We start from the raw sequence: 57,139 nt of genomic DNA, 5'->3' as shown, positions 1-57,139 counted from the left end.
CTACTGGAAAGCTTGTTGTCAATAACTGCAGGTCCGGCAACGCGATCACGCACGACGCGACGTACTGAAAAGTCGGAGCGGGGCGAAAAAAGTGCACCCGCCGCCGGCAGTACCGGCGACGGGTGCGGCGAACGGAGTCGTCAGCGCAGACCGGCGCGCCTGGCGACGGTGATCAGCTTCCCGGGGTCGTCGGAGATGATGCCGTCGACGCCGAGGGCGATGGCACGGTCCATCGTCGGCTCGTCGTCGATGGTGTACGGCACGACCTTCAGCCCGTCCCGGCGGTGCAGGACGTCGACGGTCGGGCCGTGGAAGTAGGCCGGGTTCTGCCGCAGGTACCAGTCGTCGGACACGACGGTGCCCTGGGCCGGGTCGTGCACCTGCCAGTTGGCGGAGACGGTCGACGCACCGCTCGCCTTCACCAGTTTGCCCAGGTCGCGGTACTTCCACCAGTCGAGCGTGCCGGTCCACGGGCTCTTCACCGACGGGTTGCCGTAGACCGCCTGCAGCGAGCACTCGTCGGCGAGGGTGGCGCACTCGGCGGGGCCGTACTGCCAGACCAGCGCGACGGTCTCGATCCTCGGGTTCAGCGCGCGCGACAGCTGGATGGTCCGCCAGTCGAAGGACTGGATGGTGACGCGGCGGTCCAGGCCGGCCTTCGAGATCGCGGTGACGAGACGGATGGTGAAAATCCAATACGGCTCGGTGTCGGCGACGGTCGGGCTGATCTTCGTCTCGATGTTGAGGCGGATGTCGTCGCGGCCGCTGGACTTGACGACGGCGAAGAGCTCGTCGAGCGTCGGGATGCGCTCGCCGGGCGCCGAGGCGTTGCCGCAGTCGACCGTCTTCACCTGGGCGAGGGTGAGGTCGTGGATCGACTTGCCGATGTACGGGAACAGCGGGTCGCCCGGACGGACCGGCGCGGTGTCGCGGCAGTGGGAGCCGTTCAGCGAGCGGTCGTGGCTGACGACGAGCACGCCGTCCTTCGTGACGCCGGTGTCGAGCTCCAGGGTGGAGATGTCGGCGTTGCCCAGCGAGTTACGGAACGCGGCCAGGGTGTTCTCCGGCCGGGTCGCCTTGCCGCCGCGGTGCGCCTGGATGTCGAAGGGTGACTTGGTACCGCGCGGCAGCGCGAACCCGCGCTGGGCGGCGACGGTCCGCAGGCGGTCCGGGTAGTCGGTGATGATGCCGTCGACCCCGTCGTCGATGAGCTTGTTCATCGTGGCCGGGTCGTCGACGGTCCACGGGATCACCTTGATGCCGTTGGCGTGCGCGTGGCGCACCATCGCCGCCGTGACGTACGGCTGGTAGCCGGCGTCGGTGACCTTGCCGTTCTGCGGGAAGCCGTGCACCGGCGAGAAACTCGTCACGCCGATGGATTTCACGGCCGCGATCGGGTCGCCGCCGAAGTCGTCGATGTCGAGGCCGCCCAGCCACGGCGAGGCGCCCGGCTGGCCGGTCTGCAGGAAGTCGCGGTTGGTCAGCGCGACCAGCGCGAGGCGCGGCTCGACCTCGCGGAAGCGGCGCAGCGCGCCCCAGTCGAAGCTCTGGATCGTGACCCGGCGCAGCAGCCCGGCGGCGCGGATCTCGCGCGCGGCGACCTGGACGAACTGCTCGCGCGGCGCGGTCTCCTGCGGCGCGCCGGCCTCGACCTTCGTCTCGAGGTTGAACTTGACGTCGTCGTTGCCGTAGCGGGCGACGAGGTCGAACACCTCGTGCAGCAGCGGCATCCGCGAGCCGGGGGTGAGCAGCTGGCCCGGGTGCTCGGGCAGGCCCTTGCTGCCGCAGTCGAGCGTCCGGACCTGCGCGAGGGTCAGGTCCTTGATGAATTTCCCGACGTACGGGAACGCGGGATCGCCCGCCGCGACCGGCGCGGTGTCGAGGCACTTGGCGCCGCTGACGCGACGGTCGTGGGTGACGACGGCCTGGCCGTCGGCGGTGATCTGGATGTCGAGTTCGAGGGTGGTGACGCCGAGCCGCAGCGCGTTGCCGAACGAGCTCAGCGTGCTCTCGCTGCGCAGGCCGAGCCCGCCGCGGTGAGCCTGGATGTCGAAGGACGCCTTGCGGTGCGCCGCCGCGGGCGTGGCCACCGCCAGGGGAAGGAGAAGGCCGGCCGCGATCACGGCGGCCGACCATCGAGACATGGACATGACGGGCACGTTGCCAACGTCAGGCGGCGCGAGGCGGGGCGGAGGTTGACGGGTCCGTGAACGCCGGGCGTACAAGCTTTCACGGCGTCCGGGTCGTCCAGTGCCGGAGCTTCTCGGGGTTGAGCACCGCCCAGATGCGCCGGATCCGGTCCCCCGCGACGTCGAACGCCAGCACCGCCACGACCGCGCCGTCGACCTCGGCGACCAGGCCGGGCTCGCCGTTGACGGTCCGTTCGGCGAGCCGGAACCCGGTGCGGACCGCGAAGAACCGGCCCACCTCCTCGGCGCCCACGACGGGGTGCGGTGCCGCGTTGACGAGGCCGCCGCCGTCGCCGGTCGCGGTGACCGCCGGGTCGAGCAGGTCGATGAGCGCGTCGACGTCCGCGGCCTCCCATGCCCGCCGGAACGCCCGCACCACGCCGGTGCGGTCACCCGCCGGCGGCGCGGCCTCGCGGTGCTCGCGGATGCGCCGGCGGGCGGACGACGCGAGCTGCCGGCACGCCGCCGGGCTGCGGCCGACGATCCCGGCGACCTCCGCGAACGGGTACTGGAACACGTCGTGCAGCACGAACGCGACCCGCTCCGCGGGCGTCATCGCCTCCAGCACCACGAGGAACGCCATGCTGACCGACTCGTCGAGGGTGACCCGCTCGGCCGGGTCGGGCGCGGCGCCGTCGGGCCGCCCGCCGATCCACTGTGGACGGCCGGGCAGCGGCTCGGGAATCCACTCCCCGACGTAACGCTCGCGCCGCACCCGCGCCGACCCGAGCAGGTCCAGGCAGATCCGCCCGGCGACGGTCGTGAGCCACGCCGCCGGGTTCTGGATGGACTCCTGTTGGTGTTCGCTCAAGGTGTACCAGCGTGCGTAGGTCTCCTGGACCACGTCCTCGGCGTCCGCGAGCGATCCCAGCAGGCGGTATGCGAGGTCCGTCAACCTGCGCCGCTCGGCCATGACCGGTTCCATGTGGCCCCCTTCCGTGCACCTCCAGTGTCGACGAGACAGCCCCGCGGATTGTGAGCCTCACATGTCGGCCGCCGGCTTCGTCGTACATGAGCAGCCAAACGACAAGGGAGCAACGACATGCAGCCTGTGAATGCCGCCGTCGTCTACTACAGCGCGACCGGCACCGTGCACGCCCTCGCGGCGGCCGTGGCGGAGGGAGCCGAGAAGGCCGGCGCGACCGTTCGGCTCCGAAAGGTCGCGGAGACCGTGCCGGAATCCATCATCGGAGGGAATCCGGCGTGGGCCGCGCACGTTTCGGCGAGTGCCGACGTCGCCGGGGCGACGCTGGACGACCTGGACTGGGCCGACGTGGTGCTCTTCGGCACGCCGACCCGCTTCGGCAACGTGTCCGCGCAGCTGAAGGCGTTCATCGACAGCACCGGGCCGCTGTGGTTCAGCGGCGGGCTCGCCGGGAAGGTGTACACGGCGTTCACCGCGTCGAACACCGCCCACGGCGGCCAGGAATCGACCCTCCTCGCGCTCGCCAACGTGTTCTACCACTGGGGCGGCATCATCGTGCCGCCCGGCTACACGGACCCGATCCAGTTCAGGTCGGGCAACCCGTACGGCACCTCGCACGTGACCGGCGACGGCCCGCCCGGCGAGGTCGTCCTGCAGGCGGCCCGGCACCAGGCCCGCCGCGCCGTGGAGACCGCCGCCGCGCTCAAGGCGGGCCGGTTGCCGGAAACGGGCCGGTTGCCGGAAAACGGCGTGCGGGCATGATCGTCATGGCGGACACTGGCGGGCGTGAAGCTTGCTGAAGCGCTTGCGCTGCGCGCCGACGCGGCGCGCCGGGTCGAACAGCTGCGCGCCCGCATCACGGGCAGCGCCCGGTTTCAGGAGGGTGAGACGCCCGCCGAGGACGCGGCGGCGCTGCTCGCCGAGGCGGGCGCCGTCCTCGACGAGCTCGAGTCGCTGATCCGGCGGATCAACCGCACCAACGCCGCCACGCCGCTCGGCGACGGCACGCTCACCGACGCTCTCGCCCGCCGGGACGTGCTGCGCCTGCGGCACAGCGTGGTGACGGCCGCGGCGAGCGCCGCCGCGGGTGAGGGGCAGCGCGGCTACCGGCAGCTGCGCTCGGAGCTGAAGATGCTGTCGGCGCTGCCGGTCGCCGAACTGCGCGCCGAGGCCGACGACGTGGCGCGGCAGCTGCGCGAGGTCGACACCGCCGTGCAGCGCACGAACTGGGAGGCCGACCTCCTGGACTGACCGGATGGGACGCGAAGCAGGTAGCCGTCGTGGAGGCGTGCACGACCCGAGAGCCGACGGGCAATTCGGCTCCTCTTCTGGCGCGCCGCGGGCAGGCGCGGGGGTTCGACTCCCCGGCAGACAACGCACGCCCAGCACAGCGCACAGGTGACGAGGCACGGAGCACGGCACACCACCGGGTGCAGATCCACGACGGCGAGGGCGGGCAAGGGGCACTTCGCGTCTCCGGGCGACTTCCCGCGGCGGCTATTGCACTGCTGGATGGATTCTGCGGCCGCAATTGCACTGTTGGGCGGCTTCCCGCGGCGGCTGGTGCGCTGCTGGGCGCTTCCCGCGGCGGTCAGTGCACCGCTGGGCGGCTTCCAGCTGGGCGGCCGAGCTCCCGGAGCAGCCAGGCGACGGCGTCGTCGGGGCTGTCCACCACCGGGTACGTCGGGCCGCCGTCGGGAGCGGTGACCGCCCAGCTGCCGACTGCGACGAGCGGCCGCCCGAGCCGCATCGCGAAGCCGATCTCACTCAGCGTCCCCCACCCGCCACCGACCGCGATGAGCCCGTCGGCGGTCCTGGCGATGAGCCCGTTGCGCAGCTCCCCCATGCCGGTCGGCAGCGCCACGGTCAGGAACGGGTTGCCCTCGCTCCGGTCCCCGCCGGGGAGGAGGCCGACCGTCGTGCCACCCCGCTCGAACGCGCCGCGGCACGACGCCCGCATGACCCCGCCCAGCCCGCCGGAGAGGACCACCGCGCCCGCCTCGGCGAGCAGCGCCCCGACCCGCTCGGCGACGCGTTCCTGCTCCCCGGTCGCCCGCCCCGCCCCGATCACCGCCACATAGGGTCCCCGCACGTCGGCGACGCTACCCGCCTTTCGCCGCTTCCGGATGCTGTACGCCGGTCACACCGATCGCGCGAGCTCGGCGAGGCGGGTCCAGGCGGGTGACGACGCGCCGGCGGCGAGGGCGGCGAGGCGGGTGATGTCCGGGTCGGCGCCGGTGGAGGGCTCGCCGGACGGGTACCGCGCGGCGTACCAGCGGCGGGCGCGGGCGGCGAGGGCCGGCAGGGACGGGTCGTCGGGCGGGGCGTCGAACGCGGCGTCGTACGCGAGGTAGATCGCCTGGAACTCGGGGTCGTCGAGGGCGTCGAGCTTGTCGGTGACCCAGCCGTCCGCCTGCCGCGGCGAGACGGCGTGCAGCAGCACCCAGATGTCGCGCTCCAGCAGGACGGCGCGGTCGCTCACCCCGAGCGCGCGTAGCCGGTCGAGGTAGGCGGCGACCTCCTCGCTGACGAACAGGCGGTCGCCGGTCCGCAGCTGGGCGATGCGGTCCCGGCTGCGTTGGATTTTCTCGGCCTGGCGGCGCAGGTCGTCGTCGATCTCGGCGGTCGCCGCGGCGAACTCCGCTGGGGCGGCGACGAGGAGCTCCTTGACCCGGGCGAGCGGCACGCCCGCGTCGGCCAGGGTCTTGATCTGCACGAGCTGGATGGCGTGGGCGGCGGTGTAGCGGCGGTACCCGGACTCGTCGCGGGACGGCTCGGGCAGCAGGCCGCGCGCGTGGTAGTGGCGGACGGCCTTGATGGTCACGCCCGCGTAGTCGGCGAGCCGGCCGATGGTGAGCAGGTGCCGTTCGTCGCTCATGACCCGCATCCTGTCAGCGCGGACCAGGCCGTCCGGTGCCCGGCATCCTGTCAGCGCGGACCAGGCCGTCCGATGCCCGGCATCCTGTCAGCGCGGACCAGGCCGTCCGGTGCCCGGCATCCTGTCAGCGCGGACCAGGCCGTCCAGTGCCCGGCATCCTGTCAGCGCGGACCGGGCCGTCATTGCCCGGACGGGACGCGGCGGGTCATGCGGCCGCCGGAGCAGCGGTGGGTGGGGCCGTCCGGACCGTCGCCGTGGTACGACACGAGGTACTGGCGCGACGTCAGGTCGAGGTCGCCGAGCGGCAGGCCGGCGGGTGCGAACAGGTCGGCGCCGACCGGTTCGTACCGCAGCGGCGGGACCACGAAGGGGCCGCCGACGAACCCCGTGAAGGTGGCCTCCTGTACGGCGTCGGCGGGTTCGTAGGTGATCCGCTCCTCCAGCTGCCCGTCCACGGCGCTTACCTCGATGCGCAGCTGGTCCGACCGGTAGGTGCCCACGTAACGCGACAATGCAACGTCTGTTGGATTCAGGACCACCGGCGCGGCCGGCAGCAGCGATGACAGCAGCGCGTCGTGCAGCGCCAGGGCGCGGGCGTCGTTGCCGTAGGCGGCGAACACCAGATCCTCCGAGGGCGCGACGGCGAGCACCGCGACCCCGCCCGGCGACGCCCCGGACATCGTCAGCACGGTCGTGCCGCCCAGCTCGCGCACCAGCCAGCCCATTCCGACCGGCGGCACGTTCGGCGTGCCCAGGTCGTGGGCGACCGTGCGCATCAGCTCCGCCGAGCGGGCCGAGATCGCCGGTGCACCGGCGGCGGCGAGATGCGCCCGGCCCAGCGCGAGCAGGTCCCCGACGGTCCCGATCGGCGTGCCGCCGGCCGGTGCCCACGTCGCGGGGAGCGTGAACATGCCGGTCGTCCGCACCTTGCCGGTGGCCGGGTCGGCGAAGTGCCCGACCGCGGCGCCGCGCAGGATGGCCTCCTCCGCGGACGTGCACGCGTCGGTCATACCCGCCGTCGCGTACACCTCCCGCCGCAGCAGCTCGTGATACGGCGTCCCGGTGACGACCTCCAGCATCCGTCCGGCGACAATCATTCCGCCGTTGGAATAGCTGACGAGCTCGCCCGGCTCGAACAGGGTCCCGCACTGCCGGCCCAGCCCGTCCAGGTAGGTCCGCAGCGCGTCGGGGCCGCACCCGGCCGGGAAGAACAGGTCGGCGTCGATCCCGCTGGTGTGCGTCAGCAGGTGCCGCACCAGGATCCGGCCGGCCGCGCCGGGCGTGGTCAGCGTGAACTCCGGCAGGTACGTCACGACCGGCGCGTCCAGGTCGACGGCGCCGAGCTCGACCTGCCGCAGCACGAGCATGGTCGTCATCACCTTCGTGATGGAGCCGAAGAGGAACCGGGTGTCGCCGCGCATCGGCGCGCCGGTGGCGGCGTTGGCCACCCCGTGCGCGACGATGTGCTGCCCGCCGGCGTGGTGGACGCCGGCGACGTAGCCGGGGATGTTCGTGGTGTCGCAGAAGGCCGCGACCCGCTCGCTGATGTGCGCCATGTCGGTCATGCCGCCATCGTCGGACCCTGCCCCTGGGTCAAGGTCAAGCCCGCGGTCAGCCCTGTTGCGTCGGCACTCAGCCTTGTTGCCTCGGCACTCAGCCCTGTTGCGTCGGCACTCAGCCTTTGTTGCGTCGGCACTCAGCCTTGTTGCGTCGGCACGACGATGATCTCGGCCAGGTTCACGCGGGCCGGTGCGGCCGTCGCGTAGGCGATCGCGTCGGCGACGTCCTCCGGCGTGAGCACCTCGATCGAGTCGCGCCATTGGGCGAGCTGGTCGCGCTGGGTGGTGTCGAGCATGCCGTCGCCGAGCTCGGTGAGCACGAAGCCCGGTTCGACGTTCTTGACCCGGACGCCGCGCGGGCCGAGCTCCGCCCGCAGGTTGCGGGTGAGGTGCGCGACGGCGGCCTTCGTGGCCGTGTAGACGCTGTAGTTCGGGAAGACCATGTGCCCACCCACGGATCCGACGTGCACGAGGTCCGCCGGCCGGCCGTCCGCGGCCGCCGCGAGCAGGTCGTCGATGAACGCGCGGCCCGTGTGCAGCAGCCCGCTGACGTTCGTCGTGATCATCTCCTGCCACTCGGCGGTCTGCGCGGCCTCGAACGGGGCGGCGAGCATGACCCCCGCGTTGGCCACGACGAGGTCCACCCGGCCAAACGCCTCGCGGATCGTGGCCGCGGCGGCCCGCATCGCGTCGAGGTCGCCGACGTCCGCGGCGACCGGCAGCGCGCTGCCGCCGATCTCGGCCGCGAGGTCCTTGAGGCGGCTCTCCCGCCGCCCGACGAGCGCGACGGCCGCCCCGCCGTCCGCGAGACGCTTCGCGGTCGCCGCGCCGATGCCGCTGGTCGCTCCGGTGACGACGGCGACCCTGTTGGTGTTTGTCATGCCTCCACCGTCGGCGCCTCGGCACAATCCATCCAGGACGGGATTTACCTGGGAGTACCACGGCCAGGCAACCGCCGTCCGAGCCGCCTACGCTGGACGGATGCACAGCGACAACCGGCTCGGCGAGTTCCTGCGGGCGCGCCGCGAGGTGACCCGGCCCGAGGACTTCGGCCTGCCCGAGCCGGCCCGCCGCCGCACCCCCGGCCTGCGCCGGGAGGAGGTCGCCCTGCTCGCCGGGGTCAGCGCCGACTACTACGTGCGGCTCGAACAGGGCCGCGAGAAGCACCCATCGGATCAGGTGATCGATGCCCTGGCTCGCGTGTACACGCTGAACGACGAGGGCATCGCGCACCTGCGGGAGCTGGCCCGCCCGGCATCCCGCCCGCGGCGCCGCCCGCGCCAGCCGGAGCGGGTCAGCGCGCACCTGCTGCGCCTGCTGGACCTGTGGACCGAGACGCCCGCGATGGTGGTCGGCCGCCACCTGGACGTCCTCGCGAACAACGCCCTCGCCGCGGCCCTCAACCACTGCTCGGTCAAGGGCCAGAACCAGGTCCGCGCCGTCTTCCTGGACCCCGCCACCCGCCGCATCTACGCCGACTGGCCGAAGGTCGCCGCCGAGACCGTCGCCAGCCTGCGCGCCACCGCGGGCGCCGACCTCGACGACCCCCGCCTCACCGACCTCGTCGGCGAGCTGTCCCTGAAGAGCGAGGACTTCCGCCGCCTCTGGGCCCGCCACGACGTGGCCGCGAAGACCGCCGGCACGAAGCGCTTCGTCCACCCGATGGTCGGGGAGCTGACCTTGTCGTTCGAGACCTTCACCGTCAACGGCGCCCCCGGCCAGCAGCTGCTCGTCTACCACGCCGAGCCCGCCAGCCCGTCCGCCCAGGCGCTGCGCCTGCTCACCACCATGACCACCGACCTGCCCACCACCGTCCCGGCCTAGGACAGGGCGGCGGGGAACTTCCACCCGCCCGGACCGGTCAACGGCTACAGCCACGCGGTCCGCTTCTCCGGTGAGCTCGTCGCCGTCTCCGGCCAGGTGCCGTTGGATTCCGCCGGCGGGCTCGTCGGCCCCGGCGGCCCGGAGGCCCGGATCCGTCAGGTGATCGCCAGCCTCCTGGTGCACCCCGCGTTCCGCGTGGAGGTCGGCGCCCTCGCGACCGTTTGACGCGGCCATAATCCCCGGCCGGGTGGATATTCTCGTGGCATGGATCTCGGGACGGGTGGCGGGACAGCGGGGCCGATCCGGACGGCGCCGGCTCCGGTGGACCGGTTGACGCTCGTGAACAGGGTCGACGCCGGCGACTGGGCCGTCGAGCTCCCGCAACCCGTCTTCCTCCGCAAGGGCGAGCAGGTGTGGGTGGACGGCGGCGCGGTCTGCGTCGGCCGTCCGGACGGGGACGTCGTCCGGCACGAAGGCAGCGGCTATTGGATTTGCCGGGTAGGTCCCCCGCGCCTCGGTCAGTTGTAGAAGGTGCTGCTGCCGTAGTGCAGCGGGGTGCCGTCGAGGATGACGGGGTGGCCGGGCGGGAGCGGGGTGCCGTCGAGGGCGGGGATCGTGACCCCGGTGAGGTCGGGCGGGCAGAAGTCGTCCACGTCGTCCTCGGAGACCGTGGCGAGCAGGTCGATGCTGATGTCGAGCCGGCTGTCGCGGTACACCTGCAGCACGCAGGAATCGGTCCAGCTCGGGTTGACGTCCAGGGTGTCCAGGACGCGCAGCAGGTCGGCGTGGTCGCTGAGGACGAACCAGTCGGTGGCCGTGTCGTTGTTGTTCACCATCGAGGTGCGGCGGACGACGTACCAGCTGAACATGGCCAGTACGGTAGCGCCGTGGACCTCGAGGGACTGCGGCAGGCGGCGGAGGCCGGTGATGCGGGGGCGGCGCGGGAGCTCGGGCACCGCCTGTGCGTGCTGGAAGGGGCGTCGTCGCTCGAGACGCCGGACGACGTGCCCGAGGCGGAGGGGTGGCTGCGGCGCGCGCTGGCGGCCGAGCCCGCCGACCCGGTGACCGCGACCCTGCTCGCGGGGCTGTTGCTGCGGCAATTCCGCACCGTGTTGGAATTTTCGCCGCTGTACGACGGGACCGGCGACCGACAGGCCTGGCTTCGCAGCCTGTGGGGGCGCCGCGCCGAGGCGTTCGAGCTGTACGGCCGGGCGCTGGACGCCGACCCGGCGCACGCGGCCGCCGCGAACGGGATGGCGCTGCTGGTCCTGGACGAGTCCACGACCGACGACTTCGTCTGCTACACCGGCGAGGACGAGCCCGAGGACCTCGACGCGCAGGACCCCGCCTGGCGTGCGGAGGCGGCGCGCCGGCTCCGGGCGCTGCTGGCGCTGCGGCCGCGGGACACGATGGCCGCGGCGCACCTGGCCGCGGTCCTCGGCGAGCCTTCACCCAGCCGGGAGGAGGTGCCGGGCGGAGCCGCCGAAGATCGTTAGGGCGTGCGGATGGCGCGGGCGGACGAGGAGAGCACTGCGGCCGGGATCTACGGCGTCATCGTCAGCGCCGCCGTCATGGCCGCGTCGCACGCCCACACCGCGGCCGCCACCGCCGTCGCGGTCGTGGTGACGCTGCTCGTGTACTGGAGCGCGGAGCGCTACGCGCGGCTGGTCGCCGAACGGATCCACGAGGGGCACCGCCCGGCCTGGGTGGTGGTCCGCCGGCAGCTCGCGAGCGGCTGGGAGATCGTGACCGCCTCGGCGCTGCCGGTGGCGGTGCTCGTCGCGGCCGACCTGGCGGGTCACTCGCAGCCGTGGTCCGTGGTCGCCGCCCTGGTCTGCTCCACGCTGCTGCTTTGCCTGGCGGGCTGGGAGATCGGCCGGCACGGGCGCCTGAGCCGCGGCGAGCGGGTGGTGTCGGCGGCCGTCGCCGGCAGCTTCGGCGTCGCGCTGATCGTCTTGAAGACGTCCCTGCACTGACGCCGCGGCGAGCCGGTCCGGCGCCCGGCGAAGGCGCTGCCAGTGCCGCCGGTCCGGCGCTCGGCGAAGGCGATGACAGGGCCGCCGGTCCGGCGCCCGAGGAAGGCGGTGCCAGTGGGCCGGACCGGCGGCGGCGTCAGCAGCCGTCCTTGAGGGTCTGCGCTGGTTGCAGGTCGTCGGGGTCGAACTGGGTCTGCCAGGTCTTGCCGTCCTGGAGGGTGACCTCGACCTCGTGCTCGGTGACGAAGCGGGCGGACTTCACGGTGATGTTCGGGGTGTCGCCGAAGCCGCTCTCGATGCACACGAGAGGGCGGGTGGAGTCGCGGGTCAGGATGCCTGCAGGGCGGGACACCCGGATGAACCGGCGCGAGGTGAGGCTCAGGTCTTCCAGGCTGACGACCTGGTACGTGCCGCTCGGCGAGCTGGCGAGCACGGTGCGGTCCCACTCCGGGTCGGTGAACAGGGCGAGGAACGCGCCGCCGGCCGCGACGACCAGGGTCAGCACGGCGCTGACGACCCCGACCGCGATGGCGGCGGCCCGGTTACGGATGATCAGCACGGCGACGACCCCGCCGGTGAGCGGGGTCAGCGTGACTGCACCGGCGAACCAGTACCCGCCGTGGCCGAGCCGCACGAAGTTCCACGGGTTCCAGGCGGCCAAGCCGGAGACGACGATGAGGACGGCGGCCACGCCGATGGCCACGAGCGCCGCGCGGACGCGGGTGGGGCTGAGCGGGGTTATAGGTGCGCGAGGCGTTGTGAACGAGCTCATGCGCGCGATCGTCGTCAGTGCCGTCCGGCCACGCCGCCCTCAGTCGCGATCATGACAGAAAGCGGCGGACCATGCCTGCGGCGAGAGGGGCGTCGGCGAAGGCGCCCGCGGCGAGTCTGGCGGCGACGGTACGACGGACCATGGCGTCCGCCACGGACGGGAAGTGGCGGGCGACGGCCATCTCGAAGCGGCCGCGGCGGGTGGTGGCGACCGCGCGGGGCGCCTTGCGGGCGGTCGCGGCGCGCACGATCGCGGTGACGACCCCATCGGCCGGCTCCAGCCTGGACACGCCCTGCAGCGACAGGCCTGCGGCGGCGGTCGTGTCGTGGATCGGGGAGGCGACCATGCTCGGGTAGACCACGCTGACCCCGACGTGGGTGCCGACCTCGAGGCGCAGCGCGTCGGCGTACGCGACGAGGGCCCGCTTGCTGACGCCGTACGCGGCCGCGAGGGGCAGCGGCAGCACGGCCATCCTGCTGGCGACGAACACCACCCTGCCGCGGGCCGCCTCGAGGGCCGGCATGGCGGCGGCGGTCGTGCGCCACGCGGCGAGGAGGTTGACGTCCAGCTGCCGCGCGACGACCTCGTCCGGCGGCAGCTCGGCGGGTGCGGGACCGCCGACGCCGGCGTTGTTGACGAGCAGGTCGAGGCCGCCGAGCCGGTCGACGGCCGCGGCGACGGCGCCGGGGACCGCGGTGGCGGAGGTGAGGTCGCAGGCGAGGACGGGCACCGGCCCGTCGGCGGCGACGAGGTCGATGCCGACGACGGACGCGCCCGCTGCCGTGAACCGTTCGCCGAGCAGCTTTCCGAACGTGCCGTTGGCGCCCGTGACGACGACCCGCCGTCCGCGCAGCGCGCTCACGTGCCGGCCCGATCGCCGCCGGGCGCCTGCCGCGCGCCACCGTCTGCTCGCATCTCGCCACCTTCTGGCTGCGTCTCGCCGCCGTCTGCCCGGATCGGACCACTGGGCGCTGGATTCTGGGTGGTCGCCGCGCGTTTACGGCCGGCGACCAGTTCGCGGGCGGCGAGGTCGAGGTAGGCGTCGAAGTCGATCCGCATCGCCGGACGGCGCTCGCCCCACCTGTCCCGTGCCGCGCGCAGCTCGTCGGCGCAGTCCTGGCGCTGCGCGGCGAGCGGTGGCAGCGCGTAGGTGCCCGCGAGGTGCCCCGCGACCAGCCTGGCCTGGGCCTCCACGACCGGCAGCGCGGCGCCCGTCGACTGCATCAGCCCGACGAACATGAGACCCGGCGCGTCGAGGTGGAACACGTGCCGGTAGAGCGGCAGCCGGTCCGCGCCCTCGCCGAGCAGCGCCGGGTCGAGGAACGGAAGGTCGACGCGGTAGCCGGTACACCAGACGACGACATCGACGGAATCCCTGCTGCCGTTGGAAAACATCACGTCATCGCCGTCGAAACGGTCGATCGCCGGGCGCACCTCGATCTCGCCGTGGGTGATGCGCGGCAGGAGGGCGTCGGACAGTGTGGGGTGGTCCTGCAGGAAGCCGTGGGCGGGGGCGGGCAGGCCGTACCGCTGCGGCGGCCCGACGGCGAGCCGCAGCATCGTCTGGCTGATGCGCTGCCGCGCCCGCCACGGGAGGCGCTTCGCGAGCGCGCCGTTGAGCGTGTCGGACGGGCGGCCGAACAGGTACTTCGGCACGATCCAGACGCCGCGGCGCACCGACAACAGGGTGCGCGTGGCGGCGTGCGAGGCATCGACGGCGATGTCCATCGCGGAGTTGCCGCCGCCGACGACGAGCACCCGGCGGCCCTGCAACTGCTCGGGGCCGCGGTAGTCGTGGCTGTGCAGCTGGGTCGCGGTGAGGTCGCCCGGGTGCGGCGGGTCGGGCAGCCGGGGCACGGTGTTGTGCCCGTTGGCGACGACGACGGCGCCGGCCGTCACCTCGACCGTCCCTTGTGGACCTTCCGCCGTGACCTCCCAGGTCCCGTGCGGTGTCTGGTGTACGCGGGTCACGACGTGCCGGTGGCGGACCTGTTCGTCGAGGCCGAACGTGCGGGCGTAGTCGGCGAGATACGCCGCGACGCTCGCGTGACCGGGGTAGTCGGGCCAGCCGGCCGGCATCGGGAAGTCGGCGAACTCGGTGCGGGTGCGGCTGGTGTTGAGGTGCAGCGTCCGGTACGCCGACGAGTGCGGGCCGCCGAGCACCCACAGCCCGCCGGGCCGGTCACCGGCGTCGAAGCAGATCGCCGGCACCCGCGCGTCAGCGAGGGCCTTGAGCGTGGCGAGCCCGGCCGGCCCGGCGCCGATGACCACCACCCTGTATTCCAACACGCGTTGGATTCTGCGCGCCGGTCACCGGAGGCGTCAAGGCTGCCCGTACATGCGGTCCAGCCAGCGGTGCACGAACGCCCGCAGCGCGAACCGGGAGTCCTCGGTGACCTCGTCGTGCAGCGCCGTCACCGTGTGGGCGTGCACGGCCCAGATGAGGCTGCGCACCGCGAGGTGCGGCTGCGGCTCGTGCAGCACCCCGGCCCGGTGCGCGGCGGCCAGGACCGCCTGCACCTGCTCATACAGCGGCGCCGAATACCGCTCGTCGACGCCCGCGTGCCGGTCTGGGTCCAGCCACCGGCGCAGCCACAGGCCGGTGGTCTCGGGCCGCTCCTGCAGGAAGTCGACGAACGCGTCGAGGACGCGGTGCAGCCCCTGCATGTCGTAGGCGCCCTTGATGACCGGCTCCAGGGCGCTGCGCTCGGCCTCGAAGACCGCCGCGAAGCACGCCTGGTAGAGCGCGGCCTTGCTACCGGCGTGGTGGTGGACCGTGGCGACGTCGACGCCCGCCGCCTCCGCCACCGACCGGACGCTCACCGCGTCGAACCCGTGGCGCGCGAACAGCTTGGTCGCCGCCCGCACGATCACCTCACGGGTGCCTGCCATGTCTGCCGCGCGGGGCCGTCCGGGGCGCCGGCGCGTGCTGTTCAGATCGTCCATCGTCCCCTATTATCCATCGCACGTTGGATTACGGGAGCGTGGTTCATGTCGAACGTCCGGCTGCCGCTGCGCGGTCTCATCCCGTTCGCGACCGGCTCCGTCGGCATGGGCGTGTGGGTCACCGTGCCCGGCCTGCTCCTGCTGTACTTCCTCACCGAAGTCCTCGCCGTCGCGCCGCTGCTCGCGGGGTTCGTCCTGCTCGCACCCAAGATCCTCGACGTCGTCCTGCACCCGTGGGTCGGCCGGCTCTCCGACGCCGACCTGGCCCGCCGCGGCCACCGGCGCCGGCTCATGCTGGCCGGCAGCGCGCTCGCCGTCGCGTTCGCCGCGCTCTTCGCGGTCCCCGGCCTGCGCGGCGCTCCGGCGGGGCTGTGGGTCGCGGTCGCGTTCATCGCCGGCAACCTCCTCTTCGCCGCGTACCAGGTCCCCTACCTTGCCACTCCCGCGGATCTGAGCATCGACTACCACGAGCGCACCCGCCTGATGGGCTTCCGCATGGTGGTCCTCACCGTCGGCATCCTGCTCAGCGGCGTGGCCGCCCCCTTGCTCGCCGCCCAGCTCGGGTACGCCTGGATGGGCCTGCTGCTCGGTGTCGCCATGTTCGCCGCGATGCTGGTCGGCATCCTCGGCGTCCGACGACTTTCGGCAGCGGCTCCGGTACAGCCTGCCGCGGGCACACGGCACGGACTGCTGGCCTCGCTGCGGGACCGGCAGTTCCGCACCCTGGTCGCGTCCTACCTGGCGATGTCGACCACGACGCACCTGGTCCTCGCCGCCGTGCCCTACTTCGCGGAGTACGAGCTGGGCCGCCCCAAGCTCACCACCGTCCTCGTCGCCGCGTTCGTCGCCCCGGCGATCCTCGCCACGCCGGTCTGGGTGGCCGTCGCCCGCCGGATCGGCAAGCAGCGCGGCCTGCTCGTCGCCCAGGCCGCGTTCGTCGCCGGCTCCCTCGTGCTCGCCCTCGGCGGCGCCGCGGGCCTGCCCCTGATCGTCGCGGCGGTCGCGGTCCTGGGCGTCGCGTTCGCCGCCATGCAGCTGCTGCCCTTCTCGATGCTCCCCGACGTCATCGCCGCCTCCGGCCCCGACGGCACCACCCGCGCGGGCGGCTACACCGGTGTCTGGACCGCGGCGGAGGCGACCGGCGGCGCGCTGGGGCCTTATGTGTACGCGGCCTGCCTCGCCCTCGGCGGCTTCGCGGCCAGCGCCGCCGGCGAGCACGTCACCCAGACGCCGGCGGCCCTCGCCGCGGTCCGCTACGGTTTCGCCCTCGTCCCGGCCGCCCTCATGACCGTGGCCGTCCTGCTCCAGCGCCACTACCGCCTCGACGCGGACCGCTGACACCCCACGCGTCCCTGGTGTGCAACCCTTTGCGGGCCGATCGCGTCAAGAACAGTGCGTCGGTGTGACGTGATCATGCACCGGAGGTGACCGCTGTGACCGGACCGTCCCGCAGACGCCTGCTCGGCGCCGGGCTCGCCGCGACCGGCACGGCCCTCGTCGCGGGCGGCTCGGCGGGTCCGCCGCTCACTCCGGCTCCGCACCACGGCCCCCAGTCCGTCCCCGGGGCTGCCGCCGCCTCCACGCGACCCTCGCCCCCGGCACCGTCGCCCTCATCGCCGCCGATGCCGCCGCTGGACCGGCCGGTGTTCACGCTGGAGGAGTACCGCAAGCTGGTGCCCGGCCCGCCCTTCCCGGCGAACGCGGTGGCCCTGACCATCGACGACGGCCCGCACCCCAGGTGGACGCCGAAGGTGCTCCGGCTGCTGGACCGCTACCACGTGCCGGCCCTCTTCTGCCTCATCGGCAACCAGGTCCTCGGCCACGAGAACGTCGCCAAGGACCTCGTCGCCGCGGGCCACCACGTCGCCAACCACACGTGGAGCCACCCGGCGAAGCTCGCCCAGTTCGACCCGGGCCGCGTACAACAGGAAATCGACCGGGCGCAGGACAAGATCTACTCGACCACCGGCAAGCTGCCGACCATCTTCCGATCCCCCGGCGGTGCCGTCTCCCCCGCCGTCCTCGCCGCCGCGGCGCAGGCCCGGATGCTGCCCATCAACTGGACCAACGACCCCCGCGACTGGACCCAGCCCGGCACCCGTTCCATCACCGACCACCTTCTCGCCGCCCGCCCGGGCCAGATCCTGCTCTGCCACGACGGCGGCGGCGACCGCGCCCAGACCTGCGCCGCGCTGGAGACCGTCATCCCCGCGCTGCAGGCCCGCGGCTACCAGTTCGTCATCCTCGACTGAACCCGAGCACCGCCTCGACCACCGTGTCCAGCGGCGCGACGGTGTCGACCGCGAGGTGCGGATCCGTCCACGGCGCGTACGCGAGCGCCTCGACGTGCGCCCAAGTCGGCTCCGGCAGGTGCCGCATCCCCCGCCGCCGGCCTTCCAGACGCCGGCGGTGCTCCCGCCGGTCCGAGCACGTGAGCACCACGAACCGCAGCCCCGACCCGGCCCGCGCCGCCGCACCGCGCCACGTCTGCCGGGCGGGTTCGCTGTCGTTGACGGCGTCGACCACGACGATCCGGCCCAGCGTCAGGTTCTGCTCGGCGAACGCCCTGGTCACCTCGTACGCCGCGACGCCCGTCTCCCACCCCGCGGGCAGTCCGGCGCCGAGCATCGCGTCCTCGGCCTCGTCGATGGACAGCTGCACCGCGCCCAGCCTGGCGGCAACCCCCGTGGCCACGGCACTCTTCCCGGTCCCCGGCAGTCCAGACACGACGATCAGCACACCGCATCGTCGCAGAGCTGACGCCGGACCGCTCGCTCGATGCACCCTGTGTCGCGCGTCACATGATGGTGATGTCGAGCTTGGCCTGCGCGCCCCGACCTCCAGGTGACAGCGTCAGTACACAAGGAGGAGCGAGCCATGCGGAAGATCATCTACTGGGTGCACACGTCGGTCGACGGCTTCATCGACGGGCCGAACGGGGAGTTCGACTGGCCGACCATGGGTCCGGGGCTGTCGGCGTACTCCGAAAGCCTCGACCAGCGGGTCGACACGCTGCTCTTCGGGCGGCCCGTGTGGGAGATGATGGTCGGCTTCTGGCCCGACGCGGAGTCGATGACGGACGACCCGCACGTCACCGCCTTCGCCCCGTTCTGGCGCGCGACCCCGAAGATCGTCTTCTCCCGGACGTTCGAAGGCGACGCGTGGACCAGCCGCGTCATCAGCGACAGACTGCGCGACGAGGTGCTCGCGCTCAAGGCGGAGCCCGGCGCCGACCTCCTGCTGACCGGCGGCGCGTCGCTCGCCGCCGCCCTGACGGACCACGGCCTCATCGACGAGTACCACGTGGCGGTGCACCCGGTCGTCCTCGGCGGCGGCCGCCGCCTGTTCGCCGAGCCGAAGCAGCGCCTCAACCTGCGCACCGTCACCTCCACCCTCGTGGACGGCGCCATCGCCGTGACGCACTACGAGCCGTCCGCCTGAACCACGCCCAAACCCGTGCCGTCGACCATGGGGAAGTCCCGCGGCGAGCGGCTACCGCACCCCTGGAGGTAGCGGGGCCGCAACGCCGGCGGGGCGAGCAGTCCTCCGGCGGCCATCGGAACGCCTGCAGGCCGCGGCCCATCGCCGCCGTCTCGTCGACCACCGCCGCTTCGTCGACCGCCACCGCCTCGTCGGCCGTCGCCGGACCGAGCGGCACCGGACCGGACAGCGCGGGGTCAGATGGCGCCAGCCCAGACGGCTCCGAGCCGGACCAAGCCGGACCGCACCGGACCGGGCCGCACCGCACGCACCACACCGCACGGACCGCGCCGGGCCGGACCGCGCCGGGCCGGACCGCACCGGGCCGGACCGCACCGGGCCGGACCGCACCGGACCGCACAGACCGCACCGCACCGGGCCGGACCGGACCGCACGCACCGCACAGACCGCACCGGACCGCACCGGTGCCGGCGCTGCGACGACAACGGCCTGGCCGGGTCCACAAAGCGGCGGCGCAGCTCGTCCGAGAAACCTGGAGTCCGGCGGCGTCATCGTCGTCGCTGCGCGCGCCCGATCACCTCGCAGCCGGCCGAGGGCTCCGCGCTCACCCCGCCGAACGCGCCGCCGCCGCGGCGGGACCCCGGGGTCCGCGTCGACGGCGACCAGGCCCCCGGAGCGCAGAGCCTCGGTCGCACTCCGCACGAGGACGGCGGCACGGCGTCGAGCGAGGGGCAGCCACGCCCGGATTAGTCAGGTCAGACATCGAGGAGCTCCACGGTCACCGCGGCCGTGTCGCCGACGTCGAGGGACTCGGCCTTGCGGACCGGGCCCTTGACCGGCAGAACGTAGGGGCCGCCGCCGCTGCCCGGGAAGATCGACGTCTTCCAGGTCGTGCCGCCGATGCTCACCCGCACCCGCAGCGACCCGAAGCCCCGCTTCACCGAGCCGGTCAGGTCACGGATGTCCTCCGACTCGTCGACCGGCAGCGTCACGAACACCCACGTGTCCATGCGCCGGGCGTCCCATGCCCACAGCTGCGCCTCGAACTCCACCTTCACGCCCTCACCCTCGCACAGGGGTACGACAAAAAACTCCCCACCGCTCGCCCGAGGATCGACCGAGTTATTCCTTGACAAGAATATTCTCCGTGGAGCATACTTTGCGGCATGGAAGCACTCCTTGCCGCGCTCGCGGACCCGGCGCGCTGGCGGCTGATCAGCCTGCTGGCCGAGCGCCCCCGGTCCGTCGGGGTCCTCGCCCAGCTCACCGGGGCGCGGCAGCCGCAGACCACGAAGCACCTGCAGACACTCGAGCGAGCGGGCGTCGTGACCTCGCTGCGGTCCGGGCAGCGCCGCATGTACGCGTTGCTGAGCACCCCGCTGCGCGACCTGGCGGTGGTGCTGGACGGCCTCGCCGATGCCGCGGACCTCGTCAGCGGCGTCGACTCACTGTTCGAGCGTCACGTGCGCAGCGTGCTCGCCGAGCGGTCCGCCGCCGGCGCGTCCGGGTGGGCGGACGGGCGCGAGTTCCGGTTCGCCCGGGCCCTGCGCGGCGGCCCCGACCTCGTCTGGAGCCACCTGACCGACCCGGAGCTGCTCAGCGACTGGCTGGCACCCGACGGCCTGCGGGTCTCCGGCCTCGTCATCGAGACGCGGCCGGGCGGGCGGCTCGTCCTGGAGTACCGCGACGCCGAGGACGCCGACGGCACCGACACGGTCGTGGGCCGCGCGGAGGGTGTCGTGGAGGACGTGCGTCCCGGCGAGCGCCTCTCCTACCGGCTGTCGCCGTTGCTGCCCGACGGCGGGGTCGCGTTCACCTCGCACGTCGACATGGACTTACGACCGTCCGAGACCGGCACCGACCTCGACGTGCACTACCGCATCACCGGCAGCACCGTCGACTCCGCCGACTTCATCGCCGGCATCGAGCTCGGCTATGGCCAGAGCCTCGACAAACTCACCACCGCCATCGACACAAGGAGCACCGAATGACCCGCCGGATCGTCACCAACATGAGCCTGTCCCTCGACGGCCGCTACGCCGCGCCCGACAACCCCGTCGACATGCGCTGGGTCATGCCGTATGCGATCACCGACGTCGCCCGCGACCACCTGACGAAGCTGTGGGAGCCGGCGACGACGGCGCTCCTCGGCCGGGTCAACGCTGAAGGCTTCCTCGGCTTCTGGCCCACGGTCATCGACATGGAGGGCGCCGACCCGCGCGACGAGGGCTTCGCGAAGTGGCTCGTCGACGCCGACAAGGTCGTGCTGTCCTCGACGCTGCGCGAGGCACCATGGGAGCGCACCACGGTCGTCGACAAGCCCACCGCCGAGGTGGCCGCGGACCTGAAGGCCACCGACGGCGGCGACATCCTCGTGCTGTCCAGCGCCAGCGTCATCAAGGCCCTCCTCGCCGCCGACCTGGTCGACCGCCTGGCGCTCACCATCTTCCCGGTCTTCCTCGGCGGCGGCCCGCGCCTGTTCGACGACGGCCTGCCCGCCGGCCAGTGGTCCCTGACCAGCCAGGCGGCGGGCGAACACGGCACCCTCGCCCTCGTCTACGACCGGGCCCGCTGACCGGCGCCCACCCACAAACGAGGTCAGCGTGGTCAGCGTCGGCGGTACGGTCCTGGCCTCATGCGGTCATCGCGGTGCCACTGTGGCTGCGGGCCGTGCCGTTGCCATCCGGACCGCTTCGGGCGACAGTTCCGGGTGCTCCCGGACGAAGGTCTCCACCCGATCGGGCTCATGGCGGGACAGCTCTCGCAGCACCCATCCGGGTCCGGTGTGCGCGAACCGGTCGCTGCTGACGAGGTTCGCCGCGCACGCTTCGATGACCAGGTCGGTGAAGCCGTCGAAGGGCGCCGGTGACGTGGCGGCAAGCTTCACGAACGCGACCACCGCCGCCCGTCGCTGCCACAGGCCCGGTGCGTTCGCCCAGGACGCCACCGCCTCGGCACGCGAGCGCTGTGATTGCTTGTCCGCGGTGAGGAAGGCGTGCAGCGCCTTGGTCGCGTACCAGTCGCAGACGTTCCAGTCGCTGATGTGTCCATGTTCCAGCGGCCAGGCCAGCGCATCGGCGTGGCGGAGTTCCAGACGGCTGGTGAGGTGTTCAGCGATCAGCAGGACAGCGGCCAGCTTGTCTTCGGTCATGGCGTGGGTGAACCAGCGTTGTGCCAGCGTGAGCGACCGCGACAGCGGCTCGTCGCGCAGACCGTGCCCGTGCCATACCTGGTTCACCGCGGCGCGGACGGCGCCCATCGGCGTGCCGCGAAACTGAGCCGTCCCCTTGAGGTAGCGGTCCCAGTGCTGCCTGGTGCCGTCCGACGCGGCGGCCGAGAGGAGTTCTTCCAGCTGGGCGGTCGCCTGATCCGAGGTCGACATCGATCAGGCCTCCAGCAGGGTGGGCAGGGTCTGGGCCAGCCCGGCCCAGACCGTCGGTGGCGCGGCAAAGGCGGGGTCGGAACGGTAGACCTCGGCGACCGCGACCGCGGTGTCGAGTTCCCGGGCGGCCGCCTCGAGGGTGCTGGTGGCGATCGGTAGGGCCACGCCGCGCGAGCCGGTACATCGGCTGCTGGATGGCGCGGCACAGTTCCTCCAGGGACTGGCGGTCGCCGTCTCGTGCCGCGAGCGCCAGAGTGGTGAGTTCGTCCAGATCGGGGCCGGTCGCCGGCACGACGTCGCCACTCATCAGCTGCTGTCCTTCCGTCAAGTGGGCCGCGGGGCGGTGATCGCCGCCGCCCCGCGGCCAGGCGTGGTCGGCGATCAGGCCACAGCCGGCGCGATGGCCACGGCCGGCGCGATGGCCGACTCGCCATGCAACATCTCGACGGAGTCCATGTCGATCAGGCCGAACATCGGTGCGCAATCCGTCGAGGTCTGCGCCGCCACGGCGGCGGTGTGCGCGTGCTCCAGGCTCGCCCAGTACACCACGTCGATCCACTTGTCCTGCTCAGGCGAGTAGGACAGATCCCGCGAGACGAAGCAGGGCTGGCGCCGCGCCCAGTGCGTGACACCGTCGGCCGTCGCCAGGAGATCCTCGCGCGTCACCCCGTCCCTCAGCTTGAACACGACCAGCTCCAGCACCCGAGGCTGCTCAGTAGACACGTATCCGCTCCTGCGTTCGTCGGCGCGGCCACCTGGCGGGCCGCTCTACCAAGATGAGAGACAGCGGGCAGGCCGACTGTGACAGCGTGACCCTCACAAGAATCTGCGGGTGGGGACTACGCGTGGCAGGAGACGCGGGCGATGAAGGCGGCGCGGGCCTCGCCGAAGTGCGTGACCGGGTCGGCCAGCAGGACCGAGAAGGTGAAGTGCCGGTGACGCTGCGTCACGGCGGCCTGGGCGACCTCCTGGATCGCCGGTTGGAGCAGGAACTCGGACTGTTCGGTGAAGTGGGTGCGGGGCAGCGCCGTCGGGTGGATGCGGACGACCTTCGCCCACGCGTCCCAGGCGCCGAATGCCTCTCGGCCCGCGGCGGCGCGCAGCTCGTCGAAGTCGACGAGGCGCTTGGGGGCGGCGGCGACGACACCCACGGGTGCGAGGCGGACGACCGCCGGGTCGCGCCGCCGCCAGCGGCGCAGCGGCAGGGCGTCGCTCGACGGGAGCGTCCACGAGTCCCAGCCGGCGGCCGGGTCGAACGGTTCGTGGGCGTAGTTGTTCAGGTCGTACGGGGCGAGCGCCGCCGACAGTGCGGGCGCGAAGGGGGCGGCAGGAAGACGGTGGTGACGGACCTCACGGCGGCGGATCATACGGATCTACCCCTGACGGGTTTGGGGCTCACCCGTCAGGGGTACATCGATCCCTGCACAAAAGGAGGGAGCACGGATGCTGTCGCACGACGAACGCGATTACGACGACGACCTCTGGATGACTGAGGAAGAGCCTGTCAGCGGTCCGTACCGGGACGGGCGACCCATCCTCTAGACGGCCACTCGCTCTTTCTCGAGTGAGGGTCTGGTGGTCCGGCCGAGGGCGCTGGGCCACCACATGCGTTCGCCGACGTCGAGGTTCAGTGCGGTGACGAGCACGGACCGCACGACGATCGTGTCGAGGAGCACCCCGAACGCCACCGCGAAGCCGATCTCGGCGAAGGCGGTCAGCGGCAGCGTGGCCAGGACGGCGAACGTGCCGGCGAGGACCAGGCCGGCCGAGGTGATGACGCCCCCGGTGGCCGAGAGCCCGATCAGTGCCGCGCGGCGGGTGCCGTGCTTGACGGCCTCCTCGCGGACGCGGGTCATCAGGAAGATGTTGTAGTCGATCCCGAGCGCGACCAGGAACACGAAGACGAACAGCGGAAGCGACGAGTCCGCGCCGCCGAAGCCGAAGACGTGCTTGAAGACCAGCGCGCTGACGCCGAGGGCGGCGCCGAACGACAGCACGACGGTCGCCATGAGGATGACCGGGGCGAGCACCGAGCGCAGCAGCAGGATCAGGATGAGCAGCACCACCGCGAGGACGATCGGGATGATCAGGTTGCGGTCGTGCGTGGCGGCGCGCTGCACGTCGAGGTTGACGGCGGTGGTGCCGCCGACCTTCGCCTCGGCGCCGGGGACGGCGTGCACCGCGGCACGGACCCGGTCCACGGTGTCGTAGGCCGCCTGGCTGTCGGCCTGGTCGACGAGGGTGCCGGTGAGGTAGGCGTAGGAACCGCGGGTGAGCGGCTCGCTGACGGACTCGACGCCGGCCACACCGGCGAACGCGGCCCGCAGCGACGGCGCTGCGGCGGCGGCACCGATGACGACGACGGGGCTGCCCGCGGCGCCGGCGCTGTGCCGGGCCAGGACCTCCTCGCCGACGATCGAGTCCTGCGTGCCGCGGAACGACTCCTTGTTGGTGAGCCCGGTGGCGTCCAGCTGGACGACGCCGATCGTGGCGACGGCCAGTACCAGCGCGGTCACGATCCAGACACCGCGCGGGCGGCGGGCGATGCGGTCGCCGACGCGGGCCCACAGGCCGGTCGCGGTCGGTTCGACGGAGCCGGCCTTCGGGCGCAGCGGCCAGAAGATCCACCGGCCGCAGATCGTGAGGAGCACGGGCAGCAGGGTCAGCATGACGGCGAGGCCGACCGCGATGCCGATCGCGGCGACCGGGCCGAGGCCGCTGGTCGAGTTGGTCTCGGCGAAGAACAGGCACAGCATGCCGAGCACGACCGTGGCGGCGCTGGCGATGATCGCCGGCCCGGAGCGGTGCAGCGCCTCCGCCATCGCCTCGTGGCGGTCCTCGTGGCGGCGCAGCTCTTCGCGGTACCGCGCGATCAGCAGCAACGCGTAGTCGGTGCCGGCGCCGAAGACCAGGACGGTGAGGATGCCGGCACTCTGCGCGTTCACGACCAGGTCGGCGTGCTTGGCGAGCAGGTAGATGACGGCCTGGGCGGCGATGAGCGCCACGCCGGAGGAGATCACCGGCAGGAGCCACAGCAGCGGGCTGCGGTACGTGATGAGCAGGATGACCACGACGACGGCGATCGTGCCGAGCAGTAGGCTGCTGTCGATGCCCTCGAACGCGGCGCTGGAGTCGGCGGCGTTGCCGGCGGGGCCGGTGACGTGCACGGTCAGCCCGTCGGCGCCCTGCTTGGCGGTGTCGCGCAGCTGGTCCACGAGCGTGCCGGCCTTCGACCAGCCGTCGGCCCCGAGGTTGAGCGGCACGACGATCTGGGCCGCCTGCCCGTCCTTGGTCGGGATCGGTCCGGTGACGGTGCCGTCGAGCGAAGGGATGCGGCCGAACGCCGCCGCATCGGCGGCCATCTTGGCCCGGTCACCGTCGGTCAGGCCGGAGTCACGCTCGTACACCACGATCGCCGGGACCGTGTCCGGCGAGGCGAAGCTCGACTGCACGTCGATGACCTGCACGGACTCGGCTCCGCCGGGCAGCCAGGACTTGGCGTCGTTGCGCTCGACATCGGTCAGCTTGCCCGCGAGCGGGCCGGCGAAGGCCGCGACGGCCAGCCAGAAAATCACGAAGACGTACTTGATCCGGCGGCCCGAGACGGCGCCGGCGACAGACTTCCCCATGCGTCGATGCTTGCATAGGTAGCCGTGCTACGCATTGTGACCCAGGACACGCTCCGTAATGCCCCGAGCCTGGGGGTTCTCCAGAGAGCGCTCTCCCGCGTATCGTTCTGTGCGGACCAGCGTGAAAGGAACTCCGTGCCAGCCCCTCTGCCCTACCTCGACCCTTCCCTCGCCGTCGCCGAGCGCGTCGCCGACCTGCTCGCCCGCATGACGCTGCCCGAGAAGGTAGGGCAGATGCTGCAGCTCAACGCGCGCGACGGCGTCCGCCACCTCGTCGAGGACATGCACGCCGGCTCGATCCTGCACGCCTCCCCGGAGCGCGTCCTGGAGGCGACAGCGCTCGTGGAGAAGACCCGCCTGCGCATCCCGCTGCTGGTCGCCGAGGACTGCATCCACGGCCACTCGTTCTGGATCGGCGCCACGATCTTCCCGACCCAGCTCGGCATGGCCGCGTCCTGGGACCCGGAGCTCGTGGAGCGGGTCGCCCGCGTGACCGCCGTGGAGGTCGCCGCCACCGGCATCCACTGGACCTTCTCCCCCGTCCTGTGCATCGCCCGCGACCTGCGGTGGGGCCGGATCAGCGAGACGTTCGGCGAGGACCCGTTCCTCATCGGCGAGTTCGCCTCCGCGATGGTCCGCGGCTACCAGGGCGACGGCCTGGCCGACCCGACCGCGATCCTGGCCACCGCGAAGCACTTCGCCGGCTACTCCGAGACGCAGGGCGGCCGCGACGCCAGCGAGGCCGACCTGTCGCCGCGCAAGCTGCGCTCGTGGTTCCTGCCGCCGTTCGAGCGGGTCGCCCGGGAGGGCTGCCGCACGTTCATGCTCGGCTACCAGTCGATGGACGGCGTGCCGATCACCGTGAACAGCTGGCTGCTCGACGACGTCCTGCGCGGCGAGTGGGGCTACACCGGCACCCTCGTCACCGACTGGGACAACGTCGGCCGGATGGTGTGGGAGCAGCGGATCCACGTCGACTACGCCTCCGCTTCGGCCGCCGCCGTCAAGGCCGGCAACGACATGGTGATGACCACGCCGGGCTTCTTCGAGGGCGCTCAGGACGCGGTCACCAAGGGCATGCTCGACGAGTCGGACATCGACCAGGCCGTACGCCGGATCCTGACGCTGAAGTTCGAGCTCGGCCTGTTCGAGCAGCCGCGCCACCCCGACCCGGACCGGCAGGCGGCCGTGATCGGGTGCGGCCCGCACGCCGCGGTCAACCTGGAGATCGCCCGCCGCAGCCTGGTGCTGCTGCGCAACGACGGCACGCTGCCGATGTCCGGCGCGGGGAAGACCGTCGCCGTGGTCGGACCCAACGCCGACGACCAGCACGCGCAGCTCGGCGACTGGGCCGGCGCGTCCGGGCAGACCGAGTGGCTGCCCGACGGCCACCCGCGCGAGCTGACCCAGACCGTGCTCGACGGCGTGCGCGCCGCCGTGCCCGAGGGCTGGACCGTCACCACCGCCCGCGGCGCCGACATCCTCACCGTCGGCCCCGACCCGGAGGGCGAGTTCTTCCCCGACGGCCAGCCCCGCCCGCACGTCGTGCACCCGTGCGCGCCCGACCCGGCCATGATCGCCGAGGCGGTCGCGCTCGCCGAGACGGCCGACTACGTGGTCGCGGTCGTCGGCGACCACATCGAGCTCGTCGGCGAGGGCAAGTCGACCGCCACCCTGGAGCTCATCGGCGGGCAGGTCGCCCTGCTCGACGCGCTCGCCGCCACCGGCACGCCGCTGATCGTGGTCCTCATGAGCTCGAAGCCGCTCGTGCTGCCGCCGTCGGCGCTCAACGCGGCCGCGATCATCTTCGCGGCCAACCCGGGCATGCGCGGCGGCCAGGCGATCGGGGAGCTGCTGCTCGGCGGCATCGAGCCGACCGGCCGCCTGCCGATCTCCTTCGCCCAGCACTCGGGCCAGCAGCCGACGTACTACAACCAGGTCCGCGGCCAGCACGGCAGCCGCTACGCCGACCTGACGCAGCGCCCGGCGTTCGCGTTCGGGCAGGGCCTGAGCTACACCACCGTCGAGTACACCGACCTGCGCATCGAGCAGACCGAGGTGACCGCCGCCGACACGCTGCGGGCCACCGTGACCCTCCACAACACCGGCACCCGCCCGGCGCTGGAGACGGTGCAGGTCTACGTCAGCGACACCATCACGTCGGCGACCTGGGCGGACAAGGAGCTGAAGGCCTACACCCAGGTGCACGTGGCCCCGGGCGAGCGGCGTGACGTGACCGTCGAGCTGCCGGTCGCCTCCTGCACGTTCGTCAACGCGGCAGGTGTACGGGTGGTCGAACCGGGCGCCTTCGAGCTGCTGGTCGGGACGTCGTCGAGGGACGAGGACCTGCTCCGCGCCGACTTCAACGTCAGCGCATCGGTGCGTGGCTGAGCCACCCGTCCGTCCGGCATGATCCGGAAGGCTTCTTGCCGCTCTGACGACAAGAAGTCTTCCGGCTCACAAGAACAGGGGTCAGAAGCCGGCGACCTGGACGGACTCGACGGCGTCCCAGGCGGCGGCCGCGGCAGTACAGGCGACGACGGCGACAACGGCGAACCTCGGCCATGCCCGGGGGCCCCGGCGGCGGCCGAACATCCACACCGTGACCGCGACGCCGGCGAAGGCCTGCGCGAAGCCTTCGGCCAGGGCCATCCCGCCGAAGTCTCCGGTGACGAAGTGATCGGCGACGATCTGGATGCCGGCGCCCGCGAGAAGGCCGCAGGCCAGCCCGGCGGCGGTCGCGGCCACCGGGGGCCGGTCGGACCGCACCAGGTGGGCGAGCGCGCCGAGCACCGTCCCGCCCACGACGGACAGCAGCAGCCAGTACGCCATCGCCGTCAGCACCGGCAGGAGGCCCTGCGCGCGCCAGCGGTCCGAGGCGAGGTTCAGGGCGTAATAGGCGACCGTCGCCGTGGCCAGGACGACGACCGCCGCGGCGACGGCGGTGCGCATGGACCGGGCCGGGAAGGCCGCGACGAACGCGGCGTACCCCCACGCGAACCCGGTGCTGGCCGCCAGCTGCAGCACCGTCCGCAGGTCGCCGTCGAGCAGGTCCGCGGCGAACGAGGCGAAGCCGAGCACGCCACCCACCGCCAGCGCCCATCCGACGGCCGCGCCCCACCGCTCCCCCATGGAGCCATTATCGGGACAGCGGCAACCTGACGGGTGGCGGCAGCGGCGCCGCGACCGGGTCCGCCTGGAACGACTGGAGCATCAGGGCCGCGAACCGGCGCGACGCCGCGACCCGCAGCTCGGGCGTGGCGGCCCGGATGCCCTCGTTCGCCATCAGGGCGAGGCTGACGTCCTCGAGGACGAAGTCCCGGCGCAGCCGGCCCGCCGCCTTCGCCCGCGCGACGAGGTCCAGCAGCAGCCGCAGGGTGCGGTCGCGGTCGGCGGCGAGGCCGGCCGACGCCGGCAGCGCCGACGTGAACGCCCGGGCGAAGCCGCGGTCGAGCGCGTGCAGCTCCATGAGCCGCTCGATCACGTGGCAGAAGCCGCGCCACGGGTCGGCCGCCGCCAGCCCTTCCGCCACGACCGCGGAGCACGTCGTCATCTGCTCCGCGAACGCCTCGGTCAGCAGCGCCTCCTTCGTCTGGAAGTGCCGGTAGACCGTGGCGGGCCCGACCTCGGCGCGCCGGGCGATCTCGCGGATCGGCACGTCGAGCCCGTCGGCGGCGAACGCGAGGCGGGCGACGGCGAGGATGCGGCCCCGGTTGTCGCGGGCGTCCGACCGCAGCCGGGCTTTCACTTGTACCGTCACCGCTCTCACTTTAACGAAACGGACGGGGTGGTCCGTTACCGTCGGGCGGCATGCGAGCAGTGCAGTTCACCCAGTACGGGCCGCCCCACGTCGTCCACGTCACCGAGGTCGAGGCGCCACACGCCGGGCCCGGCGAGGTCCGGATCGCCGTGCGGGCCTCCGGGATCTCGCCCGGGGAGGTGACCATCCGCTCCGGGCGCTGGCGGGACATGGTGCCGACGACGTTCCCGTGCCGGACCGGCTTCGACGCGGCGGGCGTGGTCGACGAGGTCGGGGCCGGCGTCACCGGCGTGCGGGCCGGCGACGAGGTCTTCGGCATGGTGAGCATGACGACCCGCGGCGCCAACGCCGACCACGCCGTCCTGACCGCCTGGGCGCCGAAGCCGGCCGCGTGGAGCTGGGCGGAGGCGGGCGGCGCGGCGGGCAGCGTCGAGACGGCGGTGCGGGTCCTGGACCGGCTCGCGGTCGGCGCCGGCCACACGCTCCTCGTGCAGGGCGCGGCGGGCGCGGTGGGCACCGTCGCCGTCCAGCTCGCCGCCGCCCGCGGCGCCACCGTCATCGGCACCGCGAGCGCGCACAACCACGACTTCCTGCGCGCCCTCGGCGCCGAGCCGGTGACGTACGGCCCGGGCCTGCCCGACCGGGTCCGGGCCCTGGCGCCCGGCGGTGTGGACGCGGTGTTCGACTGCGCGGGCGGGGCGCTGCCCGACCTCGTCGCCATCGCCGGGGACCCCGCCCGCGTGGTCACGATCGCCGACTTCACCGCGGCGGCCCACGGCGTCCACCTGTCGCACGGCGCCCCGGCGGACGCCACCCGCAACACCGTCGGCACCGCCGATCCGCTGGCCGTGCACGCGCTGCCGATCGCGGTCCTGGCCGCCGCCGAAGGCCGCCTGCGGGTGCCGGTCGCGGCGGCGTTCCCGCTCGCCGAGGTCGCGGCCGCCCATGAGCTGAGCGAGACCCGGCACGCCCGCGGCAAGATCGTCCTGGTCCACTGAAACCGGCTGGCCGCCCCGCGGGGCGGCTGGTTAGGCTCCGCCGCATGTCTGCACCAGTGCGAGCCGTCGTGCTCATCGAGACCCTGCCGGGCCGGCACGACGAGACCAACCGGGCGTTCCGTGCCGGGCCGGCCGAGGTGCTGCTGGCGTTCCGTGGCTGAGCCGAGCACCCGGCCCGCGGTCGTCGACGACGCGTTCGTCACGGCGGCGCACGGGATCCTCGCCGGGCTCGTCGCCGGCGGAGCGGCGCTCGGGTGGGTCGAGCCGCCGGACGTGGACGAGGTCGCGGAGCTGTTCGGGCGGGTGGCGGCGGCGGTGGCGGACGGGGACGGGGCGCTGCGGGCCGCGTACGACGGCGACCGGCTCGTCGGGCTCGGCTACTGGCTGCGGTACGCCCGGCCGACCCACCGCCCGAACGCCGACCTGCAGAAGATCGCGGTCGCTGCCGACGTCCACGGGCGGGGCATCGGCCGGGCGCTGACCGTGGCGCTGGTCGACGACGCCCGCCGCGCCGGGATCGAGGTCCTGACGCTCGACGCCCGCGGCGACAACCACAACGCGCTGCACCTCTATCAGTCGTTGGATTTCCAGGTGTACGGGCGGCTGCCCCGCTTCGTCGCTGTCGGCGAGCGCCGCTACGACAAGGTGCTGATGATGCTGGACCTACGGCCGGCCGTTTCCTGAGCTCGTCGCTAGAGGTCGAGGACCACGTCGGTCAGCGGGCGGGCGCAGCAGATGAGCACGGTGCCGCCGGCGGGCGGGTCGACGGGCTCCGGATTCGAGGCGAAATCGCCGGACAGCAGGCCGGTCTCGCACGTGTGGCAGACGCCGGTCCGGCAGGACCAGCGGACCGGGACGCGGCAGGTCTCGGCGAGGTCCAGCAGGGTGCCGTCGCTGCCGGTCCAGCCCGCGGTGACGCCGCTGCGCGCGAACGTGACGGTTGAGCCGGGGCCCGGGCGTGACCGGGGCGGTCCGGCCGCGGACGCGCGTACACCTGGCGTCACCGCCGCCAGGGAGGTGAACTGCTCGCGGTGGATGTCGGCGACACCGGCCGCGGACAGGGCGGTCGTGACGTCGTCCATGAACCCGGCCGGCCCGCAGACGTAGGCGACCGCCGACGGCGGCAGGTCCAGCCCGCGCAGGACGGCCGCGTCGAGGCGGCCCTCCCGTGCGCCGCCGAGCAGGTCCTGCGGGCGGGGGCGGCTGTAGCAGATCACCTCGCGCGCCGACGGCAGCTCGCCGAGCAGCGCATGGACCTCGGCGGCGAACGCGTGGGCGGCGCCGTCCCGGCTGCCGTGCAGCCACCAGACGGGGCGCCCGTCGTGGCGGGCGGCGAGGTCGTGGAGCATGGCGAGGAGCGGGGTGGCGCCGATCCCCGCGGAGACGAGCAGCACCGGACGGTCCGACCGGTCGAGGGTGAACGTGCCGCGGGGTGCGGCGGTGTCGACGGTGGCACCGGCCCGCGCGTGGTCGCGGAGGTAGCGGCCGCCGGCGCCGTCGGGCTCGAGTTTCACGCTGACGCGGTACGAGGGTCCGCCCGGCACCCCGGACAGCGAGTAGCTGCGCACCAGGCCGGCCGCCAGGCGCAGGGTGAGGAACTGGCCGGCTGCCGCGGCGGGCAGCGGGCTCCCGTCGGGCGCTTCCAGCCGCAGCGACAGGACGTCGGCGGTCTCGCGCTCGACGCCGGCGATCCGCAGCGGGCGGAACCCGGGCCAGGCCGGCGGGGGCGCGACCGCGGCGAGGCCCGCGTTGCCTTCGTCGCCGGGCTGGTCGAGCAGGGCTTGCAGGGAGGCCTTCCAGCCGGGGCTGAGCGCCTCGATCCGCAGTGCCCGGGCGGCGGTGGCCCGGTCGTGGCCGGGCAGGTAGAGCAGCGCGTCGACCGCCGCGACGGTGACGCGCTCCGGACCGTCGGCGACCTTCACGATGTCGTCGCCGGCGCGGACCTCGCCCTCGGCGATGACCCGCAGGTAGAAGCCGGGGCGGTGATGCGCGACGAGCAGGGCCGGCAGTTGGGGCTCGCCGAGGCGCAGCCCGACCCGGTAGCAGGTGACCCGCGGCTGGGTCACCTCGACGACGGCGCCCCCGACCCGGAACCTGTCCCCCACGCACACCTCGTCGTCCGGCAGACCGTCGACGGTGAAGTTCTCGCCGAAGATGCCGGGCGTCAGGTCGTCGCGCCGGAGGTGTTCGCTCCAGTACCGGTAGGAGGCGAGCTGGTAGACCAGGACGGCCCGCTGCTCGCCGCCGTGGCCCGCGAGGTCGCCCTGGCCGTCGCCGTCGAGGTTGAGCCGGCGCAGCATGACGGGCCCGTCGACCGGCGCCTTCCAGACGCCGGTGTGCACGGTGCGGCCCTGCCACGCGACGTCCTTGGGCAGGCCGACGTTCACGGACACCAGCGTCGCCACGGGACCGACGCTAGCGGTCCCGTGGCCCGGCGACACCTCCCAAGGGGGTGACGCGCGACCTCGACGCTCAACCCGCCGACGTGGGAAGCACCGGCCCTCTGGGCACTGCCGGCCCGACCGGCACCGCGGACCCGGCAGGCACCGTAGGCCCGACGGGCACGGTCGGCACCACGGGCACCGTAGGAATTACCGGCACTGTTGGATTAACGGGGACCGTCGGCACAGCGGGCACGGTCGGCACAGCGGGAACAGTCGGCACAAGCTCGAACGCGCCGCCGCGCCCCACCGCCGTGGCGAACGCCCGGTCCTGCTCGGAGACCGCCGGCGGGGCCGCGAACGCGGAGGAGGTGGCGCCGGCGCCGGCGAGCGCGGTGCCGGCCGCGAGGGACAGGGCGGCGCGAAGACGGAACCGCATGGCGCGACCTCCGGATCTTGAGGGGTTGTCGCTGCCTACGGTTTCCAGCGCTCCCGGGCCGCTAACGCGGGCTTCGGGTGCAAAACGGTCGCCTTCTGTAGCGAGGTCACAAACTTTTGCTGAGAACGTCGAAAGGTATGGACATGTCGATGGGAACTGCCTAATCTTCCGGCGAGGTGGTCCAGTCGTCGGCGTCGATAGGCCCGCCTGCTTCGCGTCCCGACCGCCATCGAGACGCTTCCAACCCCCTCAGGAGGAAGCATGGTGCGCAGGTTCCTCACCGCCGCCACTGTCGCCGCTACCGTTGCCGCCATCGGAGTCTGGGCCGCGCCCGCCAGCGCGCTCCCCGCGCAGGAGCCCGGGGTGACCCTGCGCGTCTACGACGTACAGACCCCGCTCAGCGCCCTCTGCACCCTCAAGACCGGCCAGACCCCCAACGTCGACAAGCTGATGCCGACGATCAACTGGACCACCCCGGCCGACTTCGGATTCGACAACCTCTTCGTCTCGCAGGTCATCGCCAACGTCAACATCGCCACCGCCGGCAGCTACACGTTCCGGCTCAGCAGCGACGACGGCTCCCGCCTGGCGATCGACGGCGCCACCGTCATCAACCACGACGGCCTGCACGGCGCGACGCCGCCGAAGGAGGGCACCGTCACCCTCACCACCGGCTACCACGCGCTGCGCATCGACCACTTCGAGCGCGACGGCGGGCAGCAGATCACCCTCGAGTGGAAGACGCCCGGCTCGTCGGCGTTCGTGCTCGTGCCCAACTCGGTGCTCAGCACCGACGCCGGCGTCGTGCGGGTGACCGCGCCCGGCCGCAAGGAGTGCGAGGGCGCCGGCGACTCCCCCGGCGACGGCCTGCCGCTGACCTCGGTGCACCCCGGGTTCACGCTGACGAACCTGCGCCCGAGCGGCTTCGAGCCGAAGGTCACCGGCATGGACTGGCTGCCCGACGGGCGCCTCGTCATCTGCACCTGGGGCGGCAACGACCAGTCCGGCACGTCGCAGGCCGGCGAGGTCTGGATCCTCGGCAACACCGGCGGCGCGACCAGCCCGGGCAACGTCACCAGGAAGAAGTTCGCCGGCAACCTGAAGGAGCCGATGGGGCTCAAGATCGTCGACGGCATCGTGTACGTCAGCGAGAAGGGCAAGCTCACCGCGCTCGTCGACACCACGGGTGACGAGGTCGCCGACCAGTACAACACCGTCGCCACCTGGCCGTTCAGCGGCGCGTTCCACGAGTTCGCGTTCGGCCTGCTGTACCGCGACGGCTACTTCTACCTGAGCCTGTCGGTGCCGATCGACTACGGCGGCGCGAGCACCGTCCCGCAGCCCGTGGCCAACCGTGGCACATCCATCAAGGTGAACAAGGCGACCGGCGCCGTGGAGTACGTCGCCGGCGGCCTCCGCACGCCGCACGGCATCGGCTGGGGCCCGGAGAACGGCCTGTTCGTCACCGACAACCAGGGCGGCTGGCTGCCCTCGTCGAAGCTGGTGCAGATCAAGCCCGGCCGCTTCTTCAACCACTACAACACCCCCGCCGGCCCGTTCGACTACAACGCCGTCACGCCGCCGGTGCTGTACATGCCGCAGAACGAGATCGCGAACTCGCCGAGCACTCCGATCGTCATGCCCACCGGCGTGTACGCGGGCCAGCTGCTCATCGGTGACGTCACGTACGGCGGCCTGCAGCGCGCGTATCTGGAGAAGGTCAACGGCGAGTACCAGGGCGCGCTGTTCCGGATGACGCAGGGCCTGGAGGCCGGCATCTCCGAGGTGAACATCGGCCCCGACGGCGCGATCTACCTCGGCGGGCTCGGCGCCGGCGGCAACTGGGGCCAGTCCGGCAAGCTGCTCTTCGGCCTGCAGAAGCTGACCCCGAACGGCACCGCCGTGTTCGACATGCTCGCGATGCGGGCCACCGCCGCCGGGTTCGAGATCGAGTACACCCAGCCGCTGTCCGCGGCGACCGCGACGGATCTCGTCTCGAAGTACAAGTTCAAGCAGTGGCGGTACGAGCCGACCTCCGCCTACGGCGGCCCGAAGGTCGACGAGGAGAACCTGACCGTCACCGCCGCGACCCTGTCCGCGGACGGCAAGAAGGTCTCGCTGACCGTGTCGGGGCGCAAGCCGGGCCGGGTCGTGCACATGCGGTCGCCGCGGCCGTTCAGCTCGAGCAGCGGGCTGTCGCTGTGGAACACCGAGGCGTGGTACACGCTGAACTCCATCCCGGGCGGCGCCACCGTCGCCAACCTGGCGCTGAACGCGGCCGCGACCGCGGACAGCTCCTGCATCGCGGCGGAGAGCCCGGCGAAGGCCGTCAACGGCACCGTCTCCGGCGGCACCGCCGACAAGTGGTGCTCCAACAGCGCGAACAAGTGGCTGCAGGTCGACCTCGGCGCCGCCAAGACGGTCGGCCAGATCGTCGTCCGGCACGCCGGCGCGGGCCGGGAGAACGTCGCGAACAGCAGCAACTTCAACCTGCTGACCAGCACCGACGGCACCACGTGGACGACCCGCGCGACCGTCACCGGCAACACGGCGAACATCACGACGCACAACTTCGCCGCGGCCTCCGCCCGGTACGTGCGGTTCACCACCACGGACGCCTACGCCCGCGTGTACGAGCTGGAGGTGTACTCGCAGACCGGCACCTCGGCCGGCCCGATCACGGGTATCGCCGGCAAGTGCCTGGACATCGACAACGCCGGCACCGCCGACGGCACGAAGATCCAGCTGTGGACGTGCAACGGGACCAACGCGCAGCGCTGGAGCCGGGTCGGCAACACGTACCAGGCGCTCGGCAAGTGCCTCGACGTCGACAACGCCGGCACCGCCAACGGCACCAAGGTCCAGCTGTGGACCTGCAACGGCACCGGCTCCCAGGTCTGGATGCCGCAGGCGAACGGCTCGATCCTGAACCCGCAGTCCGGCAAGGTCCTCGACGCCCTCGGCGGCGCCTCCGCCGACGGCACGCAGATCCACATCTGGGAATACGCGAACGTGGCCAGCCAGCGATGGGTGGTCCCGGCCTGATCGCGCAGGGGGCCGCGGTCCCGCCGCGGCCCCCGTTCACCCTCCGAGGGCGATGGACTCTTCCCCCTACCGGCTCACGCTGAAGGGACCGGGACTAACCCCGGGTGAGAAGCCTTCGGAGGTAGGCAATGGACGTCTCGTTCGGCGAAGTCGTGCTGTCGACCCTGTGGTTCATGCTCGTGTTCGCCTGGATCTGGCTGATGGTCAGCATCATCACCGATCTCTTCCGGGATCCGACCGTGTCCGGCTGGGGCAAGGCCGCCTGGACCGTATTCCTGATCGTGCTGCCGTGGATCGGCGCACTGACCTACCTGATCGCCCGGGGTCGGTCGATGAACGACCGGGCCATGCAGCGCGCGCAGCAGCACGAGGCCCAGTTCCGGCAGTACGTGCGTGAGGCCGCTGCCGAGACTCCCGCGACACCACGGGTCGCCTCCAGCGCCGACGAGCTCGCGAAGCTCGCCGACCTGCGGCAGCGCGGCGTGCTGACCGACCGCGAGTACGAGCGGGCCAAGGCGTCGCTGCTCGGCTCCAACGGCGCCGCCACACGCCAGACGGTCTGACCTCATCCAGTTTCCAACGCGCTGCGGACTTCCTGGAGTTCGCGGCGCGCCCGCGTGTCCAGGACCGGGTACTGCGGGTCGATCCCGTCCAGCGCGTTGACGATGACCGCCGCGGCGGCGATGCGGGAGAACCACTTGTGGTCGGCCGGGATCACGTGCCACGGCGCGTGCTCGGTGCTGGTGTGCGTCAGCATGTCGGCGTAGGCCTGCTGGTACTGGCGCCAGTGCCCGCGCTCGCGGAGGTCGGCGGCGGAGAACTTCCAGTTCTTCTCCGGGCGGTCGATGCGGGCGAGCAGCCGCTTGCGCTGCTCCTCTTTGGACACGTTGAGGAACAGCTTCACGATCCTGAATCCGCTGTCGGTGATGTGCCGCTCGAAGTCGTTGATGGCCTGGAACCGGCGCCGCCACACCGCGCCCGTGCGGGCCTGCGACGGCAGCCGCTGGCGGTCGAGCAGCTCGGGATGCACCCGCACCACGAGGACCTCTTCGTAGTGCGACCGGTTGAAGATGGCGATCTCGCCGCGGGCCGGGAGGCGGGTGGCGTACCGCCACAGGAAGTCGTGGTCGAGCTCCTCCGCCGACGGCACCTTGAAGCTGTGCACCCGCACGCCCTGCGGATTGACGCCGCTCATCACGTGCCGGATCGTGCCGTCCTTGCCGGCCGCGTCGAGCGCCTGCAGCACCACGAGCAGCCCGTTGGTGTGCTGCGCGGCGAGCCGCGACTGGAAGTCGGCGAGCATGGCGACGCCGCGCTGCAACAGTTCGGTCCCGGCCGCCTTGTCGATGAGGTCGCCGGTGTACCCGGGGTCGAAGTCACTCGGCAGGCGCACCTTCGAGCCGGGACGGACCCGCAGCGGGGCGATGAGTTCGGCGATGCGGTCGTGCGGCATGGTGCTCACCTCTCGTTCAGAGCGCCGTTCGTACCCATGGCCGAGCCCGCCAACCGCCCGGCGACGCCGATCGCCCGCGCGCCTCACCCGGGAAGTGGCATAGAGTCGTCTTCGTGCAACGGGGACTCGCACCGCTCGCGCTCGCCGTCCTGCTGGCCGCCGCGGGCTGCGCGGCATCGGGCACCGCCGGCTCGGCGGGCCAGGTCACCCCGTCGGCGCCGAGCCGGTTCGTCGCCGCCTGCGCGGCCGCGGTCTCCCCCTCTGCTGCCGCCGCCCCGTCCGCCTCGGCCACCTCGGATCCCGGGGACCAGTTTCAGCTCAACGTCGACGCGGGCGGCGGCATCGCCGACGGCGGATGCCTCCCGGCACCCGACTGAGTGACGCGTGGGTGTCGGCTACCCGCCTGTGACGGGCGCCGCCCCAGTCGGGTGCCTACGCTCCGCGCCATGAGAACTGCCCGGCGTCACACCACCGCTGCCCTGCCCCTGCCGGCCGCGGTCGCCGGCGTGCTGCTGCTCGCCGCCGCGCTGCTCACCGGCTGCGGCTCCGGCGGTTCGCCGGCCGCGAGCCCCACCACCGGCACGGCCGCACCCGCGACCACCGAGGACACCGCGTCCTCCGGCGCCGAGGACCCGCCCGCGTCGCTGCCGCCGGGCGCCCAGCCGGGCCTCGACGACTACGACGGCGACGGCCAGAAGGACCCGACCTGCGCGACCCAGGACTTCGGCGCCGGCCTCGTCCTGCGCATCCCGTGCCAGATCGGCAACGCCCACGACCCGGAGAACGACACCCGTCTCGTGAAGGACTCCCTGTACCGCCTACCCGGCCCCGACGTCGACCTCACCGGCGTCTCCGGCTCGATCCTGGAGGCCCGCACCCCCGAAGGCGTCCACGTCTACATCGTCACCTTCAACAGCGACGCCCTCTTCGCCACCGGCAGCGCCGACGTCGGCAGCACCGACACCCTCGACAACACCATCAAGGTCATCAACAAGCTCTACCCGAACGGCACGATCCAGGTCCGCGGCCACACCGACGCCACCGGCTCAGCCTCCGCCAACCAGACCCTCTCCCAGCGCCGCGCCGAGACGGTCCGCGCGTACCTCACCGGCCACGGCGTCTCGGCCAGCTCGGTCACGGCGGTCGGCCTCGGCAGCACCCAGCCCCTCGTCGAGGAGAAGAACACCGACGGCTCCGCGAGCACCGCCGGCCGCGCCTTCAACCGCCGCGTCGAGCTCGTCATCCGCCTGCCGAAGTGATGCGCGGCCGCCGCCGGTGGTCCCGGCGGCGGCCGCGTTCCCGGTCAGAACTGCGAGTTGCCCTGCAGCGCCAGCTCCTCGCCCAGCATGGCGAGCAGACCCTGCGAGAAGGCGCTGTCCACGTCCGGCGTGACAAGGGTGACGAGGAACAGCCCGGCGGTGACCAGGGTGGCCCGGTACGGGTCGAACCGGTACCCACCCCCGCGGCCGTACGGGTCGCCGTGCAGCTCGACCGGTACGGCCGGCACCGACGCCGGCTCGTACACCACCTGGAAGGGCCCCTCGGCACCGTCCATCAGCGAGTAACCCTCGTCGTCCCAGCGGTCGAGCATGTCCTTGTCCCGGGCCACCAGCAGGTAGCCCGCCCGGAACGGCATCACCTCGCGGGGCACGGGCCACGGCACGAACGCGTCCTCCCGGTGCCCCTCCACCGCGACCAGCATTCCGGGCCACCGGCCGTGCAGCCGCTGCAGCATCGCCCAGACGCCCATCTCGACGCGCCCGCCCACCACGAACACCGAGTCGTGCCCAGTGACCATTACCCGCCCCAACCAGACGTCGGCCCGATGTAGTTCACCTTGTCGCGAGCGATGGTAAGCCCGCCACGGGCCTCGAACACGTAACCACGGGTGACCGGAGTGAACGCGTTCGCCGGAGCCCTGAACTCGATGACATATTGCGACTTGGCATTGGTGAGTCCGAGGCGTTTGAAGCCGTTCGTGAACTTGGCGACGTCAGCGGGGCTCTTCTGGGTGAAGAACGGCCCAGGACCGTTCTTGGACGCACCCGGCTTGATCTGGTAGGGATTTCCGGCCCTGATCCCGTTGTACCCCTTGAGGTCCGTGTAGTGGTACCAGGTCTGCTCCCCGGCCCGGGCGGCGGCTCCGGCCTCAGCGGCGACGCCCCGTCCCACCGCGCCAATGGCCGGGACCGCACCGAGGACATCCAGACCGAGGCCGAGAACATAGTCACCCCAGGCCAGGGCACCGTCGTTGTACGCCTTGTTGGTGACGAAGTCGTACGTGCGGTTGGCGACGGAGATGCCGGCACTGATGAGCGACGCCGCGATGCATCCGACGCCGGTCAAACAAGCGGCGCCGACCGCGACGAACTGCGCTCCGGCGATCAGAGCGCCCTTGTTGTCCTTGGCCCACTTCTTCGGGTCCTTCCACATGCAGGACGAGAAGAAGTCGCAGCTGGGCGGGGGCGGGGGCGGGAGGGTGATGCAGGCGCTGTTGGGGCGGTCCGAGATCGGCAGCGACTCCGGCGTGGACGTGAACCCGACAACCCATTCCGGATGTGGTGCCAGGGCGACCGCGACCTGTGAGACCAGGACGTAGAACAGCATCGCCCAGGACGGGCCGCCCCACGACTTGCCGTCGTCGTTCAGGCACTGCCCGTTGGCCCGGCACAGCATCTGCACGGCGTAGGTGTTGGTGACCCGGAAGCCGCGGCCGTACCAGGTGCGCTTCGTGTACCTGACGGTCTTGTACCAGGCCTGCGGGCCGACCTGGTCGGTGGCGAGGCCACTCGGATCCGACAGCGTGGTCGGGTTGTTGTCGGCGTAGGCGTAGCCGTTGAACGACTGCGGGCTGCCGCTGTCGAAGATCGGGTCGACGGCGATGAACCGGCCCATCGTCTCGTCGTACGGGCGGGCACCCACCTGGACGAGGCCGGTCGGGTCGTTGGTGCCGCCGACGAAACCCTTGTCGGTCGGCCAGAGCGGGCTGGTGCCCCGGACGCCGCCGAACGGGGTGCTGCGGCGCTGCGTCTTGGCCAGCGTCGCGGCGTTGAACGACAGCGTGTTGGTGCCGTGGTAGTCCGAGATCGTCCAACACAGGCCACTGCCGCTGGTACGGACGGCGCCGCCGCCGTAGTAGCGGGTGGTGGAGATCTGGTTCGTCGGCGAGACGTGGACCTGCTGGGCGCCGAGGTACAGCGTCGCCCCGGTCGAGTCGTGGGCGATGAGACGCTCGCCGCCGACGTCGTAGACGTAGCTCGCCGTGCCCGAGGTGTCCGTGACGGAGCTCAGGTGGCCCTCGGCATCCCAGGTCAGGGTCTGGTCCGGCTTGCCGGAGATCTTGCGTGACGTGGTGTTGCCGGCTGCGTCGTAGCCGTAGGTGTTGGTCTTGTTGCCGCCGGCACCGGTCATCGCGATCTGCGTGACGCCGTGCGGCTGCGACGCGGTCGCGGCCGGGTAGGTGGACGTCGCCGTCGTGTCGCCGGCCGAGGTGCGGGTCTTCTGGGTCAGCCGGTTGCCGACGGCGTCGTACGTCCACGCCTGCCAGTAGGGCGCCGGCCCGCCGAGGTTCGCGGCGGTGACCGTGTTCGGGTCGGTCGTGCAGTTGCCGTTCGCCGGCGTCCAGGCGTTGGTGAGCCGCTGGAAGTGGTCGTACTTGAAGCACTGGTTGTCGTCCGGCCCGGCGCCGTACTGGTTGGTGAGGTCCTTCGCCGACGTGACGTTGTCGACGTCGTCGTACTCGAAGTACACGTCCTGGAACACGTCGCCGGTGTCGTTGTCGTAGACGCCGTGCTCCGCAAGGCGGCCGGTGCCGGTCTCGTAGCTGTAGATCTGTGCGAGGTTCTTGCTGCCCCCGTCGTTGTTCAGGGTGCCGCTGACCCGGCCGAACTGGTCGTACGTCGTCGCAGTGAGGTAGGTGTTCAGGCCGGACAGCGTCGTCGGCATGCCCAGGCTGTTGTAGCCGTAGGTGATGGTCTCGGCGGGTTGCGAACCGGCACCGGTGCCACCGATGCGGGGCAACGTGGTGGTGGCCAGGCTGCCGTTGGCGTTGTAGGTGTTCGTCGTGGTGTAGGTGCCCGCCAGCAGGTTCTCGGTGGCCGGGATGGTGACGCTCGCACCGAGCGGCCGGTAGGCGCTGTCGTAGCCGGTGATCGCCGAGGTGTAGGCGGCACCGCCGGCGCCGCCGACGTACCGGGTGCTGCTGGTGAGCTGCCCCTTGAGCAGGGTGTCGAAGACGGAGTGCGCCAGCAGCGTGCCGGTCGCGGCGGTGCCCTGGTACCGGTCGGTGACGCGGCCGATCGAGTCGTAGACGTTGGTCAGGGTGATGCCACGGGAGTCCGTGACGGTCAGCATCTGGCCGGCGTCGTCGTAGGTGTACGACGTCGTCCCCCGGTCCGGGTCGACGGTCTCGGTGTTGCGGCCCCGGATGTCGTACGTGAAGCTCCAGACCGAACCAGCCGGGTCGGTGATGCTCAGCGGGTCGCCGCGCTTGCTGTAGGCGTAGGACGTCGTGCTGGAGGCGCCGGTCGGCGTGTTGCCGTGGTAGTTGCGCACCTGGGTGACCTGGCCGAGCGCGTTCATGTACACGGAGCTGGCGGTGCCACCGGACGGCACGGTCTTGTCGGTGCGGTCACCGCCGAAGAAGGTGCTCGTGGTCCTTGTGGTGACCCCGTTGATCTGCTCAGCGACCGCCGACGCACGACCGGCGTTGTCGTAGGTGATCAGCGACCTGGACGGCGTCGGGCCGGAGGGGACGAACAGGGTGCCCCACGACACGCCGGCAGTGAAGTAGTCGCTGTTGGTCTGCACCGCCAGGCCGCGGGTGTCGTAGATGGTGTCGCTCAGGACCGCCCCGCCGCCGACCGCGGGCGACTGCGACTGCCTGGGCCGCATCAGGGCGTCGAAGATCTCGTACGTGGTGATGTAGCCGTTGCCGGCGGTGTTCAGCGTGGAGGTCGCCGTCGAGGTCGGCGCGCCGCCGCCGGCGACGACATAGCCGTACGTAACGCTCGCGGTCTGCGAGGTCTTGTCCCGGCCGGGGTACCAGACCGCGGTCGTGCGGCCGAGGCCGTCGTACGTGATGTCGGTCCGGCGGCCGTTCGGGTCGACCGTCGCGGTCGTCTTGGCGTAGGAGCGGTTCGAGTAGGTCGTCGAGGTCCAGCCGAGGTGCGTCGTGGTCGTCACGCTCGTCGGGATCGACCCGCTCGCGGGGCTGTAGGCGGTCGTCGTCGCGTTGCCGAAGACGTCCCGGCCGAGAGTGCCCCGGCCGTAGGCGTCGTAGTCGGCCTCCATCCTCGTGACGAACTGGGGCGTGCCGCCGACGACGTCCTTGACGTGCTCGACCTTGGTGGGCTCGCCCTTCGTCACGGTCGAGTCGAAGCTGGTGGCGTGGTCGTACCAGGTGCGGACGTCGGAGATGAGATCCGTCGCCAGGTTCGGGTTCGCGACGGAGCATGACACGGCGAGCTTCTTGGTCTCGGCCACGGCCACCCGGATCTTGCCGTTGGGGTCGGTGGCGTAGGTCATGAGCTCACAGCGGTCATCGGTGGTGACCGCGGTGTCGTTGGTGGTGTCGACCTTGACGATCCGGCCGATGGGGTTCGTCAGCCCCGTCTCGGTGTCGAACGTGTTGGTGACCGTTGAGGTCAGCCAGCCACGGCCGCCGTCGAGTGCCAGCTTCGTCGTCGTCGACCGGGTACCGGCGATGTAGGCGTTGATGGTGACGCCGTTGCGGGTCCGGGTCGTGGTCGGGCCCGACTCCCACGGCTCGACGAGGGTCTTGGAGACCACGGGGGCGCTGTCGCCGACGCCGTTGTAGACGATCGTTTCGCGGACCTGGCCGTTGCGCCAGTTCTCGTCGTTGATGGCGGTGCCGCCGAACGTCGCGTCCGCCGGGATCGTCACGGTGCGGGTGCCGGAGGATGCCTTGTCACCGTGCATGCCGCGGAAGAAGACCGTGTCGACCTGCCGGCGGTTGGAGCTCGCCGCACCGGTGAGCGTCCGGACCTTCGAGTAGCCGCGCCACTGGCCCCAGGTGCGCTTGTTCGTCGGGATGAGCTCGGAGTTGTCGTAGTGCCAGGCCGGCAGGTCCTGGTAGGTGTACGTCGTCTCCATCGCCGGGGCGAGCCCCGTCGGGTCGCTGACCGTCACGCCGGTCACCACGTACTTGTGGAACCAGTCGAACACCGGGGTGCTCGTGCCGTACGGCGTCCAGTACACCGGATAGCAGCGCTTCGTGTTGGTGGCGGCGACCGGCAGCGCACTGGCGGTGCACTCCGGTTGGGAGTACGTGACCGCCACGACCGCGCCGCTCTCGCTGGTGACCGACGAGATGCGGTACCGGATGATCGGGTTCTTCGTCGGTGAGGTGTCGACCCGGTTCTGCAGTTGCACCGCGGTGAACGTGACGTCCGGCATTGTGGTGTTGGCGCCGCCGTCGAGTCCGACGTGGCTGATGCCGTTGAGCCACAACGTCTTCTCGTGCCCGTCGCCCGGGTCCTTGAACACGTGGTTGAGCGTCCAGCGCTCGACGTCGGTGTACGTGGTGCCGGTGCCGGTCCAGACCTGGGTCGTGATCGTCTTGAGCTTCTTCTGTGTGAAGAACGCGCCCGAGTACACGTCGGGACACGACGTCGTGGAGTCGCACTGCTGGTCCCACGGCACGTCCGGCCAGTTCGACGGCGTGGTCTGCACGCAGGTGGCGCCCTGGGTGACGCACCGGTCCTCGGTGCCGAACACGACCTTCGCCGGGGCGACGCCCGCGGAGTAGCTGCTGTCGACGCCGTCGTCCTTGCGGGTGCCGTACTCGATGTGCTCGATGTGCCCGGCACGCACGTAGGTGGACACGGCGCTGTTGGTGACGTTGCGGGCGTAGTGGTTCAGCTCCTGCTGGTACCACATCGACATGGTGTTGTTGTGCGGGTCGACGACGTAGTCGAGGTTCCACGCATACGCCTGGTCGCACCACGCGTTGGCGAACGTCGCGTTGTAGCACGGCTCGCCGGAGTTGTTGCCGAACACCGGGATCGTGTAGACGGACTTGGTCTCCGGCTTGCCGCTGGTCCAGCCGTGCAGCCGGTTCAGTCCGAAGTAGTACTCCCAGCCGTCGACGGTGGTGACGACCCAGTACTCGCCGTTGTTGTCGCCGTTCGTCGCGCCGGTGAACCGCTGGACCCTGGTGCCGTCGTCGCGCTCCAGCTTCCACATGTCGGGGTTGGTACTTACCTGGATCAGCTCACCGGAGTGCCCGGGCAGCGACAGGACGGCGTTGTCGGTGCTCCAGCACTGGTCGCCGATACCGGTCTTGCCGTCGTCGTTACACGCGACATAGCTGCGGTTGATCGAACCGGTGCCGAGGTCGAAACCGTCGCCCGCCCAGGTCGCCTGGTTGTCGGTCGCGGCGGTCTTGCCGTCGAGGGACTGCGAGGAGTACGACAGCCCGACCGACGGTGAGGGACCGCCCAATGACGGCGGGGTCTGGATCGGGTACGACCAGCTGAAGTCACCCGACTGCCCGCCGGCGCTCCATGACGACGTCGTCTCCAGCGGACCGGAGGCGTAGTCACCGCCGCCGCTGGACGACTGCGGCGACGAGGCCAGGGCCACCAACGCCGCCGCCGGCGCACTGGACGCGCTGCGGGTGGTGACACCCGCCGTGGACACACCGGTCAGCGCGACGGTGGCCGTCAGGGTTCCGTTCGCGACGTCATTCGTCCCGCCGAGATCCGTCGCCGTGCAGCCTGGTGCGTTGGGGGTCGTCAGCGCGCACTCCGGCAGACTCACCAACCGGAGCCGGTCGCTCCATCCACCGCCGTACGCATTGCGGAAGTCCTTGTAGCTCAACGACACCCGCAGCGAAGTGGCGGCGGCCGGGTCGGTGTCGGTCCGGGTGATCCGGGTCAGCACCGACCTTCTCGCGTTCGCGCCGGCCGCGTGGTCCAGCACCTGCACGCGCACCGAATCCGGACCCGCGTCACTGGCCCGCAGCGTGCTCTTGCCGCTGCCGGCCGTCGCCCGGCCGACCTGGACCGGCGAGCCCGGCACCACGACGCTCGCCCGCACCTCCGCGTCGACCAACGCCGACGGCGCCGCGCCCGGCAGCACCACGTCGGCGACAGAGGCAGCGGGCCACCGAACCTGCGGCGCTGACCGCATGTTCTGCGCTGCGGTGGCGTCGGTCGGCATCGCGGCCGGCTTGACGTAGCTACCCGGGACGGAGGCGACCGCCTTCGGTTTGGCGATCTTCTTCGGTGGGGCGGTGAAGCCCGGCGTCTGGACGCCGATGGTCGCGGCGAGCGCCAGCGGGAGCGCCAGCGTCAGGGTCCGCCGCCAATTGGGCATGGTGGTGCGCATCAGTTCAGCTCCTCCGTGCCGGTGGTGGCGGTCAGGCGACGGGCCGCAGCAGCCACTGCTGCGCCAGGTGGGTGTTGCAGGTCCACTGCGAGATGGGCGTGTTCGGTGCGGCGAGCGCCTCGTCGAGGTCGAAGCACTTGCCCGACAGCGGGGTGGTCAGCCTGACGACCGCGGCCGACGGCGCACCGGCGAGGTACTCGATGGTCCAGTACTGGGCCAGCATGTACCCGGAGGTGGCGACACCGTGGCAGTCGTACGCCTGGATCGGGGTGCCGTCGGCAGTGTCGGCGTCCACGACGTCGACGCAGATGTCGGAGGACGCCACTGAGTGCAGTGACACGTACTGCCCGCCGCGGCGTTCGACGGTGAAGTACTGCGGCCCGGTGGCCGCGCACGGCTGCCCGCGCAGCATCCCGTCGTTGCCCCGCTCGGCGCAGGTCTGCGAGCCGACGTTGACCAGCTGGTACTTCGTCTGGCCGGTGCCGACCTTGGTGTCCAGCACGACGGAGGCGGCGCCGACGGGCCCGATCCCGCCGTTGTTGGCCTCGACCGGTGCCGGCAGGGCCGTGCCGGTCGACGTGGAGATCCACACCTGCGCCTGGTAGGGGCCGCAGCACGAGTACAGCAGGCCGAGGTCGGTCTTGCCGTCGCCGCTGTAGTCACCGGTGTAGCCGGTGACGGCGTTCCAGTCGAACGCGTTGTCGTCGGACTCCCACTGGGTGATCGGGGTCGCCAGGCCGGTGCCGTTGGTCTTGGCGGTGAACGTCGCGACCACGATCGTGCCGTCGAACGTGTGCATCGGCGCGTAGATGGCGGCGATGTCGGTCTTGCCGTCGCCGGTGAAGTCGCCGGCGACGAACTTGCTGTCGCTCCAGTGCCAGGAATTCGGCCCGGAGTCCCACTGCAGGACCGCCCCGGTGAAGGTGTTGTTGGTCTGCGCCCAGTGCACCCACAGCTTCGTCTGGGCGGTGCCGTAGTCGTAGAACTCCGCGATGTCGGTGCGCCCGTCACCGTTGAAGTCCCCGGAGACCAGCTTGACGTGCGTCGGGTCCGAGGCGCCCGCGGCGTACTGGAACCATGCCACCGGCGTCGCGAAGCTCACCGCACCCGGCGTCGACGTCGACAGCAGGACGTTGATGCTCCAGTTACCGTCGCCCAGGTCGTAGCCGACGGCGAGGTCGGCCTTGCCGTCGGCGTTGAAGTCGCCGCCGACCGGCTTCATCTTGGCGATCGTCCACCCGGACATCGTCAGCGACACCGGCTGGGTCAGCAGCCGGTTGGCGTCGGAGCGCTGCACCGCGACGGTCACGTCCGAGCCGGACTGTGCGAACACCGCCGTGTCGGACAGGCCGTCGGCGTCGAAGTCCCCCGGCACCGTCAGGCTCTGCCCGTTGGTGAAGACACCCGCGTTGCCCTGCGGCGCGAGCGGCGCGTTCAGCCCCGAACCGGTCGAGGTCGAGTCCCACCGCCACAACGCGCTCTTGCCACCGCCGACGTCGGACAACGCGGTCAGGTCGGCGCGCCCGTCACCGGTCGCGTCACCGGCAACCGCCGGTGTCACCGTGCCCGGGTTGGCCCGGAACCGCGCCGACGTGTTCGTGCCCGCCGTGCCGTCGGCCTTCACCGCCGTCACCACGATGCTGTTGTAGAACACCGCCTGCAACGGCACCACCGCGGCCGTCACAGTGCTACCCAGATTCGCCGGCAACCAGATCGTCGGCACCGCGTCCATGTCCGCGGCGACGCCGTAGCGGTACCCGACGATCGACCCGGCATCCGCGGCGTTCGGCGTGAACGTCACCGTCGTGCTGCGCCCCACCACCGCGGTCGCCGCCGCGCCGGGCACAATGCCACCGCCGACACGCAACGCGAGGTCGGCGCTGGCGATACCGGGCGGGCTCGGCGCGGTGTTGTCCACCACCACGTAACACCACGGACTCCAGCCACCCACCATGCTGCTGTCGGTGTCGACCCCACGCACCCGCCACGACACCGCCGCGCCGTTGGTGAACGCGGCCGCCGGAACAGTCGCCTGATGGTTGGACCCGGACGTCAACCCGGCCGTCTCAGCCGCCGGCACGTACTGCGCCGCGACACCGGACACCGCCCACTCCGCCTTGACCAGGTCACCCTCGGCGGCATCGTCGTCGTTGAGGATCGCGTTGAGCTTCAACCCGTTCGTGGTGTTCACCCGCGTCGGCGCGCTCGCCGACACACCGCAGCTGGTCAGCGCGTTGTCACCGACCTTCAGATCCGCCAGGGCGGGCACGGACGGCGCGTGGTCGTACTGGATGTGCAGCACCGCCGTGCTCTGATCGAACCGCTTCCACTGCAGGTTCGAACCCTCACTGACCGCCCGCAACCCCAGGCTCAGATCCGTCCAGCCCTGACCGATGGCGTACTGCACCATCGACGTCGTGTCGAAGCTGACCGTGCCCGAGTTCAGGCAGCCGGCCGGGGCACCGGCCGCATGGTTGCCCGGCGCGGTCGCGGTGTGCCCGCTGTCCCACGCCGGCTGGTTGTTCCACGTCGTGTTGCTGTCGAACCCGCCGACGATCCACAGCTTCGCGTCCGACGCCGTGTTGCACGTCCACGACCACTTCTGCAGGATCTCGAAGTTCGAGCTCTGCACCGTCGCGCCGGCCGCGGCGTACGTCTCCATCCGGAACAACGACCGCACGCTGTACGTCGCGCTGTTGCACGTGTTCCCGGAGTAGAGGTCACAGGTCAGGCCCGAACCCGCGTCACCGAACGTGGCGCTGTTGGCCATGAACGTCTTCTGCCAGAACTTCGACCCGGCCAGGTCCGACCGCGACGCCACCACGGCCCACGCGTTGCTCGCCTTGTTCCCGGTGAACGTCGGGTCGATGTACACCGGATACCGCGTCGCGGGATCGGTCAGGAAACCCTTGTCAGGAACGATCTTCAGCGTGCTGCCGGTCAGGGTCTCACCCATCGCCCGGACCCGCGGCGCCGCACGACCAGCGGACTGCGACTGCGCCGACCGGATCTCGGTCCGCTCGTTCACCACCGCGTCGGCGGTGTCCCACATCGTCGCCCGCGGCGAGGAGAACACCACAGCGCCGCGCTCGTCCTTCGCGTGCACGCCGCCGTCCGCGTCCGTGCCCAGCGTCACCCCGGTCGTCTGCAACCCGAACGACAACTGCGCCAGCGCCGGGTTCGCCGCAGCCTGCGCCGAACGCACCACCAGCACCTCGGAGAACCCCTCCGCCAACGCCGTCAGCCGCAGATCCACGCCCGGCAGCACCTCGGCATACGTCGCGGTCGCACCGGACAACACCGGCTTCGGCAACGCCCTGCCCGGCCACGTCATCGCCAGCTTCCGGCCACCGTCGGTCAGCGTCGCCAGAGGCCCCGACCCGCCGGGCGAGAACGTCACCGGCAGCAGCGTCGCCGCGGCCGCCAGAGTGCCGCCCTCGAACCGCAGCGTCGTGTCAAGGTCCGTCCAGGAGCCGTCGGCCCGGCGCACCCAGCGCGGGCTCACATGATGCTCGACGGTCGCAGTGCCGTTCTTCCCGATGACGGTCCGGGACGTCGGGGTCCGCCGGTCGATCGCCTCGACCGCACCACCACACGCCTTCGCCGACGCCAGCGCCGCCGCGACATCGTTACGCGACGCCACACACGGCACCTGCGCACCAGCGGAACCGACGCCGACAACCTGCAGCACCGACGTCAGCAGACCGGCCACAATCGCCGAAGAAACGATTCTGCGCACACTAAAAGACGACCTGCCGGTCACATCGATCCCCCGTCATCGCTGAAAGACCTCGGCAACCTACGGCAGCGCGACACACCCGCGCAACGGGCTTCGAAACGGCCGACACGGAACGTCATGCCCGCCCGCCGGCCCAAAAACACCACTGACCATGCACAATTACGTACGGCAATGGGCGCGATGATTGAAATCTTCACAAAAATTGACTGACGGTGATTCAGTCAATCCGGACACGCCGCCCGCCCGACACGGCAGCAACGCCCGAATTGCCAGTTCTACCAGCGCCGAACCTCGTCCGTCGGCGGTGATTGAAGTCACTGCGTCGGCGGCCTCGCGTGCGATTGTCCGGCCGCGATTCAGATCGCACGGAATTGATCCCCAAAGGACCTCGGTGTCCAATTTCAGGGACACCGCATCCGCTTCCCATGTGCCACCATGGCGCTCGCCCGCATCGGGGACGAACAATCACGGAGGAATACACGTGCGCCGGTTGACAAGTAGGGCCGCGGCGACCGCGGTGGCGGCGGCCTCGTGCGCGGCGGTGCTGCACGCCCCGCCCGTGCACGCCGACCCGCCGTCCGAGCGGATCATGCAGATCATCGCCCACGAGGACGACGACCTGTACTTCATGAACCCGGACGTCGACGAGGCGATCGCTCAGCACTCGCCGACCGTCACGGTCTACATGACCGCCGGGGAGGGCAGCGGCGGAGTGCCGGGCAACAGCGCGCAGGAACGGGCCCGCCGCCGGCAGCAGGGCGCCCAGAACGCATACGCCACCATGGCGGGCGTCGCGGACAACAACGACACCACGCAGGCCGAGTGGTCGGGGGCGGCCTGGTCCGTCGGCGGCAAGACCGTCGAGCGGTACACGCTGACCGCGCGGCCGGAGATCGAGCTGATCTTCATGGACCTCAGCGACGGCAACCTCGCCAACCTGTACGCGGGCACCCCGCACAACACGATCGTGCCGGCCAGGCAGACGCTGGTCACCGCCTCGCAGTCGTACACGAAGGCCGACGCGGCCGCCGTCCTCAACGCGATCATGGACGTCTACAAGCCGACCGTCCTGCGCGCTCAGGACGCGGAGCCGGACCGGCGGACCGCGGACGGGTACACCGCCGACCACACCGACCACGTCGCCGCCGCCAGCTTCGCCCGGGACGCCGCGACCGCGTACAACGGCCCGCTGTACGAGGTGAACTACCGGGACTACAACATCGCCGCCGTCCCGATCAACCTCGACAGCGCCGCGCAGACCCGTAAACGCGCCGTCCTGACGAAGTACGCCGCCAACGGCTACGACGCCGAGGTCCTGAGCGGCCTCGGGACCAGCGGCAACGCCAACGACAACTGGTCACGTCGCACCTACTACCGCTGGTCGCGCGGCACCCAGTGGGCCGGCCGCAACGCCGACGGGCGGGCCCAGGCCTTCGTCGTGCGCAGCGGCCAGGTCGTCACCTACGCGCAGACGGCGGCCGGCGGGTGGACCGGCCCGACCGCGCTGCCGCTGTCCACCGGCCGGCTGGCGCCCGGCATCGCCGTCGGCACCAACCTCGACGGCCGGCTGGAGCTCTTCGCGCACCGCCTGTCCGACCACCACATCGTCGCCCTGCGCCAGAGCACGGTCAACGGCGGGTTCACCGGCGCCTGGGAAGACCTCGGCAGCCCGAACTCCGGCTGGGCCACCTTCGACAACGTCGGCACCCCGGCCGTGGCCCGCCGCCAGGACGGCCGGCTCCAGGTCTTCGTCAAGAACGGCGGCGGCGGCCTCAGCCACACCTACCGCACCGCCACCGACACCTGGTCCGGGACCTGGTTCGACCAGGGCGGCAGCGACCTGCAGGACGGCCTGACCGCCGTCACCAACCCCGGTGGGGTCATCGAGGTCTTCGGCAGCACTCGCACCAAGGTCCTGCACTGGTACCAGAGCGCTCCGAACGGCGCATTCGTCGCCGACACCACCTTCCCGGCCGGGGTCCCCGCCAGCCCGCCCAGCGCCGCGATGAACCAGGCCGGCGCGATCGACCTCGTCTATCGCCAGCCGGGGACCGCGCACCTGATGGTGACGTGGCAGCTCGCCGCCGGCTCCGGGTGGGACACCAGCCCCGACGACATCGGCGGCCAGGGCGGCATCGGCGAGCCCTGCATGATCACCGCCCCGCCCGGCACCGATGCCCGCATCATGCTGTTCTCCCGCAACGCCACCACCGGCGTCAGCACCAACCGGCAGTACGCCGCGAACTACGGGTACGGCAGCTGGACGAACCTCAGTGGTGGAGTCCTCGACTACCCCGCGGCCGCGGTCGGCGTCGGCGACCGTGTTGTGCTCCTCACCATCGGCACCGACGGCGTCTACGTCAGCCAGCAGGCGACCGCCGGAGGCGACGAGCCCTTCGGCGCATGGACAGCGCTCGGCATGTAGTGCCGGGTGCGGCGCCGCGGCGGGGCGGGTGAGGGTTCGCCGCGGCGCCAGATCGTGCGGATGGACAGGGTGTGGGTGATGCCGGTGGTCGGGTCGCCGTCGATGAGGATCAGGTCGGCGCGGAGGCCGACGGCGATGCGGCCGCGGTCCGGCGGTCGCCACGCCAGAGCCCGGCGCACCCGCGGGGCCACCCGCCCCGGCGGCGCACGACGAGCCGGGCGGGCGGCGGCGGGGCACACTGGAGCGGTGGCGAAGGCTTCCGTGACGGTGTGGCGCCTGGCCCGTGCGACCGTCGCAGGGGTCGCGTCCGTGCTGCGGGCCGCAGCCGGGGTCGCCCGGCGGCATCCGCGGGGCGTAGCGGCCTGGTCGCTGGTGGTGACCGCGCCGGTGTGGGCGGTCGCGTCGGCGCCGTTGCTGCCGCTCCCGCCGGCGGACCCGCCCGTGCTGGCGGCGGTCGCGGCGATCCAGGCGGAGCGGCCGGTGGGGTACCCGGTCGGCGGGATCGACATCTCCAGCCACGACCACCGGCAGTTCGGCATCCACTGGCCGACCGAGGTCGCGGCCGGCAGCGAGTTCGTGTACATCAAGGCGACCGAGGGCAGCACGTACGTCAACCCGCACTTCGCGGCGGACTACACGGCGGCGCGGCGGGCCGGGCGGTACGTCGGCGCCTACGTGTACGCGCGGCCGGACCGGGGTGACCCCGTCGGGCAGGCCGAGCACTTCCTGCGGCACGCCCGGTTCACCCGCGACGCGCGGACGCTGGTGCCGTTCGTCGACCTGGAGTGGCCGTACGCAGGGGTGCGCACCGACGCCTGCTACGGGCTCACGCCGGTGCAGATGCGAGCCTGGATCCACGCGTTCGTCGACCGGATCGAGCGGGGCGTCGGCCGCAAGCCGATGATCTACACGAACACCAACTGGTGGAACCCGTGCACGGGCAACGACGCGTCGTTCGGCGACCATCCGCTGGACATCGCCGGATACACCGCGAAGCCGCCGAAGCTGCCGGCCGGCTGGACGACGTTCGCGCTGTGGCAGTACCGGCCCGGCGACCCGGACGAGCGGCACAGCCATGACCGTGACGTCGTCAACGGCGAGCCCTCGGCGCTGCGGGCGCTGGCGTGGCCTCCCCCACCGGGGGCCTGACCGCCGCCGGGTGGGTGAGCATCGCAACGACGGAGATGCCATCGACCGTGTGTGATTCTTAGGCTGCTGGGTGTGACAGAGGACACGACGGCGGTCGTCATCGGGGCCAGCATCGGCGGGCTGCTCACCGCGCGGGTGCTCCGCGAGCACTTCGGCCGGGTCGTGGTGCTCGACCGCGACACGCTCGGCGCGGCGCCGGCGCACCGCCGCTGCGTGCCGCAGGACCATCAGCTGCACGTGCTGCTGGCCCGCGGGCGCACCGCGCTGGAGGAGCTGTTTCCCGGGCTGTCCGCGCAGCTGCGCGACGCCGGGGCGCCGATGGTCGACCTGCACGGGCAGGTCCACTGGTACAACGACGGATACCTGATGCGGCGGGCGCCCTCGGACCTGGTCGCCGCCGGGGTCGGCCGGCCGCTGCTGGAGCACACCATCCGCGAGCGGGTCCTCGCGCTGCCCGGCGTGCGGCTGGTGGCGCGGACCGACGTGACCGGCCTGGTGCTGTCCGCCGACGGCACCGCCGTGACCGGGGTCCACCTGAGCACCGGCGGCACGCTGGCCGCGGACCTCGTCGTCGACGCCGGCGGCCGGGCGTCGCGCGGGCCGCTGTGGCTGTCGGCGGCCGGATTCCCTGTGCCCGCCGAGGAGCGGGTGCAGGTCGACGTCACGTACGTGACGCGGCGGTACGAGTACCGGCCCGAACACCTCGACGGGATGTCCGGGGTGCTGACCAACGCGGTGCCCGGCGCGCCGCGGTCCGGCATCGCCGCTACGCAGGAGGACGGGCTCGTCGCCGTCGCGCTCAACGGCATGCTCGGCGAGCGCCCGCCGACCGACGACGCCGGGATGGCCGCGTTCGCCGACAGCCTCGCCGCGCCGCACCTGGCGACGATCATCCGGTGCGCGGTGCCGGCCGGCGATCCGGTGACGATGCGCTATCCGGCCAGTGTCCGTCGCCGGTACGAGCGGCTGCGGCGCTTCCCGGACGGCTACCTCGTCGTCGCCGACGCGCTGTGCAGCTTCAACCCGATCTACGGCCAGGGCATGACGGTCGCGGCACTGGAGGCGCTCCTGCTGCGGCGCCTGCTCAACGACTCCGGCGGCCGCACTGTCGGGCTCGCGCGGCGGTTCTTCCGGCAGGCCGCCCGCATCGTCGACGGACCGTGGTCGATCGCGGTCGGCACCGACCTGCGCTTCGCCGAGGTGCCGGGGCGGCGGACGCTCAAGGTGCGGTTCGTCAACGCGTTCGTGCACCGGCTGCACCGGGCGGCGACCCGCGACGCGAACCTCGGTGCCGCGTTCCTGCGGGTGCTCAACCTCGTCGCGCCGCCGACGTCGCTGCTCACCCCCGGCACGATCCTGCGGGTGGTGTTCGGCGCCCGCGGCACGATCAGCCGGCCGCGCACTCCGGCGCCGGTCCCGGCGGAGCCCGCCGTCCGCGCCTGACCGGACTGTGCCGGACGGGTGCCCCGGTTCACGAGCCGCCCGGAGACCAGGTCGCCCTGGGCCGCCGCGACACGCCGGGCGGTCTTGCCGGCCGATGCTGCCGGAATCCCCGCGCGCCTGCCCGCACCGCCGGCCGCCCGGCGAGGGTCAGATCGCGTCCTCGCGGCGCCGGCCGCGGGCGGCTGGGGTCGGCGCAGCACGAGGGGTCGTGGCACACGGCGGCAGTCGCCGGGTCGTACGCCGCCGTCGTGGCCGGGCGGTGCTAGAACAGCAGACCCGCGGCGACGTCGACGGCGACGTGGGCCGCGGCGTCGTCGGCGATGCGGTGCCGTTGCTGGGCGTGCTCCCAGTCGATGACGGCGAACGCCGGGTCGACCGGGTCGACGCGCACGGGCAGCACGGCGCCGGGCCTGATGGTCCTGCGCAGCCGCTGCGGGACGACCTGCCGGACGACGGCGGTCGCGGTGCCGCCGGGGACCGGGACGGCGAGGGTGATGCGGGCGACCGGGTCGTCGTTCTCGGCGTTGGTCACGTTGTGGGCGGCGGTGACGGCGGCGAGGCAGCGCGTGCCGGTCCGCAGCACGCGCCGCTGCCGGGCGAAGCGCCGCGCCCCGATGACGAACAGCGGCACGCCGACGGCGAACAGCACGACGGTGACCCCGGCGACCGCCGCGGCCGCGATCAGGTCGTCGCTGGTGGGTGCGGCGGGCAGCGTGACGAAGAGGAGGGCGGAGACGCCCGCGGTGACGAAGGCGACGAGCGTCAGGATGCAGCCGGTGAGCCGCGCGAGGCCGGCGCCGGAGTTCAGGCTTGACATGCGGACCAGGATGCGGGCGGCGGCACGGGCCGGTCAGTCGTGGCAGGACCAGGCGCGCTGTGGTGTCCACACCACAACGACCAGGTCAGGGCCCTACTGCCGCAATGCCGACAGCGCCCGCGGCACGGTTCCGGGCGCGGGACGCCACCGAATCCATCTCGTGCAGGATTCTGGCGGCGTCGGACGGGGCGAGGAAGTGGCTGTCGACGTACACCGTCAGCTCCAGGACCTCGTCGGACCCGTCGACGTTGAGGAAGAAGCCGGACTGCGGGTCGTCGTGCGCGCTGACCCACGCGAACTCGCCGTCCGGGCCGGCCGGCGGCGTGACGGGCCGCAGCGAGCCGCCGAACCGGCGGTCGTTGAAGTTCACGTCCAGGTCCACCCCGGCGCCCCGGTCGGCGGCGACGGCGGCGATGCGGGCCTCGAGGTCGCGCCGGTCGTAGTACGCGTACTTGTACGCCGCCATCGCCGCGCCGCGGGCCCTGCGCACGACGGTCCCGAGGTCGCCGGTCGTGTCGAGGACGCAGAGGCCGTTCTGCGACACGGGGCTGACGCTGCCGTCGAGCTCGGCGCGGAAGCGGTTGCTCGCCATCAGCCGCAGCGGCAGCACGACCACGCCGGTCACCGCCGCGAACGCCGTCGCGAACACGGCCAGCAGCACGGCGGCCGTGTCGGTGCCGTGCTCCTCCGCCACGGCGAGCAGCGCCGCCGGGAGCGCCGTCGTGCGGTAGACGCCCTGGTGGTAGCGAGGGCTGCGCACGTCCCGCGACGGCGGCACGACGGGCACGGGGATCTCCCGCAGCCGCGTCTCCCAGTGCCGCAGGGCGGCCTGGTTGTGCCGGCGCGCCGCCGGGAGCGCCTGCTGCCGTGCCTGTTCGAGCGGCGCCGCGCCCCGCACCGGTAGCGGGGTGCGGACGGCGGTCTCGGCCATCATCACGACCGCGCCCGCACCGTCGAACACCAGGTGCGACATGACCAGGACCGCGTGGGTGCACCGGTCCCCGTCGACGACGGCCGCCATCCGCACCGGCCACCCGTGCTCGTAGTCGAAGGGCGTCGTCCGGAACCGCTGGGCGATGGATTCCGCGTCGCCCTCGACGACCTCCAGGTCGATCGTGCCGCTTTCGTGCACCACCTGCCGCGGCAATCCATCGGCGGTTGGAATGAAGCGGGTGCGCATCGACTGGTAGCGCCCCATGAGGTACGCGAGCTCACCGGCGACGTCCCCGACCGTCGCGCCGGGCGGCAGCGGCCGCGCCCCGCCCATCGCGAACGACCGCCCGAGCCGGCGCATCTTCAGCCACACGTCGAGCTGGCCCCACGACAGCTCCCCGCTCCCGGACCCTTCCCCGGCGAACGGCACCACCACCGCATCCATGGCGGTCACTCTAAGCGAGCCGGCGCCGCTTGTACGGCTGTCGCGTTTGCAGGTTGTGTGCAGTCCTGCGTCGCCCGTCGCCTGGCGCCCGGTGCGGGATGCGGGTGCGAGGCACGGGAGCGGGCGCGGGGACGCGGGCCCGCGTGCGGGGACGGCGCAGGGACGGGCGCGGGTGCGGAGACGGGCGCATGGACGGGCGCGGGTGGAGGGACGGGTGCGGGGACAGGTGCGGGCGCGGG

General features: G+C 72.1%; 50 protein-coding genes and 1 pseudogene. 22 read left to right on the top strand and 29 right to left on the bottom strand.

The features are described from left to right. Window positions 1–140: 140 nt before the first annotated feature. Window positions 141–2,150: a glycerophosphodiester phosphodiesterase family protein gene (locus tag AB0J72_RS13060; protein WP_363398181.1), complete on the bottom strand. Its 2,010-nt coding sequence runs from the start codon at window positions 2,148–2,150 to the stop codon at window positions 141–143. Between the two features lie 79 nt (window positions 2,151–2,229). Then, window positions 2,230–3,114 (bottom strand): RNA polymerase sigma factor SigJ, encoded by an 885-nt coding sequence (gene sigJ, locus AB0J72_RS13055; protein WP_363398179.1) that lies wholly within the window; start codon window positions 3,112–3,114, stop codon window positions 2,230–2,232. A gap of 117 nt (window positions 3,115–3,231) precedes the next feature. Here sigJ and wrbA point away from each other — a divergent pair, with 117 nt between their 5' ends. Beyond that, window positions 3,232–3,876 (top strand): NAD(P)H:quinone oxidoreductase, encoded by a 645-nt coding sequence (gene wrbA, locus AB0J72_RS13050; protein ID WP_363398177.1) that lies wholly within the window; start codon window positions 3,232–3,234, stop codon window positions 3,874–3,876. Window positions 3,877–3,900: 24 nt separating this feature from the next. After that, window positions 3,901–4,365, top strand: a complete 465-nt coding sequence (locus tag AB0J72_RS13045; protein ID WP_344509744.1) for a DIP1984 family protein — start codon at window positions 3,901–3,903, stop codon at window positions 4,363–4,365. Between the two features lie 340 nt (window positions 4,366–4,705). Here the strand turns inward: AB0J72_RS13045 and AB0J72_RS13040 are convergent, their stop codons facing one another. The 4 genes from AB0J72_RS13040 to AB0J72_RS13025 all read right to left on the bottom strand — a co-directional run bounded on the left by AB0J72_RS13040 (window position 4,706) and on the right by AB0J72_RS13025 (window position 8,432). Next, window positions 4,706–5,242: a TIGR00725 family protein gene (locus tag AB0J72_RS13040; protein ID WP_363398520.1), complete on the bottom strand. Its 537-nt coding sequence runs from the start codon at window positions 5,240–5,242 to the stop codon at window positions 4,706–4,708. Window positions 5,243–5,254: 12 nt separating this feature from the next. Beyond that, on the bottom strand, window positions 5,255–5,992 hold the full coding sequence (locus AB0J72_RS13035) for a MerR family transcriptional regulator (RefSeq protein WP_363398175.1): 738 nt from the start codon (window positions 5,990–5,992) through the stop codon (window positions 5,255–5,257). A gap of 179 nt (window positions 5,993–6,171) precedes the next feature. Continuing rightward, complete coding sequence (locus tag AB0J72_RS13030) at window positions 6,172–7,557, bottom strand: serine hydrolase domain-containing protein (protein ID WP_363398173.1); 1,386 nt, start codon at window positions 7,555–7,557, stop codon at window positions 6,172–6,174. A 131-nt stretch (window positions 7,558–7,688) separates the two neighbouring features. Further along, window positions 7,689–8,432 carry an SDR family oxidoreductase gene (locus tag AB0J72_RS13025; protein WP_363398171.1) on the bottom strand — a complete coding sequence of 248 codons (744 nt, stop codon included), beginning with the start codon at window positions 8,430–8,432 and terminating at the stop codon, window positions 7,689–7,691. Window positions 8,433–8,532: 100 nt separating this feature from the next. Here AB0J72_RS13025 and AB0J72_RS13020 point away from each other — a divergent pair, with 100 nt between their 5' ends. From AB0J72_RS13020 to AB0J72_RS13010, 3 genes and pseudogenes are all read left to right on the top strand, one after another. After that, on the top strand, window positions 8,533–9,375 hold the full coding sequence (locus AB0J72_RS13020) for a helix-turn-helix transcriptional regulator (protein ID WP_360563281.1): 843 nt from the start codon (window positions 8,533–8,535) through the stop codon (window positions 9,373–9,375). A 39-nt stretch (window positions 9,376–9,414) separates the two neighbouring features. Next, window positions 9,415–9,600: pseudogene (locus AB0J72_RS13015) on the top strand (Rid family hydrolase); the annotation flags it as partial. Between the two features lie 39 nt (window positions 9,601–9,639). Then, window positions 9,640–9,903: a hypothetical protein gene (locus AB0J72_RS13010; RefSeq protein WP_363398169.1), complete on the top strand. Its 264-nt coding sequence runs from the start codon at window positions 9,640–9,642 to the stop codon at window positions 9,901–9,903. Here AB0J72_RS13010 and AB0J72_RS13005 read toward each other — a convergent pair. Further along, entirely contained in the window at window positions 9,894–10,244 is a 351-nt protein-coding gene (locus tag AB0J72_RS13005) for a hypothetical protein (protein ID WP_363398167.1), read from the bottom strand. The genes AB0J72_RS13010 and AB0J72_RS13005 overlap by 10 nt on opposite strands. Before the next feature lie 18 nt (window positions 10,245–10,262). Here AB0J72_RS13005 and AB0J72_RS13000 point away from each other — a divergent pair, with 18 nt between their 5' ends. Together AB0J72_RS13000 and AB0J72_RS12995 are read left to right on the top strand one after the other, a co-directional pair. Further along, window positions 10,263–10,871, top strand: coding sequence for a hypothetical protein (locus AB0J72_RS13000; RefSeq protein ID WP_363398165.1), 609 nt, complete (start codon window positions 10,263–10,265; stop codon window positions 10,869–10,871). Between the two features lie 9 nt (window positions 10,872–10,880). After that, window positions 10,881–11,351: a hypothetical protein gene (locus AB0J72_RS12995; RefSeq protein WP_363398518.1), complete on the top strand. Its 471-nt coding sequence runs from the start codon at window positions 10,881–10,883 to the stop codon at window positions 11,349–11,351. A 136-nt stretch (window positions 11,352–11,487) separates the two neighbouring features. On the opposite strand, the gene AB0J72_RS12990 is transcribed toward AB0J72_RS12995, so the two are convergent. The 4 genes from AB0J72_RS12990 to AB0J72_RS12975 form a co-directional block, all read right to left on the bottom strand. Further along, window positions 11,488–12,054, bottom strand: a complete 567-nt coding sequence (locus AB0J72_RS12990; RefSeq protein ID WP_363398163.1) for a hypothetical protein — start codon at window positions 12,052–12,054, stop codon at window positions 11,488–11,490. 118 nt (window positions 12,055–12,172) lie between these two features. Beyond that, window positions 12,173–12,985 (bottom strand): SDR family NAD(P)-dependent oxidoreductase, encoded by an 813-nt coding sequence (locus AB0J72_RS12985; RefSeq protein ID WP_363398161.1) that lies wholly within the window; start codon window positions 12,983–12,985, stop codon window positions 12,173–12,175. Next, window positions 12,982–14,412 carry an NAD(P)-binding domain-containing protein gene (locus tag AB0J72_RS12980; RefSeq protein ID WP_363398159.1) on the bottom strand — a complete coding sequence of 477 codons (1,431 nt, stop codon included), beginning with the start codon at window positions 14,410–14,412 and terminating at the stop codon, window positions 12,982–12,984. Before AB0J72_RS12980 ends, AB0J72_RS12985 begins: the two co-directional genes overlap by 4 nt. A 33-nt stretch (window positions 14,413–14,445) precedes the next feature. Further along, window positions 14,446–15,015, bottom strand: a complete 570-nt coding sequence (locus AB0J72_RS12975) for a TetR/AcrR family transcriptional regulator (RefSeq protein WP_363398157.1) — start codon at window positions 15,013–15,015, stop codon at window positions 14,446–14,448. 99 nt (window positions 15,016–15,114) lie between these two features. Between AB0J72_RS12975 and AB0J72_RS12970 the strand changes: the two genes are divergently transcribed. Both AB0J72_RS12970 and AB0J72_RS12965 read left to right on the top strand, forming a co-directional pair. Beyond that, entirely contained in the window at window positions 15,115–16,407 is a 1,293-nt protein-coding gene (locus AB0J72_RS12970; protein WP_363398155.1) for an MFS transporter, read from the top strand. A 95-nt stretch (window positions 16,408–16,502) separates the two neighbouring features. Next, window positions 16,503–17,321 carry a polysaccharide deacetylase family protein gene (locus AB0J72_RS12965; protein ID WP_363398153.1) on the top strand — a complete coding sequence of 273 codons (819 nt, stop codon included), beginning with the start codon at window positions 16,503–16,505 and terminating at the stop codon, window positions 17,319–17,321. Here AB0J72_RS12965 and AB0J72_RS12960 read toward each other — a convergent pair. Beyond that, on the bottom strand, window positions 17,308–17,796 hold the full coding sequence (locus AB0J72_RS12960; RefSeq protein WP_363398151.1) for an AAA family ATPase: 489 nt from the start codon (window positions 17,794–17,796) through the stop codon (window positions 17,308–17,310). The genes AB0J72_RS12965 and AB0J72_RS12960 overlap by 14 nt on opposite strands. A 150-nt stretch (window positions 17,797–17,946) precedes the next feature. Here AB0J72_RS12960 and AB0J72_RS12955 point away from each other — a divergent pair, with 150 nt between their 5' ends. Beyond that, a complete protein-coding gene (locus tag AB0J72_RS12955) occupies window positions 17,947–18,510 on the top strand; it encodes a dihydrofolate reductase family protein (protein WP_363398149.1) in 564 nt (187 codons plus the stop codon). A gap of 755 nt (window positions 18,511–19,265) precedes the next feature. Here the strand turns inward: AB0J72_RS12955 and AB0J72_RS12950 are convergent. After that, a complete protein-coding gene (locus AB0J72_RS12950) occupies window positions 19,266–19,568 on the bottom strand; it encodes a DUF1905 domain-containing protein (RefSeq protein ID WP_354891773.1) in 303 nt (100 codons plus the stop codon). A gap of 108 nt (window positions 19,569–19,676) precedes the next feature. Between AB0J72_RS12950 and AB0J72_RS12945 the strand changes: the two genes are divergently transcribed. Next, entirely contained in the window at window positions 19,677–20,501 is an 825-nt protein-coding gene (locus AB0J72_RS12945) for a metalloregulator ArsR/SmtB family transcription factor (RefSeq protein WP_363398147.1), read from the top strand. After that, window positions 20,498–21,085, top strand: coding sequence for a dihydrofolate reductase family protein (locus AB0J72_RS12940; protein WP_363398145.1), 588 nt, complete (start codon window positions 20,498–20,500; stop codon window positions 21,083–21,085). The genes AB0J72_RS12945 and AB0J72_RS12940 overlap by 4 nt, the downstream gene beginning before the upstream one ends. A 66-nt stretch (window positions 21,086–21,151) precedes the next feature. On the opposite strand, the gene AB0J72_RS12935 is transcribed toward AB0J72_RS12940, so the two are convergent. From AB0J72_RS12935 to AB0J72_RS12915, 5 genes are all read right to left on the bottom strand, one after another. Continuing rightward, complete coding sequence (locus AB0J72_RS12935) at window positions 21,152–21,892, bottom strand: DNA alkylation repair protein (protein ID WP_363398143.1); 741 nt, start codon at window positions 21,890–21,892, stop codon at window positions 21,152–21,154. Window positions 21,893–21,895: 3 nt separating this feature from the next. Then, window positions 21,896–22,057 (bottom strand): hypothetical protein, encoded by a 162-nt coding sequence (locus tag AB0J72_RS12930; protein WP_363398141.1) that lies wholly within the window; start codon window positions 22,055–22,057, stop codon window positions 21,896–21,898. A gap of 216 nt (window positions 22,058–22,273) precedes the next feature. Then, a complete protein-coding gene (locus tag AB0J72_RS12925) occupies window positions 22,274–22,594 on the bottom strand; it encodes a hypothetical protein (protein WP_363398139.1) in 321 nt (106 codons plus the stop codon). A 137-nt stretch (window positions 22,595–22,731) separates the two neighbouring features. Continuing rightward, the gene (locus tag AB0J72_RS12920) at window positions 22,732–23,259 is read right to left on the bottom strand and encodes a hypothetical protein (protein WP_363398137.1); all 528 of its coding nucleotides are present in this window, start codon (window positions 23,257–23,259) and stop codon (window positions 22,732–22,734) included. Between the two features lie 171 nt (window positions 23,260–23,430). Then, on the bottom strand, window positions 23,431–25,521 hold the full coding sequence (locus tag AB0J72_RS12915; protein ID WP_363398135.1) for an MMPL family transporter: 2,091 nt from the start codon (window positions 25,519–25,521) through the stop codon (window positions 23,431–23,433). Between the two features lie 135 nt (window positions 25,522–25,656). On the opposite strand from AB0J72_RS12915, the gene AB0J72_RS12910 reads away from it, so the two are divergent. Continuing rightward, window positions 25,657–27,912 (top strand): glycoside hydrolase family 3 N-terminal domain-containing protein, encoded by a 2,256-nt coding sequence (locus AB0J72_RS12910; RefSeq protein WP_363398133.1) that lies wholly within the window; start codon window positions 25,657–25,659, stop codon window positions 27,910–27,912. Window positions 27,913–27,993: 81 nt separating this feature from the next. Here AB0J72_RS12910 and AB0J72_RS12905 read toward each other — a convergent pair whose 3' ends face one another. Both AB0J72_RS12905 and AB0J72_RS12900 read right to left on the bottom strand, forming a co-directional pair. Beyond that, window positions 27,994–28,653 carry a DUF6518 family protein gene (locus AB0J72_RS12905; protein ID WP_363398131.1) on the bottom strand — a complete coding sequence of 220 codons (660 nt, stop codon included), beginning with the start codon at window positions 28,651–28,653 and terminating at the stop codon, window positions 27,994–27,996. Between the two features lie 7 nt (window positions 28,654–28,660). Then, window positions 28,661–29,281: a helix-turn-helix domain-containing protein gene (locus AB0J72_RS12900; protein WP_363398129.1), complete on the bottom strand. Its 621-nt coding sequence runs from the start codon at window positions 29,279–29,281 to the stop codon at window positions 28,661–28,663. A gap of 50 nt (window positions 29,282–29,331) precedes the next feature. On the opposite strand from AB0J72_RS12900, the gene AB0J72_RS12895 reads away from it, so the two are divergent. Next, window positions 29,332–30,279 (top strand): NADP-dependent oxidoreductase, encoded by a 948-nt coding sequence (locus AB0J72_RS12895; RefSeq protein ID WP_363398127.1) that lies wholly within the window; start codon window positions 29,332–29,334, stop codon window positions 30,277–30,279. A gap of 153 nt (window positions 30,280–30,432) precedes the next feature. After that, window positions 30,433–30,963 (top strand): N-acetyltransferase, encoded by a 531-nt coding sequence (locus AB0J72_RS12890; RefSeq protein ID WP_363398125.1) that lies wholly within the window; start codon window positions 30,433–30,435, stop codon window positions 30,961–30,963. Between the two features lie 8 nt (window positions 30,964–30,971). Here the strand turns inward: AB0J72_RS12890 and AB0J72_RS12885 are convergent, their stop codons facing one another. Together AB0J72_RS12885 and AB0J72_RS12880 are read right to left on the bottom strand one after the other, a co-directional pair. Further along, window positions 30,972–32,684: an MOSC and FAD-binding oxidoreductase domain-containing protein gene (locus tag AB0J72_RS12885; RefSeq protein WP_363398123.1), complete on the bottom strand. Its 1,713-nt coding sequence runs from the start codon at window positions 32,682–32,684 to the stop codon at window positions 30,972–30,974. A gap of 67 nt (window positions 32,685–32,751) precedes the next feature. Next, a complete protein-coding gene (locus AB0J72_RS12880; protein ID WP_363398121.1) occupies window positions 32,752–33,099 on the bottom strand; it encodes a hypothetical protein in 348 nt (115 codons plus the stop codon). 261 nt (window positions 33,100–33,360) lie between these two features. Between AB0J72_RS12880 and AB0J72_RS12875 the strand changes: the two genes are divergently transcribed. Further along, window positions 33,361–36,144, top strand: a complete 2,784-nt coding sequence (locus AB0J72_RS12875) for a ricin-type beta-trefoil lectin domain protein (RefSeq protein ID WP_363398119.1) — start codon at window positions 33,361–33,363, stop codon at window positions 36,142–36,144. Window positions 36,145–36,272: 128 nt separating this feature from the next. Further along, on the top strand, window positions 36,273–36,707 hold the full coding sequence (locus AB0J72_RS12870; protein ID WP_363398117.1) for a PLDc N-terminal domain-containing protein: 435 nt from the start codon (window positions 36,273–36,275) through the stop codon (window positions 36,705–36,707). A 2-nt stretch (window positions 36,708–36,709) separates the two neighbouring features. On the opposite strand, the gene AB0J72_RS12865 is transcribed toward AB0J72_RS12870, so the two are convergent. After that, window positions 36,710–37,597: a polyphosphate kinase 2 family protein gene (locus AB0J72_RS12865; protein ID WP_363398116.1), complete on the bottom strand. Its 888-nt coding sequence runs from the start codon at window positions 37,595–37,597 to the stop codon at window positions 36,710–36,712. Window positions 37,598–37,710: 113 nt separating this feature from the next. Between AB0J72_RS12865 and AB0J72_RS12860 the strand changes: the two genes are divergently transcribed. Together AB0J72_RS12860 and AB0J72_RS12855 are read left to right on the top strand one after the other, a co-directional pair. Continuing rightward, the gene (locus AB0J72_RS12860) at window positions 37,711–37,974 is read left to right on the top strand and encodes a hypothetical protein (protein ID WP_363398114.1); all 264 of its coding nucleotides are present in this window, start codon (window positions 37,711–37,713) and stop codon (window positions 37,972–37,974) included. 69 nt (window positions 37,975–38,043) lie between these two features. Next, window positions 38,044–38,856: an OmpA family protein gene (locus tag AB0J72_RS12855; RefSeq protein WP_363398112.1), complete on the top strand. Its 813-nt coding sequence runs from the start codon at window positions 38,044–38,046 to the stop codon at window positions 38,854–38,856. 44 nt (window positions 38,857–38,900) lie between these two features. Here AB0J72_RS12855 and AB0J72_RS12850 read toward each other — a convergent pair whose 3' ends face one another. From AB0J72_RS12850 to AB0J72_RS12840, 3 genes are read right to left on the bottom strand one after another with little or no spacing between them, the layout of a single operon-like run. Continuing rightward, on the bottom strand, window positions 38,901–39,395 hold the full coding sequence (locus AB0J72_RS12850; RefSeq protein WP_363398110.1) for a hypothetical protein: 495 nt from the start codon (window positions 39,393–39,395) through the stop codon (window positions 38,901–38,903). Beyond that, entirely contained in the window at window positions 39,395–45,949 is a 6,555-nt protein-coding gene (locus AB0J72_RS12845; RefSeq protein ID WP_363398108.1) for an RHS repeat-associated core domain-containing protein, read from the bottom strand. Before AB0J72_RS12845 ends, AB0J72_RS12850 begins: the two co-directional genes overlap by 1 nt. A 31-nt stretch (window positions 45,950–45,980) precedes the next feature. Then, window positions 45,981–49,592: an FG-GAP-like repeat-containing protein gene (locus AB0J72_RS12840; protein ID WP_363398106.1), complete on the bottom strand. Its 3,612-nt coding sequence runs from the start codon at window positions 49,590–49,592 to the stop codon at window positions 45,981–45,983. A gap of 586 nt (window positions 49,593–50,178) precedes the next feature. Here AB0J72_RS12840 and AB0J72_RS12835 point away from each other — a divergent pair. Next, on the top strand, window positions 50,179–52,113 hold the full coding sequence (locus AB0J72_RS12835; RefSeq protein ID WP_363398104.1) for a PIG-L family deacetylase: 1,935 nt from the start codon (window positions 50,179–50,181) through the stop codon (window positions 52,111–52,113). On the opposite strand, the gene AB0J72_RS12830 is transcribed toward AB0J72_RS12835, so the two are convergent. After that, a complete protein-coding gene (locus tag AB0J72_RS12830) occupies window positions 52,044–52,292 on the bottom strand; it encodes a hypothetical protein (RefSeq protein ID WP_363398102.1) in 249 nt (82 codons plus the stop codon). The two genes, AB0J72_RS12835 and AB0J72_RS12830, sit on opposite strands and share 70 nt — an antisense overlap. A 67-nt stretch (window positions 52,293–52,359) precedes the next feature. On the opposite strand from AB0J72_RS12830, the gene AB0J72_RS12825 reads away from it, so the two are divergent. Further along, on the top strand, window positions 52,360–53,262 hold the full coding sequence (locus AB0J72_RS12825) for a GH25 family lysozyme (RefSeq protein ID WP_363398100.1): 903 nt from the start codon (window positions 52,360–52,362) through the stop codon (window positions 53,260–53,262). A gap of 72 nt (window positions 53,263–53,334) precedes the next feature. Continuing rightward, window positions 53,335–54,705, top strand: a complete 1,371-nt coding sequence (locus AB0J72_RS12820) for a squalene monooxygenase (RefSeq protein ID WP_363398098.1) — start codon at window positions 53,335–53,337, stop codon at window positions 54,703–54,705. Window positions 54,706–54,967: 262 nt separating this feature from the next. Here the strand turns inward: AB0J72_RS12820 and AB0J72_RS12815 are convergent, their stop codons facing one another. Next, window positions 54,968–55,522 (bottom strand): hypothetical protein, encoded by a 555-nt coding sequence (locus tag AB0J72_RS12815; protein ID WP_363398096.1) that lies wholly within the window; start codon window positions 55,520–55,522, stop codon window positions 54,968–54,970. 85 nt (window positions 55,523–55,607) lie between these two features. Further along, window positions 55,608–56,900, bottom strand: coding sequence for a condensation domain-containing protein (locus AB0J72_RS12810; RefSeq protein WP_363398094.1), 1,293 nt, complete (start codon window positions 56,898–56,900; stop codon window positions 55,608–55,610). Window positions 56,901–57,139 lie beyond the last annotated feature (239 nt).

This window comes from Dactylosporangium sp. NPDC049742 (genome assembly GCF_040674675.1).
GTDB lineage: Bacteria > Actinomycetota > Actinomycetes > Mycobacteriales > Micromonosporaceae > Dactylosporangium > Dactylosporangium maewongense.
Note: the sequence above shows the minus strand (reverse complement) of the source record. Positions and strands in the feature narration are given on the sequence as shown.

Excerpts from the sequence above, each read along its gene's own strand:
- AB0J72_RS12895 (WP_363398127.1), top strand. The coding sequence starts at position 29,332 with ATGCGAGCAGTGCAGTTCACCCAGTACGGGCCGCCCCACGTCGTCCAC.
- AB0J72_RS12940 (WP_363398145.1), top strand. The coding sequence starts at position 20,498 with ATGACCCGCCGGATCGTCACCAACATGAGCCTGTCCCTCGACGGCCGC.
- AB0J72_RS12880 (WP_363398121.1), bottom strand. The coding sequence starts at position 33,099 with ATGCGGTTCCGTCTTCGCGCCGCCCTGTCCCTCGCGGCCGGCACCGCG.
- AB0J72_RS12810 (WP_363398094.1), bottom strand. The coding sequence starts at position 56,900 with ATGGATGCGGTGGTGGTGCCGTTCGCCGGGGAAGGGTCCGGGAGCGGG.
- AB0J72_RS12815 (WP_363398096.1), bottom strand. The coding sequence starts at position 55,522 with ATGTCAAGCCTGAACTCCGGCGCCGGCCTCGCGCGGCTCACCGGCTGC.
- AB0J72_RS12955 (WP_363398149.1), top strand. The coding sequence starts at position 17,947 with ATGCGGAAGATCATCTACTGGGTGCACACGTCGGTCGACGGCTTCATC.
- AB0J72_RS13035 (WP_363398175.1), bottom strand. The coding sequence starts at position 5,992 with ATGAGCGACGAACGGCACCTGCTCACCATCGGCCGGCTCGCCGACTAC.
- AB0J72_RS12855 (WP_363398112.1), top strand. The coding sequence starts at position 38,044 with ATGAGAACTGCCCGGCGTCACACCACCGCTGCCCTGCCCCTGCCGGCC.
- AB0J72_RS13005 (WP_363398167.1), bottom strand. The coding sequence starts at position 10,244 with ATGTTCAGCTGGTACGTCGTCCGCCGCACCTCGATGGTGAACAACAAC.
- AB0J72_RS12970 (WP_363398155.1), top strand. The coding sequence starts at position 15,115 with ATGTCGAACGTCCGGCTGCCGCTGCGCGGTCTCATCCCGTTCGCGACC.
- AB0J72_RS12845 (WP_363398108.1), bottom strand. The coding sequence starts at position 45,949 with ATGCGCACCACCATGCCCAATTGGCGGCGGACCCTGACGCTGGCGCTC.
- AB0J72_RS12920 (WP_363398137.1), bottom strand. The coding sequence starts at position 23,259 with ATGATCCGCCGCCGTGAGGTCCGTCACCACCGTCTTCCTGCCGCCCCC.
- AB0J72_RS12915 (WP_363398135.1), bottom strand. The coding sequence starts at position 25,521 with ATGGGGAAGTCTGTCGCCGGCGCCGTCTCGGGCCGCCGGATCAAGTAC.
- AB0J72_RS13060 (WP_363398181.1), bottom strand. The coding sequence starts at position 2,150 with ATGTCCATGTCTCGATGGTCGGCCGCCGTGATCGCGGCCGGCCTTCTC.
- AB0J72_RS12945 (WP_363398147.1), top strand. The coding sequence starts at position 19,677 with ATGGAAGCACTCCTTGCCGCGCTCGCGGACCCGGCGCGCTGGCGGCTG.
- AB0J72_RS13010 (WP_363398169.1), top strand. The coding sequence starts at position 9,640 with ATGGATCTCGGGACGGGTGGCGGGACAGCGGGGCCGATCCGGACGGCG.
- AB0J72_RS13025 (WP_363398171.1), bottom strand. The coding sequence starts at position 8,432 with ATGACAAACACCAACAGGGTCGCCGTCGTCACCGGAGCGACCAGCGGC.
- AB0J72_RS12870 (WP_363398117.1), top strand. The coding sequence starts at position 36,273 with ATGGACGTCTCGTTCGGCGAAGTCGTGCTGTCGACCCTGTGGTTCATG.
- AB0J72_RS13030 (WP_363398173.1), bottom strand. The coding sequence starts at position 7,557 with ATGACCGACATGGCGCACATCAGCGAGCGGGTCGCGGCCTTCTGCGAC.
- AB0J72_RS13020 (WP_360563281.1), top strand. The coding sequence starts at position 8,533 with ATGCACAGCGACAACCGGCTCGGCGAGTTCCTGCGGGCGCGCCGCGAG.
- wrbA (WP_363398177.1), top strand. The coding sequence starts at position 3,232 with ATGCAGCCTGTGAATGCCGCCGTCGTCTACTACAGCGCGACCGGCACC.
- AB0J72_RS12850 (WP_363398110.1), bottom strand. The coding sequence starts at position 39,395 with ATGGTCACTGGGCACGACTCGGTGTTCGTGGTGGGCGGGCGCGTCGAG.
- AB0J72_RS12875 (WP_363398119.1), top strand. The coding sequence starts at position 33,361 with ATGGTGCGCAGGTTCCTCACCGCCGCCACTGTCGCCGCTACCGTTGCC.
- AB0J72_RS12905 (WP_363398131.1), bottom strand. The coding sequence starts at position 28,653 with ATGGGGGAGCGGTGGGGCGCGGCCGTCGGATGGGCGCTGGCGGTGGGT.
- AB0J72_RS12865 (WP_363398116.1), bottom strand. The coding sequence starts at position 37,597 with ATGCCGCACGACCGCATCGCCGAACTCATCGCCCCGCTGCGGGTCCGT.
- sigJ (WP_363398179.1), bottom strand. The coding sequence starts at position 3,114 with ATGGAACCGGTCATGGCCGAGCGGCGCAGGTTGACGGACCTCGCATAC.
- AB0J72_RS12995 (WP_363398518.1), top strand. The coding sequence starts at position 10,881 with ATGGCGCGGGCGGACGAGGAGAGCACTGCGGCCGGGATCTACGGCGTC.
- AB0J72_RS12975 (WP_363398157.1), bottom strand. The coding sequence starts at position 15,015 with ATGGCAGGCACCCGTGAGGTGATCGTGCGGGCGGCGACCAAGCTGTTC.
- AB0J72_RS12935 (WP_363398143.1), bottom strand. The coding sequence starts at position 21,892 with ATGTCGACCTCGGATCAGGCGACCGCCCAGCTGGAAGAACTCCTCTCG.